This is a genomic window from Aquidulcibacter sp. (assembly GCF_049239865.1).
In the GTDB taxonomy this organism is placed as follows: Bacteria; Pseudomonadota; Alphaproteobacteria; order Caulobacterales; family Aquidulcibacteraceae; genus Aquidulcibacter.
On the sequence record NZ_JBMLTR010000181.1, the window covers coordinates 5,955 to 56,856 of the forward strand.

A 50,902-nucleotide genomic window follows, 5' to 3' on the forward strand; every position below is an offset into this window, starting at 1 on the left:
AACTGCGTAGGAATTGGTCCATATCACCAGCCGCAGACTCCGCAGCCAGAGCGCGTGCGGCTTCCACCGCATAAAGTGCGCGGCGGCCCTTGCTTTCGGGCGTCACGGGCACGTCAAATTGCGGACGATCCAAGAGGGTGAGCGCTTCGGTATCGGCCAGCACAGTTACCGCCTTGTGGGCTTCGCCCACTTCGCCGCGCTCAAACGGCTGATCATCGATGAAAACAAAGGAATCGAGGCCCAGATTGAGGGTTTCGGCTATCCGGGCCAAGGCCGCGCTTTTGGGGCCCCAACTGATCTGTGGGGCGAGCATGTAGTCGAGAAGGCCATGATGGGCGAGGGCGGCCACCGCCTCATCATGGTTATTCTTGCTGGCAACCGATTGGAGGATCCCGCGCGCATCGAGGGCTTCGATCATCTCGCGAATGCCCGGCTTCACCACCACGCCCTCTGGCCCATCTTCGACCAGAATGCCGTCCCAGATCGTATGGTCGAGGTCCCAGATCACGACTTTGGCTTTGGCAGCGGGCGTGCTGGGGGCAGAGGGAGGTGCGATTGATTGGGCCGCCTTGGCCCAAGTCACAAAATCACACAGGCCGAACAGCACTTCCAGACCTTCGGCTTCGCCGACAGGCTCGATCTGAACGAGACAATCTTGGGCGAGGTCGATGGTGCGCGCAATATCTGCGACCGGGATCGAGACGCGAGTCCAGTCTGCGTTCAACGAAAACTGGCTCTGAAACAAAGCGGGGCTAGCCTTGTCGACCGGGACAAAGGTCAAGGTGAAAGAGATCGTCTCGGCAGAAAGGGCGGCACCCTCGATCATAAACGCGTCGAATTCGCCGGGCGCTTTTTGTCCTAACGCCTGATGCTTGGCGGTGCGTGCGCGGGCTTCGCGCCGGGCCAAGAAAGCCAAGCCAAGGCCGAGAGCCGGTTGCAGCGCTTGTTCTAGGTTTGCCGCGTCTGCTTTTTCGAGCGCGCCAACCGGCCCGCGTCCTTCCAGCTTGCCCCAGCGGCGGAAAGCGATCCGGGTTAAGGGGGTTTTGTTGGCTGACCCGGTATCGATGGTTTCCATGCCATGGGCAAAACGGCGGCAATGGCCATCTGGGCGTGGGGTATAGAAGCTGCAGGCGGTATAGCAGGTGGGCGCGGCACATTCAGAGCAATGTTCGCCCCACACGATCATGCTGCGGTCTTGGATCAGATCGAAGGTGGTCGCGCGGGCGTCGGCCATAGCTTCAGGCAGCCGCATTCGGGCCTGAGCACTATCCAACGCCACCGTCTCTTTCATCACCAAACCCCTTTGTAAGTCGTCTATCAGCTTGGCCTTAAAAAACCATTTTCCGCTCCAGTTCCGCACTGCCTGCAACAGGGCATGCATTTTGACTTCATATGTGCTAGGGAAGGCTTCAAGTTTCTGAAAGGCCAAGACCCTGTCGTCCGAACTAAGTGATACTCAAAATCCTGATCTGAAAGACATCATCCTCGCATCTTTGGATGACGACCAAGCAGAAGATGTGCTGTGCATTGATTTAACAGGCAAAAGCTCCATCGCAGACGCGATTATCGTCGCCTCTGGCCGCTCGCAGCGCCATGTCGCCGCGATCGCAGACCATATTGTGCGCAAGCTGAAAGATGCGGGCGTTGGCAAGGCGCGCGTTGAAGGTCTGCCCAATGCTGATTGGGTGTTGATTGATGCTGGCGATATCGTCGCCCACATCTTCCGGCCCGAAGTGCGCGCCTTTTATGCGATTGAGCGTATTTGGACCGGGGAAACCCGCCACGCGGCAGGTGCTGCTTGAATGTGACTTTGGCTGCCATTGGGCGGCTTAAGGCACAAGAACCCGAACAAGCGATGACGTTGGACTGGCTCGGCCGTGCCGATGCCATGGGTAAGCCGTTGGGCATCAAATCCGTTCGCTTGGCTGAGGTCGACCCGCGTCTGCGCGAGCCTGACCGTGACAAAGAGGCTGCGGCCTTGTTGGCGGCGATTGAGACAGGCAGTTTCATCATCGCGCTGGATGAACGCGGCGAAGCGCCGGGCTCCGTCGGCTTTGCCAATCGCTTGGCCAGCCTGCGCGATCAAGGCCAACGCCACATTGTGTTGGCCATTGGTGGACCTGATGGACACGGCAAAGCCCTGACCGAAGCTGCCTCGATGAAGCTGGCCTTTGGCTCTTGGACTTGGCCACACAAGCTCGTACGGGCCATGGCGGCAGAGCAGATTTATCGCGCTGTCTCTATCCTTGCAGGGACGCCGTATCACCGCGTCTAGAGCCCAAAGCGGCCCTGTAACACTGAGGTGACCGCCGCCCCAAATCTGGCTATCTCTGCAGGCATGCGCAGACTTCGAACGATCCTGCTGTTGTGTGTGACGCTGGGCGCAGCCATGCCGGTCTACGGCCAAAGCTCCGCCGAGCAGGAGTTGAAGCGCTTGGAAGCCGAACGTCAACGGCGGGAAGAGCGGGTCGGTACCCTTGTCGATGATGCCAATCGCGTCGCAGGCGATGCAGAAGCTTTGCGGAAAAAACTCGTCGCGGCTGCGGAAGACCGCGACCGTCTCGAACGCGAAGTGGAGCGTTCCGAAGTGCGCCTGATCCAGATGCGCGCGCAGGAAAAGCAATTAAATACAAAACTCGCCAGCAATCGCGATGCTTTAGAAGATGTCGTGATTGCCTTGATCGCGATGGAGCGCGACCGCCCACCGGCCCTAGCTGTGCGGCCCAAAAATGCCGCCGAAGCTGCCCGTGTCGCCATTTTGATGGGCGAAATTGCCCCAATGCTAGATGATCGCGCCAAGCAAGCTGCGGCCGATATTGCCAAGCTGCAGGGTCTTCGCGAGTCGATCCTGATGCAAAATACCAGCTACCGTGACAGCAACACCCGTTTGATGATCGCGCGTCAGACGATCGGTTCCTTGATCCAAGAACGACGCATGGTGCAGGCCCGTATCATGCGCGATGCCGACACAGAGCGGGCGCGGATTTCTGAGATTGTGCGGCGCGCCAATGATTTGCGTGACTTGGTGATCCGGCTCGGCGGCTCGGTCCCGGGACTTGACCCCCAGCAACAACAGGACGGCTCCGACTTCGCGCGCGGTTTTGACCGTGCGATGGGCACAGTGTCCTATCCGGCTAATGGCCAAGTTGTCACAGGGTTTGGGGCTGCATTGGAAAGTGGCGGGCGGTCCGAAGGCATCACCATCCGAACCCGTCGTTCGGCGCAAGTCGTGTCCCCCTATGATGGCGAAGTAGAGTTTGCGGGCCCCTTCCGTTCGTATGGACGGGTGATGATTTTGAATGTTGGAAACGGCTATCACATTGTTTTAGCTGGCATGGCGACGATTTATGCCGAGGCTGGCCAAGAAGTTTTAGCAGGCGAACCGATTGGTGAAATGGCGACGGATAGTCGCATTGTGCCCGATCTTTATATGGAAGTGCGCAAGCAAAGCACACCGCAAAACCCCAATCTGTGGCTTAAGAGGCCAAACGGCACGTAAGTGCGCCTGTTTACGGTGGTCCGACTGTAGATTAAATCACCGCAATCAACTGTGGTAGGTGGTGCTTAACCACTTTGCTTGAACTATATAGACGATACAAGTTTGTTGAAGATCTCATGGCCTTAGCCACTCGGAGTAGCCGCTTATGACAGATTCCCAAAAGACACAGCGCTGGTGGATTGCGCCAGTCTTGGCCGGGACATTGGGACTGGGTGCCGCTTTGGGCGCTACGGCGGTTGCGTGGTCGGCTGGTGGGCGCCCGGACAATGCGGCACCTGCGGCAAAGGGTGAGGACACGCTGCGTCAGTTAGAGATTTTCGCCGATGTGATGGCGCGCGTGCGCACCGATTATGTTGTGCCGACTAAGGACGATAAATTGGTGGCTGCCGCCATTGATGGCATGCTGCAATCCCTCGACCCGCATTCGAGCTTTCTTGACGCTGAAGCCTTCAATAATATGCAGGTCTCCACCAAGGGTGAATATGGCGGTATCGGCATTGAAGTGACCAGCGAAGACGGCGCGGTGAAAGTGATCTCGCCGATGGATGATAGCCCGGCTGTCCGCGCAGGCATCAAGGCTGGCGATAAGCTGATAGCGGTGGATGGCGCGTCAATCCTTGGCTTGCCACTCGATGAAGCTGTAAAGAAAATGCGCGGCCCCGTTGGAACCTCGATTGACGTCACGGTTGCGCGCGAGGGCCAAGAGCCGTTCGTTGCCAAAGTGATGCGCGAGACCATCGTGCTGAAGCCTGTGACCAGCAAGATTCAAGGCGATTACGGCTATATCCGTATCTCCACCTTTGTGAATGAGCGCACGTCGGAAGGGCTCAACAAAGCAATTGACGACATCCAGCGCCAATTGGGTGGCCGCCTAAAGGGTATTGTGCTCGACATGCGCAATAATGGCGGTGGTCTTTTGGATCAAGCGATTGAAGTGACGGATGTCTTTATGGATCGCGGCGAAGTCGTCTCCACCCGTGGTCGCCGCGCTGACGATATCCAGCGCTATTATGGCACGCCAGGTGAGCGTTTGGCCGGTGTGCCGATGGTGGTCTTGATCAATGAAGGCACGGCTTCTGCATCTGAAATTGTTGCCGGTGCGTTGCAGGATCGCGGTCGTGCGACGATTGTTGGGACCGCGTCCTTCGGCAAGGGCTCTGTCCAGACGGTCATTCCCTTGCGCAATGGTCGGGATGGTGCGTTGCGTCTGACGACGTCCAAATATTACACCCCAGCGGGTCGCTCGATCCAAGGTGCGGGCATTGAACCCGATATTGAGATCAGCGCCGTACGCATCACCGAAGAGCAATTGAAAGAGCGTAAGGCGCTGTTCCAAGGTGAGGAAGATCTTCCCCATGCGCTCGACAATGAAAGTGGCGTCAAGCGCAAGCCCCCGCACATGCCTGCGGAAATGCCACCTGTCGGCTGGAAGGAAACCGAGGATTATCAGTTGAAGCGCGCCTATGAATTGCTGACCGCTGGCCTGCCAAAGCGCACCCCTGCAATCACGACGCGCCGCGCGGAAAACAAGCCCGCTGACGGTTCGCGTTCGCCCGTGTCCGGGGCTCCTGTCACGCCAAACTAAGGGCGGCAGAGGCATGGTGGCAAAGCTAGCCCAATTAAGCCTGCCATCTGGGCGCAGTGTTGAAGCCTGCTTTACCGGCCGTCGTGGTGCCAAGCGCTTGACGATGCGCGTCGACCCAATCAAGCGGCGCTTGGTGGTGAGTGGCCCGTTGCGCGTCTCCCAAAAGCAGGCCTTAGGCTTTGTGCAAGAGAATGCTGCTTGGATCGAGGCGCGCTTGGATGCGCTGCCCGCACCAGCGCCCTTTGTTGAAGGGGGTGAGATTCTGTTTCGCGGTCGTCCCACCCAATTGGTGCGCGTGGCCGGACGTGGGGCACCGGTTTTTCAAGATGGGGTTGAACCGCGTTTGGTGATTGCCGCCACACCCGCCCGTTTTAGTGCGCGGGTCGCCGTGGCCCTCAAAGCTTTTGCGCAATCGGATGCCGTGAATTATGCGGACGTTTTTGCCCCACGCCTTGGCAAGGAAGCGACCTCCATTGCGCTGCGCGACACGCGGTCCCGCTGGGGGTCGTGTACCTCGCGCGGCGATATCATGCTGTCATGGCGTTTGATTGGTGCCCCGCCAAAAGTGTTCGAATATGTCGTCGCCCATGAGATGGCGCATTTGCTGGAACTCAATCACTCGCCCGCCTTCTGGGCCCATGTGACGCGCCTCATGCCCGACTGGAAGCCAGCCCGTGCTTGGCTCAAAAGCCAAGGCGGCCAGCTTCAAGCGCTCGGCGCCTAATTGAAACTTTGCGCACCTAGCCGAATTCGGCTGCTGCCGAGAGCACTCGGTAGGGCGGACGGCCAAGGGCGGCAAAGCCAATCGCCACGCCAGCCAGCGCGAAGACCGTAACCGCGCCGCCGACAATGGAACCAACCAAGCCTAGATTCAGTAACCAGTCGGCCTCCAACACCTGGATGACGATTACATAGGCGGCACCTAGGCCAAGGCCTGCACCAATCAGCGCCGCAATCAAGCCCGCACAGGCCTGTTCAATCGCCATCGCGCCGACAATGCGAGCCCGACTGGCCCCAAGGCTTTTCAGGATCGCCGCTTCATAGAGCCGCCTGCGACTGCCCGCCGCCAAGGCCCCGGCGACAGCAGCGCCACCTGCGGCCAGAGCGACAGCGGCAATCGCCTGAATGGCGATGGCGAGGCTTTCAAACAAATCGCCCGCCGCGGCCAAAGCATCGCGCACGCGCACAATGCCGACGGCGGGAAAATCCTTGGCCATCGCCTTGGTCATTTGCGCCTCTTCGTCTCGTGAAAGACGCGCTATGGCGAAGTGGCGGAATTGTGCGCCTTCAAAGGCACCGGGGGCGAAGACGACAGCGAAGTTCGCGCCAAAGCCACCCCAATCGACTTCGCGCAGGTTTTCAACTTTGGCCTCAATCTCGCGTCCCGAGACCAAGATGCCAATCGTATCACCAACTTTGGCCCCAATGCCTTCGGCGGCTTCGGACTCAAGGCTGACTTTGGCCTCAAACGGATCATTATAGTCCACAGGCCACCACGTACCTGCCGTCAACTTCGCACCTTCCGGCTGCTTGGCCTGCCAGGTGGAGCCGATTTCTTGTTCAACAAACCAGCGCTCGGACGGCTTGACCTTCTCGACATCGATCTCTTGACCATTGAGCGAGATCACCCGGATCGTCATGACGGGCGTGCGCGCGTAATCCTCTGGTTTCAGACGGGGAACGGTCGCTTTGACCAAGGCGTCGAACTCAAGCGCCTTCAGATCGGGGATCTCGGTATAAGCCACGCTGGGGGCCTTAGCGGGGGCGGTATCGCGCACTTGCGCGACCAAATTGGACTGGATTTGCCCGAGCGCTACCAGCAGGGCGAGGCCTAGACCCAAAGCAGGTGCCGCAGCGGGGGCAAGCGAACCAGGACCGCCGAGAGCTGCAAGCCCCAATCCCCAAGCCCCACCAGGTCGAGGGGCGCGATGGGCGATAACTTGTGCAGCTTTTCCTAAGCCATAGAAAGCCAGCCAGCCAAGACCTGCGCCAATCGCCAATAAGATTGCCATCACGGGATCGGGGCTCGTCAGCGCGAACAGGCTTGCGAGCGCCACAAGGCCAATCATGGCCGCGATACGCTCCACGATGGGCGTCGGGCTATCGCCAACGCCACCGCGCAGCAAATGGGAAGGCGGTGTCGCGCGTGCGGCACCCAAGGGGGGCGCGGCAAAGGCAAAAGCACACAACAGGCCAATCCCAGCGGCAGAGGCCAAAGGCTTTGGAAACAAGGTCAGCTCAATCGGGATGGGCAGGGCACTACCATAAGCCCAAGACGTCAAGAAGGGCGCGGCCCCGCCGATCACGACACCCAAGAGGGCACCCAAAAGTGCCAAGCACAAAATCTGTAGGCCATAGGCCAGACGTACATCCCCGCCTGATGCACCCATGGCTTTAAGAATGGCGATCGAGCCGCGCCGGGTTTGTAAATGCCCGCGTACGGCACCAGCTACGCCTAAGCCCCCGGCCAAAAGGGCGGCAAAGCCAACGCACGACAGAAAGAGTTCAACCCGGTCGAGTGCGCGATCAAACCCTTCCGCCGAGCGAGACTTATCCCGCAAGGAAGCTTTATCAGCCGGAAAAGCCTTGTCGAAGGCGGCCTTGGTGGCGGGCGCCGCAACTGCATCTTTCAGCTTCACCCGAAGTGCCGAGGAAAAAAGGGCGCCGGGTTGGGCGAGATTGAGGGGCTTAAGCGCCGCCGTGGACACCATCAGTCGCGGCGAAAAGGCGAAGCCGCGACCGAGCGCATCTGGTTCTTTCAACAAGACCGCGCGGATTTGTACCTTGCCATAAGGAAGCGCGATCTCATCGCCCACTTTCAGCTTGAACGCATCCAGCAAGGCCTGTTCGGCGACGGCACCCCAGACACCATTTTTTTCAGCCAACAGGCCCTGCAAAGGCTGTTGTGGGGCTAGGGTGACACTGCCCTCAAGCGGGTGGACTTGATCGACCGCGCGTAATTGGATCAGTCGCCTAACCTCACCGGACGTCCCCATCGTATTGCTATCAATAGCCAATGATGTGGTGCCGCGCGCATTGAAGAAGGTGAGTTGTTCTGGGCTTGGCGTGCGCTGCCGCAAGTTTAGGACAAAGTCGCCACCTAAAATGCGCCGTTGCTCAGCATCCAAGCCGGATCGAAAGGCTTGGGCCATACTGCCCGCTGCGGCAATCGCGGCGACGCCAATGGCCAGACAGACGAGAAACAGGCGGAACCCTTTAATGCCGCTGCGCAGCTCTGCCACCGCAATGTTGAACGCATAGGACCAGCGCGTCACGAAGCGACCTTCCCATCTTCAAGGCGCACAATCCGGTCGCAAGCGGCAGCGAGGCTGGCTTCATGGGTGACCAGTACCAAAGCCGCGCCTTGGCTGCGCGCGGCATCAAATAACAGGTCACGAACCGATTGGCCGGCGGCTTGGTCCAGATTGCCGGTCGGCTCATCTGCAAAGATCAATTTGGGTTGGATCACGGTGGCACGCGCCACGGCGACGCGCTGTTGTTCGCCACCCGACAACTGGCTTGGATAATGTTTGAGCCGATGGCTGAGGCCCACTTTCTCCAGCGCGGCAGCGGCCGCGTCGCGCGCCGTCTTGCCGGTTGAAATGTCGGCGGTCTCCAGCGCGGTCGCGACATTCTCCAGCGCCGTCATATTGGGCAGGAGGTGGAAGGCTTGAAACACAATGCCAATGCGTCCGCGCCGCACGGCGGCCAATTGGTCTTCATTCAGACCAACAAGCTCAGTGCCCAACAGCTTGACCGAGCCACCACTGGCAGGCTCCAACCCGGTTGAGACCGCCAACAGGCTGGACTTGCCAGAGCCTGATCGGCCAGTGATCGCCACAATCTCGCCAGCCCTTATCTCGCCATCGATCCCTTTGAGGATATGGACGGGGCCGTCCGCGCCGGGCAGCGACAGGGTTACGTTGTGAAGCGAGAGGACAATATCATTTTGGGTCATAGACTGCACATAATCTAGAAAGGGGCTGTCGCAATGGGTGCGAAGGCTTAAATAAGCGTCATGTTGCACTTGCCACCGTTTTTCACCACCCGTCGAGCTTTTGTGACCCTCAGCGCTGCAATGGTGCTGACGGGCAAGGAGGCTGCCGCTCAAGCCGGCAAAGCGGCGCGACCCAAGCCCTTTACCATTGTCGCTTTTGGCGATTCCTTGACGGCAGGGCTGGGCGTGAAGCGCAGCGAAGCCTTTCCGGCCCGTCTTGAGGCGCGTTTAAAGACCGCGGGCTATGAATTGCGTATCGCCAATGCCGGCCTGTCCGGCGACACGACGGCAGGGGCTCTCGCGCGGTTTGATTTCGCCGTGCCGCGCGGGACGGACGCCGTGCTCTTGGCGATTGGGGCCAATGACATGCTGCAAGGGCGCAGCCCGGAAGACGCCAAGAAGAATATTGATGCAATGATCGCGCGGGCAAAGGCACGCGGCTTGAAAGTCGCACTGCTCGGCATGCGGGCACCCAGCAATTGGGGGGCGGATTATCGGGCGCGGTTTGACGCCATTTACCCAAGTCTTGCCCGCAAACATAACATCCCGCTCGACCCCTTTGTGTTGGAAGGCGTGGCCCTTAACCCGACGCTCAACCAAGCCGATGGCATCCATCCAAACCCTGTGGGGGCCGACCGGATTGCTGCCCGCCTTGTGCCCTTTGTGGCAAAATCATTTGGTCTAAAGCCCAAGCGCCCCTAAACCCTGCTCGCCGCTACAAGGAACTCACGCCATGATCATGAAACCTCTCGGCCGCACTGGCCAGTCCGTCCCGCTGATTTGCCTCGGCACCATGACCTATGGCGAGCAAAATACCGAAGCCGAAGGCCATGCCCAAATGGACTATGCTTTTGAGCGCGGTATCAATTTCTTTGACACGGCAGAGCTTTACGCCATTCCTCCGCGCCCAGAAACCAGCGGCGCGACTGAGCGGATCATTGGTACCTGGATGAAGGCACGCGGCACCCGCGATAAGATTTTCTTGGCTTCGAAAGTGGCTGGCCGCTCGCCGATGAATTGGTTCCGCGACTCGGGCGAAGGCTCCCGCGTCAATAAGGCCAACATCGATGAAGCGATTGAGAAGAGCCTGAAGCGCCTGCAGACCGACTATCTCGACCTCTATCAGATCCATTGGCCCGACCGCCGCGTGAACATGTTCGGCGGCTGGAGCTATCGCGATTACAAGGATGACTATACCGCCTTTGAAGAGGTGTTGGCCGCTCTAGACCCTTGGGTCCAGAAGGGTGCGATCCGCCATATTGGCGTGTCGAACGAGACCGCTTGGGGCGTGATGCGCTTTGTCGAAGAGGCCGAGTGCAATGGTCTCCCGCGCATCGCAACCATCCAGAACGCCTATAATCTCGTCAATCGCACGTTTGAAACCGGCCTTGCCGAAGTTTCCATGCGCGAAAATGTTGGCCTACTGGCCTATTCGCCTTTGGCGCAGGGCTATTTGACTGGCAAATATCTGGGCGGCGCGCGTCCGCCCGGTGCCCGCACGACCTTGTTTGAGCGCGGTCAGCGTTATCAGGGGCCGGGGGCAGAGCCTGCGATCAAGTCCTATATGGAATTGGCTGCCGCCCATGACATGACACCGGTGCAATTGGCGCTGAAGTTCTGCGCCACGCGGGAATTCATGACGTCGGTCATTATCGGGGCGACGACGATGGACCAATTGAGCCATGCGATTGATGCGTTCGACAAGCCTTGGACGCCAGAGCTTGAGGCCGCTGTCGAGACCCTGCACTCGACCATCCCCAATCCCTGCCCCTAAGATCAGCTAATTCCATGCTGCGCCTCTTTGTTGCCTTGCCCTTGCCCGACGCGATTGCTGACGCCGTGCAGAAAACCCAAAGCGGGCTGGAGCGGGCCTCATGGAGCAAGCGGGATAATTTGCATATCACCTTGCGCTTTGTTGGCGAGGTAGATGAAGCCCAAGCCACCGACTTAGATTTGGCTTTGGCCGATATCCGCGTCGCACCCTTTGAATTGGCACTGCAGGGCTCTGGCTTCTTCGGCAATTCAAAGCCCCATGCGGCTTGGATGGGCGTCGGCCCAAATGAGGCGTTGAACCACTTGCAACGGGCGTGTGAACGGGCTTGTCGACAAGTGGGTCTAGACCCCGATACCCGCGCTTACACCCCCCATGTCACCACGTGCTATCTGCAAGATGGCCATAGTTTGGAGGCGGTCGTTGCCTATCAAGCCCGCCATAATTTGTTCAAAGCAGGGCCATGGACGGCTGACCGCTTTTACTTGTACGCCAGCCACATCACGAAAAAGGGCTCAAACCTTTATGGGGTTGAGGCGGAATATCCGTTGATTGGCTAGAGCAGGATTCGTTTCGACAGAAACGATGGAGCCTGCGACCTCTAAAAACGAGAGCAGGATTCGTTTCGACAGAAACGATGGAGCCTGCGACCTCTAAAAACGAGAGCAGGATTCGTTTCGACAGAAACGATGGAGCCTGCGGCCTTTAAAAACTAGAGCAGGATTCGTTTCGATAGAAACGATGGAGCCTGCGACCTCTAAAGAAACGCCCCAATTTGCCACGGCACGAATTCTTCGTCACCAAGGCCCAAGGCTTCTGACTGGGTAAGCTTGCCAGAGGCGGTTTCGATCAACGCTTCAAAAATGCGTGCGCCTGCAGCCTCAATGCTTTCGCCCGATAGGATGGGCGAGCAATCAATATCCATATCCTCATCCATATGGCGGGCGAGGGCTTGGTTGGAGGCCAGTTTCAAGCATGGGCTGGGTTTAGAGCCAAACACGCTGCCGCGCCCGGTGGTAAAGGCGATCAGGTTTGCGCCAGAAGCAATCTGGCCTGTTGCACTGCAGGGGTCATAGCCGGGGCTATCCATGAAGACAAAGCCCTTTTCGGTGATGGCTTGCCCATAGCGATAAACGGCATTGAGCGGCGTGGAACCACTTTTGGCTACCGCGCCCAAAGACTTTTCCAATATGGTGGTGAGGCCGCCTGCCTTATTGCCGGGTGAGGGGTTGTTATCGAGGCTGGCCCCATGCTTGCCGACATAATCTTCCCACCAAGCCAATCGGTCCTTCAGGGCTTGCGCGACTTCGGCATTCTTCGCACGTTGGAGCAGAAGATATTCCGCACCATAGATTTCTGGCGTTTCAGACAGGATGGCGGTGCCGCCATGGGCCACCAACAGGTCGCTGGCAGCGCCTAAGGCCGGGTTTGCCGTCACGCCAGACCAACCGTCTGACCCGCCGCATTGTAGGCCAAGGGTCAAGGCGCTGACAGGGGCGGTCGTGCGGCGGGCGTGATTGGCTTCTTGCACCAGCTCTTGCACCAGTCCGCGCCCATGCTCGATGGCTCTGGCGGTGCCGCCGACGTCTTGAATGGTGAAGGTTTGCAGGCGGTCTGAGCGGGTCAGGCCCATGTCTTGGACCAGTCTGACTAACTGATTGACCTCGCACCCCAGCCCGATGATGACGACGGAATGGAAATTGGCATGGCGGGCATAGCCGGCCAAGGTGCGCTGAAGATTTTCAACCCCGTCCCCCGTGCTGGCGGTGCCGCAGCCAGTTGTGTGGGTGAAGGCCGCGACGCCATCGACATGGACGAACTCTGCCATGCGGTCTTCATGGAAAAACGCGGCAATGCGTTTGGCTACCGTCGCTGAGCAATTCACCGAAGTCAGAACCCCGATATAATTGCGCGTGCCGACTTGGCCATCAGGACGATGATAGCCCTCAAAGCTGCGCGGGGTCACGACGGGCGGGCCGGCCTTTAAGTCACTCCCGATTATCGCTTCTTGGCTGCTCGCGACAAAGCCCAGATTGTGGCTGTGGACATGGGCACCGGCCTCCATGTTTTGCAAGGCTTGGCCGATGATGGCCCCATATTTAACGATGGCCTTACCTGCCTCAATCCGGCGCAACGCGACTTTGTGGCCAGCGGCAATGGGTTCAAGCGCGCAGATATCGCCAAGGCCCAGTGCGTCACCTGCCGCCAAGGGCGCTAAGGCAATGCCGACATCATCGGCATCCGTCAGGCGTAAGACTTTCATCGCGCAGCTTCTTTCTGGACAAGGGCTTCAACAGTTGCGCATGCGCCATGTTTTAGGAGTGCGTCTAGCGCTGCGCCGACCGCGTCTACAAAACGGGGATCACTAGGCAGTTTTGGGCCAAAGACGGCCTCAAGGGAGCATAGGCTTGCAGCCTTTTCAAACCCGGTTTGGCCCTTGTGATAAAGCGCCCTTGTTTTGGCCGCCAAGGGGTCTTGCACCTCAAAGGGCTGGTCCTGTTCGTCGACGCCCGCTTGCCAGCGCATCCAGCCTGCCACGCCGAGCGCGAGGCAGGCAAAGTCTTGCCCGCGCGATATTCTCGCTTCAATCGTTGCCAACAAGCGTTGCGGCAATTTTTGCGAGCCATCCATGGCGATCTGATAGGTCTTATGCATCAAAGCGGCATTCTTAAACCGCTGCTTTAGGTCGCTGCGATAGGCCGCCAACTTAAGGCCAGGTGGCGGGGTCAGTGTGCTTTGTGCTTCATCTTGGAGACGGTCAACAAAACGCTCAAAGGCGGGATTGGCCATGGTTTGATCGACGGTTTGGTAGCCCGCCAAATTGCCGAGATAGGCAAGGGCAGAGTGTGCGCCATTTAACAGGCGCAGCTTGGCCATTTCCCAAGGTGCGACGTCATCTGTGAATTGCGCACCGGCCAATTCCCACTGCGGTCGTTCTCCCGCAAACTGATCCTCAATCACCCATTGCGAGAAGGGTTCTGTTTTGACCAAGCCCAAATCTTGGACGCCAAAGCGCGCTTCAAACTGGGCAAGATCGTCAGACGTGGTGGCCGGAACGATGCGGTCAACCATGCTGGCGGGGAACGCGCCGTAGCGCTCGATCCAATCGGCGAGGGCGGGGTCTTGCGCGCGGGCAAAGTCCAGCACCGCTTGTTTCAGTCTGCCGCCATTGTCAGGCAGATTATCGCAGGACAGAGCGGTGAAGGGGCTCATACCACGCACCTTGCGGGCTGCTAAGGCTGCGACCAACAGACCGGGGGCCGTGGCGGGCGCATCTGGTCGCGCGAAATCGGCGGCAATGGCCTTGTCCTGCATCTGAAGCGCCCCAGTGGCCGGATCAAGGTGATAGCCTTTTTCGGTAATTGTCAGCGTCACGATATGGACGTCCGGTGCGGCCATGGCCTCGACCAAGGCAGTGGGATTCTGTGGTGCGACAAGGATTTTTTGGATCGCGCCGATGATGCTTGCCCGGCTTTCGGCACCTTCGCGGACGAGGCAGGTAAAAAGCCCATCTTGCGGATTAAGCTGTTCAGCCACTTGTGGGCTGCGCAAGCTCGCGCCCACAATCCCCCAACGCAGGTCGCCCGCTGTCAGGCAAGCTTCGGTATAGACTGCTTGATGCGCACGGTGGAATGCGCCGACACCCAGATGCACTTGGCCCACGCGCACCGCCCGTCGATCATAGGCAGGCCCTTCTAGGCCCTGTGGGAGATGGGTGTCTGAAAGCCGCGTCATCTCACAACCGATAGGCTTCTTTGGCGAGCCGATAGGCGAGGTCATAGGCAATTTCAGCCGCCTCATCGGCCTCTAGACGATGGTCAGACACCAATTGCGCCAGCCACGCACAATCCATGCGGCGAGCAACATCGTGGCGCGCGGGAATGGACAGGAAGGCCCGCGTATCGTCGTTAAAGCCGACGGTGTTGTAAAAGCCTGCGGTCTCGGTCGTCATCTCTCGGAAGCGCCGCATGCCTTCGGGGCTATCATGAAACCACCAAGCAGGCCCAAGTTTCAAGGCAGGGTAATGCCCTGCCAGTGGGGCCAGTTCGCGGGCATAAGTGCTTTCGTCCAAGGTAAAGACAATGACCGATAGGCGCGGATCATTCCCATAGCGATCCAGCAAGGGCTTTAAGTCGCGGACATAATCGGTGCGGGTTGGAATATCGCTGCCCTTATCGCGACCAAAGCGGGTAAAGACGCCCGCATTATGGTTGCGATAGCTGCCCGGATGGATTTGCATGACGAGACCGTCTTCAAGGCTCATGCCCGCCATTTCGACCAACATATGGGCGCGGAAGGTTTCAGCGTAGTCTGCGGACACGACCCCCTGGGTCACTCGCGCGAACAGGGTGGTCGCCTCCTCCTCACTCAGGCACGCGGTCTTTGCTGTCGGATGGCCATGATCGGTAGAGGTCGCGCCATGGGCTCTGAAATAGGCGCGGCGGTCGCGAAGGGCTGCGAGATAACCCGCATAAGTCAACGCGTCTTGGCCTGTGATCTCTGACAAGGTGCGCAGATTATCGACAAAGCCCTCATAGTCCGGGTCGAGCACAGGGTCGGGGCGGAAGGCCGTGATGACGCGGCCTTTCCAGCCAGAGCTGCCGATCGCTTGGTGATGCTCCAACAGGTCGAGCGGGCTTTCGGTTGTGGCGATGACTTCGATGTTGAAGCGCTCAAACAAAGCGCGCGGCAGGAAGTCGTCTTGGGCAAGCTTCTCAGCCATCACATCGTAATAGTGGTCGGCTGTATCTGGGCCTAGGCGGACTGTTAGGCCAAAGACGTGTGAATAGACCCAGTCATGCCAGAGGCGCGATGGGGTGCCGCGGAAGCGCCAATAGTTTTCAGCAAATAGACGCCAAATCTTGCGCGGGTCTGTCTCGGTCCAGCCACCATCGGCCCGCGGCACGCCTAAGCGCTCCATCGGCATGCCTTGGCTGTAGAGCATGCGAAACACATAATGGTCGGGCGTAATCAGAAGCTCTGCTGGATTGGTAAAGGGCGCATTGGTCGCAAACCAAGAGGGATCGGTATGGCCGTGCGGGCTGATGATCGGCAGGTCTTTGACAGTCTCATACAGCTTACGCGCCATCTGGCGTTGGGTGGCGTCCGAGGAAAAGAGGCGGTCGGGATGCAGGCTTAAAGCAGAGGCAGAAGGGCGGGGCATAAAGGTCATGATCAGGTTGGCAGTCCGCGATAGGTGAAATGATGGAAATTGGCGGCACCCGTGCCGCTGACGTAAAGGGCAGGCTTCAAGCTTAAAAAGTCGCCATCGGTATTGTGATGATAGCCAGAGACTTCCATCTGGACTTGGAATTTCGTCCAAGCCTTGCCGTCGAGACTATGGTGGATGGTCACAATATGGCGGTCATTGCGGAGACGCAGGAAGAGCGTTTGGGCAAGGCCAACTGGCGCGCGGGACCGGCGTTGGCGGCCATAGCGGTGCATGATCAGGCCGTTGCCGTCAAAGCCAAGGCCCGCATAAAGCCGCTTGGAGTAAAACAGGAGGAGGCCAGCTTCCGCCCCCGGTTCCAAGGTAATCTTCGTCTCCACCTCATAGGCCAAATCACCCGCGATCACGCTTAAGGGCGAGGAATTGGATGGACTGGTGCCTTTTGCCGTTAGTCGCAGACCTTGCGGGCCGATTTGAAAGCGGCGGGCTTCGTCTCGGGCTGGCTCATAGAAAGACCAGCGCGTGCCCAAATGATTGCCCGAAAAGTCATCCGAGAGCGACTTGCCATGCGGGCTTATGGGGCGCTTGACGGGCTTTGGCAGAGGTTGCGACAGGTCCCCGCCAGCAGCCAATGGCCAACCATCCTTGGTCCAGCGGACGGGGTCGAGCAGCATTTGCCGACCCAACGTCCAAAACCCATTCTCATAACCATGATAGGCCATCCACCACGACCCATCTGGCACCTGGATCAAGGTCGCATGGCCGCGCGACCACCATTTTTCTTCCGCAGACCAAGTCCGCACGATTGGATTATGCGGGCAATCCTCCCAAGGGCCGCCCAAGTCCTTCGCCCGTGCAACGATTACCATATGGCCGGTGGGTGGGCCAGCCGTGCCACCGACTGCGGTAATCATATACCAATAAGCGCCGCGCTTAGTGATTTTTGGCCCCTCGGGGGAGAAGCTCTCAACCGTCCAGTCGTCAGGATAGCGCCAAGGGTCATAGACATGTTCAACAGGGCCGGCGGTTGAAAGGCCATCGGCTGACAGTGCGACACGGTCGCCACCGCTCAAGAACAGCCAGCGCTTCCCAGCCTCATCTGCCACATGGTCGGGATCAATATGGGCAGGGAGTTTCAGATCAATCGGCTCGCTCCATGGCCCCTCGATGCGGTCGGCATGGATGACAAAGATGGAGCGATAATCTGACGTACGGGCCGGAATATAGAGATAGAAGCGGCCATCATGCTGGGCCAGTGCGGGTGCCCAGACTGAACCAATATAGGTCTTAAGGGCTGCGGTGACAGGGGCCCAATTTACCAAGTCTTTCGACTGCCAGATGACAAGTCCTGGATAGGCCTCAAAACTTGAGAAAGTGAGATAGAAGGTGTCACCGACCCGGATCAGAGCGGGGTCTGGATGGTCGCCGGGGAAGACGGGGTTTAGAAAGCGGCCATTGCCAAGATCGGCACGCCTTTGGCCATCAAAGCCTGTCGCCCATTTCTGCTTGCGCCACGCGGCACCATGGGGCGAGAGGAGGCCTTCCTTTTGAGGGGCGGCCAAAAGACCTGACGGGGACACGGCTGAACTGGCAATCAGCCCAAACGTGCCCCCGATCAGGTCCCTGCGGTCCACTGGATTAGAACTTCATCCGTGCGCCAAAGTAGAATTGGCGGCCCGAATTGGAGACGTCGAACAACAGATCGTTGGCAACATTGCCTTGTGCCGTGTTGTAAGTGATGCGGCTGTCTTGGGCCTCATCGGTCAAATTGGTGCCTTCCAGCACGAAGGTGATCTTGTCGTTGAGCTTGTAGGAGATTTGCATATCCAACGAGCTCACACCCTCTTTGCCCCAGAGATCAGCTGACGATCCAGGCAAGAGCACCGAAATATAGCCGTCACGATAGGAGTAGGACACCCGACCCGACAATTGCTTGCCTTCATAATAAAGGGTGGCGTTGTAGGAATTGGGCGACATGCCAATCAGATTGTAAGCGGCATAAGTGGTGGTGGTCGCAGTCGAGGAGATCACATAATTGATCGTCGATTCCACCTGCGTGTAGTTCAAGATCATGCCAGTGTTCGACAAGAAGCTTGGCAAGAAGTTGAACGGCTGATTGACCGAGACTTCAAAGCCTTGCAGCTCGCCGCCTTGCGTATTGATCGGCTGAGTCACCGTGTAGGCGGTGGCTGCGCTTTGGCCCGTGCCATCGAGCAGCGAGACATCATAGCCAGTTTCGCCGAACGGAACGGTGCGCACCAAGGATTGGATCCAAGATTGCAGGTCTTTCTTGAACAGGCTGACCGTGAACAAGGTGTCCTTGCTGGGATACCATTCAATGCTCATGTCATAGGTGTTGGCGCGGATCGGGTCGAGGTACGGGTTGCCGATCGACAGCGTGTTGCTGGTGGTGTTGATCGAACCGGCAGGTGAGAGGCTGGCCAAGGTTGGCCGCGACATGGCTTTGGCGGCCGCAAAGCGTACCAAGACATTTTCCATCGGCTCAATCGTCAAGTTGAACGCAGGCAAATAGTCTTCATAAGAACGCTTCAGCGTGATTTTTTCCAAGACTGCGCCGCGTGAGAAGAAGCCGTCCACCGTTTGCGAGGTGCCGACATAGCGCACGCCGATATTGCCGCGAACAGGCATGGAGGCCAGCTCGGTCTGGAAGTCAGACTGCAGATAAAGGGCGGTATCTTCTTCTTGAGCCGAGCGGTTGTTCGCCCGCGCATTGCTGTTGATCTTATTGACCGTGAACTGGCCCCATTGATTGGTGCAGTTACAATTATAGTTAAACTTAGCGCGGATCTTATCCAGATCGGGGACCAAATAGGTCAAGCCGGCGACCGTGACGGCACGGGAATAATTGGCCAGATTGCCGTTCAACTCGGTGACGATGCCAGAGCCTGGAGCGGCAGCTTCGTTTGAGGTTTGGTCAGAGGTCGTGTAGCGGCGCCATTCTTGGGTCTCAAACGAGAAGACCTTGAACGAACCACCAAACTTGAAACGCACATTGTCCTTCCACTCATATTTGAAGTCCATCGCGCCGGTATTGTAGGTGTTTTCCACCGTTTGTGGGCGCAGGCGGATCAAGGACGCATCGCCATTGGCATTGGTCGAAGCGGTGGTGGACGAGGCTGCTGCATATTGCCAATAGCAGGCCTGGGCGATGTTACAGCCAGTCGCGCTCTTACCAAAGTCGATGATCGGCTTGGTCATGTCCGTCAGGTCATATTTATAGCCTTGGACATTGTAGGATTCGAACGTGAAGGTGGTTTGCTCTGGATTGTCGAGATAGGAGCGCGAGCTGCCGATCAAGAGTTTGCCAGAGAATTTGTCATTGAACTGCTGGTCAATGGTGAAATTGACTTGATTGAAGGTGGTCTTCAACTCGTCAAAGCGCATTTCGGTGCGGATATCCACGTCATTAAAGGCCGCCTTGGTGATCACTTTGCGGCTGTCGATCGTGTAGTCATAGATATCGGTCTGCGGCACACCGGCGGTGTTGCGCGAGAATGAGATTGGCTCGAGATTATATTCGATCCGGTCTGCGCTAAATTCTGAATGCAAGATATCCAAGCTGAAGGTGGTATTCTCCGTTGGGCGATATTGCAGCGAACCCGTGACCCCCAAACGCTCGGCATCGGTGACGAATTGGGAGGTGCGTAGGAAGCGCGGGTAGATGGCTTGCGTCACTGCCAAGGCTTCACCCGTCAAAGTCGGGTTGGTGGCGTTGATTTCGGTGGTGTTGCAAACGCGGGTGGTTGCCGTGGTGCAAGGCGTGATTGGCAGGAAAGTCCGGCCGCCATCGGTTGAATAGGATTGCAGACGGCCAGCGTTGGCTGCGGAATACGCATTCTGCCAACGACCCGAGTTCGGACCTTCTTCGAAGTTCTGCTTGGTCGAATAAGCGACCGAGAACAAAGCGCCCAATTTGCCATCGGCCCAGCGGTTCGACACCATGAACGTGCCGCGCTTGCCGACGTCTTCGGACAGATCATTGTAGCCCGCTTGTACCGAGCCAGCCATGGTGAAGCCCTTGTAGTCAAACGGGCGTGCGGTGCGCAGATCGACGGTTGCCCCCAGCGAACCTTCTTCAATTTCTGCGGAAGTCGACTTGCGGACGGTCAAGGAGTTGAACAATTCCGATGCAAAGACGTTGAAGTCAAAGCCGCGACCGCGGTTTGCGCCGCCGTCCTTGTCTTTGCCGCCGGTGGTCGAGATGGCTTCAAGGCCGTTCAAGCGCACACGGGTAAAATCAGGCCCCAAGCCCCGCACGGTGATGGTCTTGCCTTCGCCGCCTTCGCGGTCGATGGCGACCCCTGGAATGCGCTGCAGGGATTCAGCCAAGTTATTGTCAGGGAATTTGCCGATGTCTTCCGCTTTGATTGAGTCGACAATGTCGATCTCAGCGCGTTTGGTTGCAATCGCCGAGCGCAACGATTCGCGGAAAGAGCCGCGCACGATGATAACTTCAGCTTGCTTCTCAGTTTCGCCTGCACTGGTCGTTGCGGTTTGCGCGTGGACGAGACCTGCTTGGAGGCTTGCCGCGGCAACACCCATCATCAGAACGGCGGTAAGACGTATCTTCCGTGACATTGTTAACTCCCCTCGAGGCGTTGCCCCTATTTCGTCTTTTCGGGTTTCCTGCAACAGCGCGCAGTGACCCGTCAGACAGTCTTTTGCTACCGGTAGCATTTTCGAAAATGTCACCGGTGTCAATCCTAATTTGACCACAGGATGAAACTTGATTGCAGTGCTGGGGGCGGCTCAATGCAGATGGGCCTTGCTTGCGGCGCGGTGAGAGGCAAGGCTAAAAGGAAAAGACGCATGCAGAGGTTCTTGTGAAACACGAAGCTGACCCTGAAGACGCAGAGCCATCGTCCAGCACGCAAGTTGCTGGCGGAGAGGCCATTTTGCGCGGGAAGGCGACGATCAATGATGTGGCGCGCTTGGCCAAGGTTTCAAAAAAGACCGTCTCTCGCGTCATTAATGAATCACCCTTTGTGAAACAGAAGACCCGCGACGCCATTAAGGCGGTCATTGCCGAGCTGGGTTTCACGCCAGACCCACAAGCCCGCGCCCTAGCCCGCCGCAAGAGCTTTTTGGTTGGCTTGGTCTATGACAATCCGAGCCCGCAATATGTCGTGAACATTCAGCGCGGCATTTTGGATGCGCTGGAAGGCACCGACTTCCAATTGGTCTTGCATCCCTGTGACCGGTCGAAGCCCGATCATGTCGCTCGCATCCAATCCTTCATTCAACAGCACAAGCCCTTTGGCCTGATCCTGCCGCCCTCAGTGTCGGAGGATGAACCTTTGGCGCTGGCCCTAAATGAGGCTGATGTCGATTATGTGCGCATCGCGTCGGTAGAACTGGATACACCGTCGCGCATGATCCGCACTTTGGACGGCGATGGTGGGGCGGCTGCAGGGCGGCACTTAGCCGATCTTGGTCATCGCAACATCGCCCATATTCACGGTCCCTTGAGCTTCCGTTCTACCCATGAACGCCGGGCTGGTTTTGAGCGCGCGCTGGCGGAAACGGGCCTCGTGCTGCGTCCAGAGATGGCGGTAGAAGGTGGCTATACGTTTGAAGGCGGGGTTGTTGCGGCAGAGCACTTATTGGCCCAACCAAATCCGCCCCAAGCCATTTTTGCGGGTAATGATGAAATGGCGACGGGGGCCTATGTGGCCGTGCGCCGGGCAGGGTTTCGCATTCCTGAAGATATTTCCATTGTCGGCTTTGACGATACCCCGATTGCCGGCAGGCTCTGGCCTGCTTTGACCACGGTTCGGTTGCCAATCCGTGAGATGGGGTCAGCGGCTGCGACTTTGCTGCTCCAGACCGCCGATGGCATGACCGCGAAGAAGCTGATTACCTTCTCGCCTGAGATCATTGTGCGGGGATCAACGGCGGCACCTGAAGCGCCTTAAGCGCCGCAATCGCACTTGCCCGCTCACAGCCCCACTTGTCAGATGAAATCTTCCCGTATAAGACTTTGTCTCATATGACACCGGTTACCATAATGGTGACGGCGCTGGCTTGGGAGGGCCAAAAAGATGTTCGACAAGGTTTATCACGCCACCCATCCAGACATGATGGCCGGGGCCGATAATGACGCGCTGCGCGCCCGCTATGTGGTTACGGGCTTGTTCCAAGCCGATGAAATTCATCTGAATTATTCGCATAATGAGCGGATGGTTGTTGGTGGCGCGATGCCCGTCCATTCCCAAGTTGTGCTGCCACATCAGACCGAGCCTGCCTCTGCCGCTGGTCATCCTTTCTTGGAACGCCGCGAACTAGGCCTGATCAATGTCGGCGCGGGCGTCGGGATCGTCCATGTCGACGGCGTGGCGCATGAGATTAAGCCGCGCGACGGCCTCTATGTGCCGATGGGCTCAAAAGATGTGATCTTCGCGTCGCAATCGGCTGATGCACCTGCCAAATATTATCTGGTCTCAACCCCAGCCCATGCCCGCTTTGAAGTCGCTAAAATCTCGATCGAGACGGCTGTACCGCTCGAGCGTGGATCGCTGGCCGAATCCAATGAGCGCGTGATCTACCAATATATCGTGCCCGCGACGGTGAAGTCCTGTCAGCTATTGTTAGGTCTGACCCAGCTCAACACCGGCAGCGTCTGGAACACCATGCCGCCGCACCTGCATGACCGCCGTTCAGAAGTCTATTTCTACTTCGGCTTGGGCGAGAAGGATCGGGTTTTCCACTTCATGGGGGAAGAGGATAAGATCCGCCATATCGTCATGGAAAATGATGAGGCCGTGATCTCGCCGCCTTGGTCGATCCATATGGGTTCGGGTACCCGCAATTATTCCTTCATCTGGGCAATGGGCGGGGAAAACCTCGACTATACAGACCTCGCGGTCTGCGACATCTGCCAGTTGAAATAGGCCGGGGGAGAAGATCATGAGCCTTTCTTTTTTCAACCTGTCCGGCAAAGTCGCGCTCGTCACGGGTGCTAACACAGGTCTCGGCCAGGGTATCGCTTTGGCCTTGGCTGAAGCGGGGGCTGATATTGCCGCCGCTGGCATCGTTCCTGCGGACGAGACGGGTGCCAAGATAACGGCGCTGGGTCGTCGTTTCATCAATATTGACGCCAATCTGATGAGCATTGAGCCTGTGGACCGCATTGTGGCAGAGACGCTGTCGGGTCTCGGCGGTCTCGACATTCTGGTCAATAATGCAGGCCTCATTCGCCGTCAGGATGCAGTCGATTTCTCCGAGAAGGACTGGGATGATGTGATGAATGTCAACATCAAGTCCGCCTTCTTCATGAGCCAAGCCGCCGGTAAAGTGATGATTGGCCAAGGCAGCGGCAAGATCATCAACATCGCCTCAATGTTGTCCTTTCAAGGCGGCATTCGCGTGCCGTCTTATACGGCATCCAAGAGCGGCATCGCTGGCATCACCAAGCTGTTGGCGTGTGAGTGGGCGGCTAAAGGCCTCAACATCAATGCCATCGCGCCCGGCTATATGGCGACGGACAATACCGCCCAATTGCGGGCAGACGAAGAACGCTCCAGCGACATTTTAAAGCGCATCCCCGCTGGTCGTTGGGGGGAGCCTTCTGATCTGGGCGGCACGGCTGTCTTTTTGGCGTCAAAAGCGTCAGACTACCTCAATGGAGCTGTCATCCCCGTCGATGGCGGGTGGCTAGCAAGGTAGAAGTCGATGGCAGGATCAGTCGTTTGTTTCGGGGAATTGCTGATCCGACTCAGTGGGCCGGGCCATGAGCGCCTGTTGCAAACCCCAAGCTTAGACGTGGCGATTGGCGGGGCAGAAGCCAATGTCGCGGTCTGCCTCGCCCGCCTCGGCAATCAGGCTCGTATGGCGAGTGTGGTGGCCGACAATGAGTTGGGCCAAGCCGCCATTGCCGAAATCCGAAAGCATGGTGTCGACACAAGTCTGGTTCGTCAGACCAAAGGCCGCATGGGACTTTATTTCCTGTCACATGGCGCGGTTAGCCGCCCGTCTGCGGTGCTGTATGACCGCGCTGACAGTGCCTTTGCAAAATCGGCTGCCGATCTCACCAACCCCGCCGACGTCCTAGCCGGGGCTGAATGGCTGCATGTTTCTGGCGTAACCCCTGCCGTAGGGCCACAGGCCTCCAAGGCGGCTTTGGCCCTTGTTGAAGCTGCGACGCAAGTCGGGGTCAAAGTCTCGTTTGATGGCAATTATCGCGCCCAGCTTTGGGCCGCTTGGGCAGGCGATGGGCCTGCCATCCTGAAACAAATCCTCTCGCATGCGACCTTGGCTTTCATCAATGAGCGCGATGTCGAACTCATTTTGGGTGAGCGCTTTGAAAACCGGGAAGCCGCCTTGCAACGCGCCTTTGAGGTGTTCCCACGGCTGCACTGGATCGCAGCCACAACGCGCACTTTGGCCTCGGTCACCCACCAAGGCTTGCAAGGCGAATTGGTCAGCCGAACCGAGCGTTTTGTCTCGAAAGAACATGAGCTCGCAGGCGTTGTGGATCGCATCGGCGCGGGTGATGCCTTTGCTGCCGGCCTGCTGCATGGCCTTTTGGCGCAGCATGGGCCTCAAGCCTGTTTGGAATTTGCCGTGGCCTCCGCAGTGATCAAACACTCCATCCCCGGCGACTTTAACTTGACCAATCTTCAGGAAGTCACTGAAGGCATGGCTGGTGGCGGGCTCGATGTCCGCCGTTGAAGTTGGCGCGCTTGGTGGTGCCACGTCGCGCCGCATGATCTTGGCCGGTGGCTTGCTCACAGGCCTGCTTCCTCAAACCCTGTGGGCGGATGAAGCGCAAAGTCTGGTCCAAACGACCTTTGGCCCCGTGCGGGGGCGCAAGCAGGCAGGACTGCATGTGTTCAAGGGTGTCCGCTATGGTGCTGATACCGCGACCACGCGCTTTGCAGCCCCTAAGCCACCCACGCCGTGGCAAGAGCCTGTGGAGGCCATCGATTATGGTCCTGCCAGTCCGCAGGCAGGCAGCGAACCTAACCAATCTGAAGATTGCTTGTTCCTCAATGTCTGGACCGCCAGCCTTGATCCGCGCGCGAAGAAGCCAGTCATGGTCTATATCCATGGCGGGGCTTACAATACCGGTTCTGGCTCCTCGCCTTTGACCGATGGCAGTGGTTTGGCGGCAGAAGAAGATGTGGTGGTCGTCACCCTCAACCACCGCCTCAATGCCTTTGGCTATCTCTATCTGGGCCAGCTTCTTCCAGACCTTGCGCCAGATAGCGGCAATGCAGGGCAGTGGGACTTGGTGCTGGCGCTCACTTGGGTGAAAGCCAATATTGCCCGCTTTGGCGGCGATCCATCCCGCGTCATGCTGTTTGGGCAATCGGGCGGTGGGGCCAAGATTGCATCATTGATGGCCGCCCCTGTGGCTTCTGGTCTATTTCATGCGGTCGCGACCATGAGTGGTCAACAGGTGACGGCCTCTGGCCCCCTTAACGCTACTGCACGAGCAAAGGCGTTTTTGGACGCCTTGAAAGTTTCCTCGCACGAAGTGTTCACTATACCCACGGCGCGCCTGATCGAGGCTTTAAACACAGCAGATCCTATCAATTCCACCCAAAAGCTTTATTTTGGGCCGGTGTTGGATCAACGCCATCTGCCACGCCATCCATTCTGGCCAGACGCGCCATCTCTGTCGGCGCATATTCCAATGATCCTAGGCAATATGGCCAATGAGACCCGCACTCTGATTGGCCGATCAAATCCTGCCGCCTTTAGCCTGAGCTTTGACGCGCTACCGAGCTGGCTTGCCACCCACATGCGGACCGATATTTCGCCAGCCCATGTGATTGCGACCTATCAGGCCGCCTATCCCGGCATCTCTGCCTCAGACTTATTCTTCGCCGCAACGACGGCGGGACGGTCCTGGCGCGGGCAAGTGGAAGAGGCTGATGCACGCGCCCGCCAAGGCGCGCCGACTTGGGTGTACCGCTTTGATCTGAAAAGCCCGGAAGATGACGGTAAATGGGGGGCCTATCATACACTCGATATCCCTCATGCCTTCCGCACCTTAGCCGCCTCTGGCCCCATGACGGGCACAGGCCCTGAGGCGCGTAAGGTGAGTAGGGAGCTTTCCTCCGCCCTTGTCAGTCTGGCCCGTACGGGATCGCCTCAGACCAAGGGCCTGCCATCTTGGCCGCTTCACAGTTTGAAGCGGCGGGAGACGATGATCTTTGACACCACGACACGTGTGGAATTTGATCCGCGCGGGGTGGAGCGCGCTTTGTTTCAGACCGTGCCTTTCATCCAATGGGGTAGCTGATGGGCCGGACGCTTTCGTCGCTGGGTTTGGCCAGCCTACTTCTGGCTGCCAGCGCCAGCGCGCAAACCCCTACCCAAGCTCTGCGCGCTTTTCCCGGTGCCGAAGGGTTTGGCGCGTTCACCCAAGGCGGGCGCGGCGGGCGCGTCATCAAGGTGACCAATCTGGCAGATGCAGGACCGGGCAGTCTGCGCGCCGCAATAGAAGCCAAAGGCCCGCGCATCATCCTGTTTGAAACGGGTGGCACGATTGAGCTTCAGTCGCCTTTGGTGATCCGCAATCCGTTTGTGACCGTCGCTGGCCAAACGGCCCCGGGAGACGGGATTACGCTCAAAGGCCACGCCCTTTTGGTCTCTGCCAGTGAAGTCATCGTGCGCTTCATCCGGGTGCGGCCGGGCGACATCTCTAAGACTGAGACCGATTCCATCTCGCTGACCGCTGGCCGCAACATCATCATCGATCATTGCTCGGCCTCTTGGTCGACGGATGAGACTTTGTCGGTCTCGCAGCAAATGACCCAAGGCGAACGGCAATTGGACCTTGTGACGGTGCAATGGTCCATCGTCTCAGAATCCTTAGACCAATCGGTCCATTCTAAGGGCGCGCATGGCTATGGGTCACTCGTGCGCGGGTCGGCCGGGTCTCGCTATAGCTTTCACCATAATCTCTGGGCGCATCATCGCGCGCGCTTACCACGGCCTGGCAATTTCGCCGACGCCAAGCTCGACCCCAAAGGCCCGATCTTCGACTTCACGAACAACGTCTTTTACAATTGGGGCAGCGACGGCTCCGGCTATAATGTCGATGACACGGCCATCAGCCGCTATAGCTTCCGCGCCAATTCTTACCGTCAAGGCTCGAACTCAAAATCCGCTTTGGCATTCGTCGAGTCAGCCCCCGGCGCGCAAGCACATTTCTCGGGCAATTTCATGAATGGGGTGGGCGCAGATACCGCCGCCATTGTCCGTCTGAAGCGGCCGCTTGAGGGCTATTTCTCCGCCACACCGTTTGAAAATGGCGGGTTGGTTGCAGAGCCTGCCTTGCAGGCGGAAGAAAAAGTCTTGGCCAAGGCTGGGGCTTCGCTGGTGCGCGACACCGTCGATGCGCGCGCGGTACAAGATGTGCGCGCCCGGACCGGGCAGATCATCAATTCCCAAGCCGATGTGGGCGGCTGGCCCGCGCTTGCGACGGGCAACCCGCGCCCAGACAGGGACGGGGATGGCTTACCAGATGCGTGGGAAATCCAGTACAAGCTCAACCCAGATGATGCGCGCGATGCCGCACTCGACCCCGATCAAGATGGCATCAGCCACCTAGAAGTCTGGCTGAACGCGCTGGTTCGCGGATTAGGCCACTAAGCCTGGCAGCCACAGCGACAGCTGCGGGAAGATCATCACCAGAGCCAGAACAAAGAGTGCCGCCAGATAGAAGGGCCACATGCCGCGTACGGCTTCCATCACGCTGATCTTGCCAATCGACGCGCCTAAGAACAGCACCGAGCCAACAGGTGGCGTCACCAGACCAATGCCCGCGGACAGGATCAGCACGACGCCAAAATGCACCGGGTCAATATGATAGGCCTTGGCCACGGGCAGGAAGATGGGCGTGGAAATGATGATTAGCGGCGCCAAATCCATGAAGGTGCCCAAGACCAAAAGGCACAGCACCATCAAGGCGAGGACCGTCAGCTTGTCATGGGCAATCGCTTTCATGGCGTCCACCGCGTGGCTGGGCACTTGCAAATAGGCCATCATCCAGCCAAAGGCACCGGCTGCACCAATAACAAAGAGGACAGAGCCGGTGGTTTTGGCTGCCCCCTTGGCGGCATCGACGAAGGCGTTCCAGCTGAGGCTGCGATAGACGATCAACGTCACCAAGACTGCATAGACCACGGCCACTGAAGCGCTCTCAATTGCCGTAAAAATCCCGGCCTTGATGCCCACAAAGATAATCAACACCAGAACCAAAGCTGGCAAGGCCGTGACGAAGGTCGTCAAAAGTGCGCGCGCACCCACCTTGCCTTCGGCTTGATAGCCGCGCTTTACCGCCAGAATATAGGCCGTCGCCATGACGGCGAGCGCCAGCATTAAGGCTGGAATAATCCCTGCTGAGAAGAGGGCCGTGATCGAAATGCCACCACCAGCCGCAGCCGAAAACAGGATCATATTGTGCGAGGGCGGCACCAAAAGCGCGACGAGAGCCGCTGAAATCGTCACATTGACCGCATAATCCTTGTCATAGCCGCGTTGGGCCATTTGTGGGATCATGGTGCCACCAACGGCTGAGATATCAGCAATGGCAGAGCCTGACACGCCGCCAAACAAGGTCGAGGCGACAACACTGACTTGGGCGAGGCCACCCCGGAAACGGCCAACCAGGGCGCTGGCGAGCGCAATAATCCGCTCAGAAATGCCGCCCTTCAGCATCAACTCACCGGCGAATACAAACAGCGGGATGGCTAGAAGGCCGACCGACGAGATATCCGCTGCTGCTTGTTGGCCAACCACGATCGGCGGGATGCCCGCCACGAGAGCGGCACTAATGGTGGAAATGATCAAGGCAATCGCTACGGGCGCGCCGAGAACCAGAAGAAGGGCGAAGACTAGGAAAAGTGCCGCAAGAGCCATCAGTTTCGTCCTTAGTTTTTCTGGCGCGCGACGAGGCGCTCAGCCGCAAACAGCGCCATGATGCTGGCACCAATGGCAAAGGGCACATAGCGAATGCCTGCTGGGATGGGTGCACCTGCCATGCTGACATCCCAATTATCTAAAGCGAGAGTCATGCCCCAATAGGCCAACAAAAGCGCGACGCCTAAGGTGAGGGCGAGAAGCAATCTGCGAACAAGGGCTTGGATGCCTGCAGGCATGGCGTCGAGGATGTTGGAGAAGGAAAAGTGCGTGCCTTCCCGGACCCCAACCGCGGCGGCCATCATCACGGTCATGCCCATGAAGAAGACCGAAACGGGCTCGGTCCACCCCGGCGAATTATTCAAAATATAGCGGGCAAAGACCTGCCAAGCCTGCACCAAGGTGATGATGACAAGGCCCGTTAGGGCGACAATTTTACAGGCATTGGCCAGACGGTCTAACAAGCTGACAGGGCCAAGCGGAGCTGAATTTTGTTCGTTTTCCATGTCAAACCATCGCTCTGACAGCCGCAAAAAGGCGCGCGACATCGGGGTTGCTAAGGCGTTTGGCGTTGATGGGGTCGCAGACGGCTTTGAAGGCTGCCTTATTGACCTCCACCATTTTGGTCCCGGCTGCGAGGGCTTTGGTGCGCGACTCGGCTTCGGTTTTCACCCAAGCTTCCCGCATCACGGCCACAGAAGCCTTGGCAAGGTCGCGAACCAAGGCTTGGTCCTTTTGGCTCAACTGGCCAAAGCTTTTGGCGGACATCATCAGGAATTCTGGCGAATAGGAATGTTGGGTTTGCGACCAATAATGGGCTACTTCGAGGTGACGCGCGGTCTCAAAGGTTGGCCAATTATTCTCCGCCCCATCGATCAAGCGGCTCTGTAGCGAGGAATAAACTGCACTGAAGCTTAAAGGCGTCGGGTTGGCCCCCATCGCGCCGACGGCATCGATAAAGACATCCGATTGCGGCACGCGAATTTTGAGGCCATGCAGATCCTTCGGCGTCTCAATCGGCCGATGCGTATTGTAGAAACAGCGACCACCAGCGTCATAAGAGGCCAGGCCGATCAGATCGCGCGCTTGAAAGCCGTCGAGGATTTCTTGACCCACTGCCCCATCGAGGACGCGGTGCAGATGGTCATCATTCTCAATCACAAACGGCATGGAGACCACTTGGGTCAGTGGAAAGGCATTGTTGAGGGCTGCCGCATTGGCGCGACAAATGTCGATCACACCTGATTGCGCCAAAGAAATCGTATCATCCTCGGCACCTAATTGGCCGGAAGGATAGCTGCGAATGGACAACCGACCACCGGTTTCTTTCGCTAAATTTTCCCCCAACCACTTCACGGCCGTAACAGTTGGATAGCCGTCGCGGTGCACGTCACAAGCGGTCAAAACGCCACCTGCGCTGTGGGGTTGGCAGGCAGAAACCAGTGGCAAAGCAAGGCCTGCTGTGGCCAAAAGATTGCGCCGAGTAAACATCATTTTTGTCCTGAAGTTTGGGCTGCGGCCAATCTGTGGCAGGCAATTTTTCCATCCTGACCAAAGTCTGCAATCGCATGATCGCCGGGCTTGGCATCATGCACGCCGGAGACAGCACCCGTTGAGATCAACATCCCACGCTTTAAGGGCAGGCCACGACTTGCCGCACAATTCAGCGCAAAGACCAAAGACTGGGTAATGCCGCCTGGAAATGCCGTCACAATCCCCGTGCCTACCACATCGCCATTGATCGTGACGGCACATGTCAGCTCTTCCAGCCGTGCCCGCCAGTTCTGAACCGGCTTGCCAAGGATCAGGCCCCAATTATTGCCGAAATCGGAGACCACCACGGTAGGGCCAAGGTCGTTAATCGTGGCAAGCGGGCTGCCGGCGACTTCAATGCCGGTCCAAAGTTCGCCGACCAGAGCCAGCGCCGAACTTGCATCATAATTGGTCTTGCCGGGTTCTGCGTCGAAGGCCAATTCAAACACATATTCGCCTTCAACTGCACAAAAGCCACCAGAAATGGCCGCGAAATCTTGCTCGGCTTCACCATCTGCTCGTTGGAGCGATCCGGCAAAGATCGGCCCGATCAAACGGTCGGTGCCATGCACATCGACCAGATCGCCCAAGATGCGCCCGACCTTCCAGCCCACCAATGTGTCTGGCCAATCGGCGATCGCGGCATCCTGAATTGAGTAAGATTCATCCAGCGCGCGAGGCAAAGGTCCCGGGAATTCTGACAAGGCAGCTTGGCTCAAGCGCGCAGCCCGAAATTGGCCAGCTATCGTGCTGGCTTGCGTGGCGCTGTAAGGCTCTTTCACGGAGTCGCGGGTCTGAAACATGTGCGCTTTCGTCCTTTGATTTTCATGATTGCGCATTTTGGAAACCGGTGTCAATATGCATGAACAACACAAAATCGACGGTCCATCTTCTGTTTGGATCGTGAAGCAGGGGAGAAGCGGCATGAACCGCAGACAGCTATTGGGTGCGACTTCAGCGGCAGTTGTGGGTTTGATTGCCAGCCCCAGCATGGCGCAGACCATTGCCAGCGCGGCTGCTGCTAAGGCATTCCCCGGTGCTGTGGGTTGGGCTGCGAACACCGTCGGCGGACGGGGTGGACAGATCCTGCGCGTCACGACTTTGGCCAAGGACGGCCCTGGTTCCTTCAAGCAAGCGATTGAGACCAAGGGCCCTCGAATCATCGTGTTTGAAGTGGGTGGCGTGATTGATCTGGAAGCCACCACCTTGAAGATTACGGAGTCGTTTTTGACCATTGCAGGCCAAACGGCACCCTCGCCCGGAATCACCTTGATCCGTGGCGGCTTGGACGTGGCGGCCTCTGACGTCATCATGCGCCACATTCGCGTGCGGGCCGGTGAGGCTGGTAAGCCGAAGATGAGCGGGAATGATTTTGATTCTTTCTCCACCATTGGTGCGCGCAACGTGATCGTTGATCACTGCAGCCTGACCTGGGGTACGGACGAAAATCTGTCAGCCTCTGGCCCGCGCTTTACTGGCAAAACCCCGGCCGAATGGCGGGCAGGCACCTCGCGCCAGATCACCTATTCCAACAATTTGATTGCCGAAAGCTTGGCTAATGCGACCCATGCGAAGGGGGAGCATTCGAAAGGCTCACTCATCCACGACAATGCCAATGACGTGCTGATTTATCGCAACGTCTATGCCCATAATGTCGAACGCAACCCCTTGTTCAAAGGCGGTGTGCATGGTGCGATTATCAATAATCTCATTTATAATCCGGGCTACCGCGCCATTCATTACAATCTGATGGCCAATGAATGGGGCGCTCAGCCGTTCCAGAATGGCCGGATGACCGTGATCGGCAATGCCATGCGCGGTGGGCACAATACAACACCGGGCCTACCGCTTGTGATGCTGGGGGGCCACGGCGACCTCGACCTCTTCATGCGGGATAATATTGCCCAAGACATGAATGGCAAAACCCTGCCACAGATGGGCCGCTACACATCTGGTGCTGCGAAAATCAATCTGGCCACCCAGCCGCTCGACCTGCCGGCTGGCTTGAAAATTAGCCCTGCTGCTGGCCTAGAGGCAGACCTATTGACCAAAGTTGGTGCGCGTCCTTGGGACCGTGACGCCCACGATGTGCGGATCTTGGCGGATATCGCCGAAGGGCGTGGCAAGATCATTGATAGCGAAAGCGAAGTCGGCGGCTATCCGGTGCAAAAGCCAACCTATCGTGCCTTCGTGCCCGACGATTGGGACTTGGCAACCATGGAGCCGCGCCGACCAGATGTGCTGGATGCTGGGGCTAAATCGCGCGGGACCTAGGGTTTAAGGTTTCGGGAAGCCGTGATCTTGCGCCCAAGCCAGCACCAAGTCTGGCCATAGGGCCAGCGGCGTGCCCGCGATTCCACGTAGGCCAAAGCCGTGCCCGCCTTTTTCAAACAGGTGCAGGGTGACCGAAACTTTGCTGCGCCGTGCCGCCTCATGCAGCAGCAGCGCGTTTTCAACGGGCACGGCTGGATCGTCTTCGGCGTGCAGGATGAATAGGGGCGGCGCGTCTGCCCGCATGTTCGTCTCGAGTGAATAAGCCGCTATGGCGGCAGGGCTGGGCGTTAGCCCAATCATATTCTCGCGTGATTTGAGGTGACGGAACGGCTCTGTCATGGTCACGACCGGATACATGAGGACCGCCAGATCAGGCTTGGCCGAAAGTGCATCGACCCCATCTCGCGACGGGGTGATGACTTGATCGAATTTGAGGGCGAGGGAGCCTGCGACATGGCCGCCAGCGGAAAAGCCCATCACCATGACTTTGTTGGCTTGGATGCCGTCTTGGCCCGCCCGCGAACGGATCAGACGCATGGCACGTTGGGCGTCTTGCAAGGGCGTGTCTGGCCCTGCCACCCAGCCTTGATGGGGTAAGCGATGGCGCAAGACATAAACGGTGTAGCCAACAGCCGCGAAGCGCTTGGCCCCCTCATAGCCTTCCTTGTCGATCACCACCCAGGAATAGCCGCCGCCTGGAATAATCAAAATGGCGGCCCCATTGGGCTTGTTGGGTCGAAATAGACTGAGATTTGGTGTCGCCACATTGTGGGCTGCGCGGTCGACCAAGTTGAAGGGATTGTTCCGAAAGACAATTTCTTCTTTGGGAAGTGGATTTGGTGCACCCGGTGCAGGGCCCGGCCAAAGATTGATGATCTCGTCAGGCTCAATCTGAACCGCGCCTGTCTGCGCATTCAATGTGGCGGGGGAGCCAAGCAGATAGACGAGCCCGCAGAGCCATAAGGAGACCCGTCTCGCGAGGCCCTTGGGGCGCTTCAAATCATCCATCGCACATTCCATTCCTCGATCTTGAGCTGGCTTATCCACTAGGTGGAGGAGGCTGCATTCTGTGCACGTCGGTTCACGGGTACCTTAAGTTGATCACCTTGCACCTTTGCCCGCGTCCTTTTAAGCGATTGCATCGCTTTTCTCACACTTTTGTGGGCGAAGCACCCCAAAAAACGTCCCGAGTACAGACTGTTGCCTTTGCCTTACTTTGTCATGCCCTGCGTGGTAAGGGTTGTAGGCGCGTCGTGGTTTCCTTGATAGACAGAGCGCCGTAGAAAGTAGCTTCCAAACCCCATGTCTTCTTCGGACAATTCTTCACGCAAGCCCCAAGCGAGCCCGATGGGGTCTGCCGCTGGCAAAGCCTCTGCGACGTCGGGGACCTTGAGTGAAGGGGAACGAGATCGCTTTGCCGATCTGATGGAAGCGGTCGCGATTCACAAAGATAAAGCGGCTTATGGGGAGTTGTTCGCCTATTATGGCCCTCGGGTGAAGGCCTATCTGATGCGTCTGGGTGCTGACAATGCGCTCGCCGAAGAACTGGCCCAAGATGTGATGGTCACGGTTTGGCGCAAGGCAGATCTGTTCGACCGCACGCAAGCTTCGGTCTCCACCTGGTTGTTCCGGGTGGCGCGCAATAAGCGCATTGATGCCATTCGCCGGACGACCAAGCCTGAGCTCGACCCCAATGACCCGCTTCTCTTGCCATCTGCACCACCCGCTGCGGATTCGCTGATAACAGGGGCTGAGCGCGACCAATTGGTGCGCGCCGCGATTGTCGATCTGCCCGAAGAACAGCGTCAACTCTTGCATCAAGCCTTTTACGACGGCCTGTCGCACCGCGAGATTGCTGAGCAGACCGGCACGCCTTTGGGCACGGTTAAGTCCCGCCTGAGACTGGCTTTTTTAAAGCTCAGGTCGAAACTAGATAGCCCTGACTGACCTATTGCGGCCAATTCGCCTTGACGTTAGGAAATGGCAACCAATATCGCTTAACTTGGAAACGCGAATGAGCCCTCGCTCTGCCGCGCCGAGACTTTGAATGGACCTTTCGGGGTTGGGATTAGGGAAGAAAATGATCAGCGCCTATCCTGATGACTTCCTGACAGCAGACCCGTCTCTGCGCCTGCTGGTTGAAACCCAAGCGGCCCTCAAAGGCATTTCCCCGATCCCATTCGATTTTGGCGATCTCATTGGCGGCGACGCGTTGGAAGCCCAAGCCCCGGCCCCGGTTTCAGATAACTTTCTTGCAGGCGTTTTGGCACAAATTGATGCGCTGGAAGACAGCCAAGCCCAAGCCCGTGAGGCTGTTCATGCGGCTGGTCGTGCAATCGACGAACTCTTAAGCCTGCCCCAACCCTTGCGCGACATCAGCCTTGAGTCTGCGGCCCACGAAGGCTGGACCTTTGCAGGGCCGGGCGTCAAATCCATGCCGCTGGAAACGGGCGGGGCCTTGCGCGCTAAGCTGTTGCGGATTGAGCCCGGCCATGGTGCCCCCCATCATGACCACACCGGCACCGAATATACATTGGTGGTCGCAGGGGCTTTTGAAGATGGCACCGGCATGTTTGGCCCCGGCGATTTATCGATCAAGCGGCCCGGCCAAATGCACCATCCCGTCGCTTTACCCGGTGGGGTTTGTTTAGCTTTGACGGTGGAAGAAGGCGACATCGCTTTGACCGGTGCGCTCGGCATGTTGCAGCGCCTGTTCACCCGCCACTAGGCCGACCCTAGCCTTCTCGCCGCACCTGCCTCTTGACCCTCGGCTCGGACAGGGCAATGAAGCCCCAATCATCATGTGACGTCCACATGATTGGAAGCATTCTCAGCGGCAGGAGCTCTCATGAGCAGCGAAACGAAAGAAACTGGCTATCCAACCGGAACCCTGATGAAGGGCAAGCGCGGCCTGATTATGGGCGTGGCCAATGACAAGTCGATCGCATGGGGCATTGCCAGCCAATTGGCCGCCCAGGGCGCAGAACTGGCTTTTACCTATCAAGGCGAAGCGCTGGAAAAGCGCATGCGGCCTTTGGCGGAAAGCGTCGGCTCTGACCTGATCCTGCCCTGCGATGTCACCGATGATGCCGCCTTGGACACCGTCTTTGCAGCCATCCAGGAAAAATGGGGCGGGCTAGACTTTTTGGTCCACGCGATCGCCTTTTCCGATAAGAATGAGCTGAAGGGTTCGTTTGTGGAAAATACAACGCGCGAAAACTTCCTCCGCACCATGGATATTTCGGCCTTCTCATGGGTGGCTTGTGCGAAGCGCGCCGCCCCCTTGATGTCGCCCGGCGGCTCGATGATCACTTTGTCCTATTTGGGGGCAGAGCGCGTCTTGCCATCTTATAATGTGATGGGCGTCGCCAAGGCAGCGCTGGAAGCCGCCACCCGCTATATCGCGCGCGACTTGGGCCCCAGCGGCATCCGCGTGAACGCCATCAGTGCAGGGCCGATGCGCACCTTGGCCTTGGCCGGCATTCAAGGCGGCCGTGGCCTCGTCAATACGGGCCGCGAGTGGTCCTTGATGAAGGAAGACACGACGATGGAAGGCATTGCAGGCTGTGCGCTGTGGCTCTTGTCCGATATCGGCCGCTCCACCACCGCCGAAGTCATCCATGTCGACGCAGGCTTCCACGTCGTCGGCGTGCCGGATGGTTTGAACGAGGGCTGAGCTATCGGGAGTGACCCATGATTACCCACAGCGACGATTATTTCATCAAGGGATGTGGTCGTTGTGGGCGATTTGAGACGCCAGACTGTTCGGTCCATTTGTGGAGCCAAGGGCTCACCGCGCTTCGTCAGCTGTGTTTAGAGGCGGGTCTGACTGAAACGGTGAAATGGGGCCATCCCTGCTATCAGGAGGGGGATCGCAATATCGCTCTCTTGGGCGCGCATCGCGATAGCTTTATTCTGACCTTCTCCAATGCCGCGCTGTTAAAGGACCCAGAGCAAATCCTGGAGCGCGCTGGCCCCAACACCCAGACGGCCGACCTTGTGCGGTTTAAAGATGTGGCAGAAGTGCAGGCCTTGGCCCCCACGCTTAAAGTCTATTTGGCTGAGGCGATTGGCTATGCCCGGGCAGGCCTTAAGCCCGTCAAAACCCAAGCAGAATTCGACTTACCCGATGAGCTGATTGAGGCCCTCGATGCCGATCCAGAGCTGGCACAAGCCTTCCTCGATCTGACCCCTGGCCGACAGCGCAGCTATGTCATCGCCCTTAATTCCACCCAAAACCCGGCCACGCGCCGGGCGCGGATTGATAAGTTTCGTCCTAGGATCTTGCGCGGGAAGGGGGCGTTGGAGCGGGAGTAGGGGTGTGTTTGGCGCGATGCCGCAATATAATGGGAATTGTTCTTGAGAACTTGATATGGGCAGCATTGTCGGAATGAATGGTCAGACAAGTTTACTCCCGGTCATTGTGGCGTCCTTGAGGTAGAGCATATGAAGATCTGTCCCTATTGTGATCAAGATGCAGTCTGGCAGGTAGGATTGAACGCCTCTCCCGAATGCACCTTTTCGATGTGTTTTGAATGCGACTCGGTTTGGGCGCAAGGCGAAGCAGTTTCGGATGAGACTGGAACAAACTTTGAAGACTTCATGTCTTCAATGGGTCGGGTTGCTGATTGGAGCATAGTAGAAAAGATTACTATGGTTGAATAGCAACGCGCTCCGCACGTCGGCTGCATTCCCTTCGACACAGACCAGCGCCATCGCAATTACCCAAAGACATTCTACTTCGGAAGGCCTTTGCCGCAGGCTCTGCCTAGGCAAAGGCCGTGTTCGAGTTTGGGCGCGCAAGATGGGGCGTCAAGGGGTTCATCGACTTCGTCGACGCGCGAAGCGCGCCCCTTGACCCCCCAGCTTGCACAATAAGAATTGTCGGGCGGCTCTGGTGCGAGCGAAGCGAGGCTTAGAGCCGTTCTAAGTTTTCGGAACGCTCCTTTGTCACCCGCCTCAAAACGCCTTCGTCAGCCCAAACTGAACCTGCCGTGGTGCGCCCGGCAAAATGCCGCGAGAGCGGTCGACGATGGTGCGGGCGTCACCGGCATTTTTGACGGCGATATAGGCACCCAGTGGCCAGCTTTCGGGGTGGATGTTCAGCGTTAGGTTCCAGATGTCGGCAGCCTTGATCAAGCCGCGTTGCCCGTCCGCCGTTGGGGCGACCGTATTGAGGTCGTCGGTGAACATGTCGTCGGTGCGGACATATTCAACTTGAAACTCACCCATCGTGCCAAGCTGATAGCCGATAGCGGCATTGATCAGCCATTCGGGCGCATAGGGTAGGCGGTTGCCGGTCACCGACCGCGTTGTGTTGCCCGAGACACCGGAGAAGCGCGTGCCGACATAGCTGGCGTCGGCCACATGGGTCAGGGCGGCGCGGAAGAACAGGTCATTGCCGCTCGTCATCAAGCCCATATCGGCGAGAGAGCCACGCAGCGAGGCCTCAAAGCCTTGGTGCAGGGTTTCGCCAGCGCTCGTCAGCGTGGCACCAGCCCCGCCAGCGACAGAGCTCGGCACGATCTGATTGTCAAAGTCCATGCGGAACCAGGTGAGATCAACGGCCACACCTTTGGTGAGGTCGCCACGCAAGCCCGCTTCCCAATTGGTGCTGGTCTCAGGGCCGAGATTGACCGAAGACCCCGTCGTATTGTTGATCGCATCTTCCACGCGCGGCGGCGAAAAGCCCTTATGCACGCCAATATAGGCGGCAAATCTGGGGTTAATCTTGTAGGAGACGCCAAGACCTGGAATCCATTCCTGCAATTGATCTTCGCCACGCACAGGGCTGGCTGGGTTCAGGCGGTTCACGCGCTGAAAATCAATATGCTCATAGCGCACGCCCGGGGAAATCGTCCAAGCCCCGATACTGGCCTTGGTGGTGGCAAAACCCGACCAAGCCTGCAGATAGCGCAAATTGTTTTCGCGCACGCCTGCATTCACGCTGATACCCGGCGTGCGGCCCGTTGGAGTGTCGGAGTTGATTTGCAAACGGTTTTGCCGCTCATCACTATAGCGGACGCCATATTCGCTCTCAAACCGCACGCTGCCGATCTCGCCGCTATGGCTCAAGCGGCTTTCAAGGCCATAGGTATGATATTCGCGCAGGCGGCCTTCATTGCCACAGGTGGTCAAAAGGTTGGCCATGCTGGCGCAAGCGGGGTCGGAGGAATCATTGGGGCGCTGGGCAGAGTTGGAGGATTGCCGCCACCAGTCGCGATTAAACCACGAATAAGAGGCCGAAGTCTTCAAAGTGGTCGTATCATTGATCTCCCATGCCCACAGCATAGAAGCCCCCACGCGGACGGCTTTGAACCCGTCATTCACAAAGGGGTTTTGACGGCGATTGGCCAGATATTCGGCCTGGGTCAAGCCTGAATAGGTGACTTGGCTATCTTCGCCATAGCGACTGACGCGCAAGGTCAGATCATGGTGCTCGCCCAAGCTTTTTTCCAGTTTGAGATAGAGGTCATTGATTTTAAGCGATTGATTGTCGCGCACACCATCAGATTGGGTCGCGTTCGCATGGACAAGCGCGCGCATGCCCGCGATGGGGCCACCCAGATTAAGGTCTGCTTCCAAATAGCCGTCTGAGCCCGCAGCCCACGTCGCTTGGCCTTCAAAGGCTTCTGGCGCTGGTGGGGTCACATAATTGATGACGCCGCCGACCGTGTTGGGCCCAAACCGGATTTGGCTGGCCCCTTTGAGGATTTCAATCCGGCTATAGCGGCGGATCGGCGGGTGATAATAGGTGGCATTGTCGCCATAGGGCGCAAAGCTCAAGGGCAAGCCGTCTTCCAAGAGGAGGACTTTGCTGGAGCGTGTGGGCGACAGGCCGCGAATACCAATATTGGGGCGCAGGCCCATGCCTTCTTCATCGCGCGCAAAAACGCCCGGCACTTGGCGTAGCGCTTCATTGACGGACAAGACGCGTGCGCGCACCAGATCGGCCTGCTCAATCGTGGCACCAGAGCCTGGAATGGTCCGCAAACCATCTTTTTGCCCAATGACGATAATGGTCTCGACGGGGGCTGCCGCTTCGGCGGCGGCCAAGCTTGGGGCCAAAAGGGCAAGGCCCCCAGCACACAGAGCGCTCGTGAGTGAGGGGAGGGGACGGTTCGGCTTGTTTATAGTGATACTCATTCTTAGTTTCATATTGCGAATGATTTGCAAAAACAACTAGGCCAAATCGTAAATTACAGTCATCGCTGGCTTTTTCAGGGTTTCCTCTCTATGAACAGAGGCAGATTAGGGGGGTGACAAGTGCCCATTGATCCCACATTTAAAGGTGATCGGGCCGCGTTTGGCCCTTTGCCGCATTGGTCACAGGAAGCTTTTTTGAAAATGAGCGTGCGACACAAGTGACCCTAAACGTGCCATCCGAAGGCCTTGAGGCGACCAATACGGCAGCGGCGGCTGAGTTTAAGCCCAATGATGGCTTAACCGCGCGCCTGTTGACGATTGGCGCGGGCTTTATTCTGTTGACTGAATCCTTGTTTTTCCTGCCGACAATGGCCAGCCTGCGCGACGAATGGATCATCAATCGTTTGAACACAGCCGAGATTGTCGCTTTGGCCGTCACCGCGCCGGACTCCTATGGCTTGATGGGGGGACGCACGTCTGAATTGGTGCGCGCGGCAGAGATCCAGTCGGTGACTATTCTACAAAATGATGCACGTTTGGATGTGCTGGGCGGGACGCCAAAGGGCACGATCATCGACATTAATCCTGAAGCCCAGACCATTGGTCGCTCGCTGTCTGGGGTGTTGGAGGCCTATGCCGCGCCTAAGGGCCGCTATCTCCGCATTGTTGGTCGACCTCAGACCAATGCCGCGATCAAGCTTGAAGTGATCGTGGCAGAAGCGCCGTTGAAAGACTCGCTGATGCGGTCGACTTGGCAGGTTTTGCTCTCGTCCTTGGCTTTGTCTTTGACCATTGGGGCGTTGATTTATGCGGCATTGGCTGATGGCTTCGTGCGGCCGATGCGGCGCCTAACCCGAGCGATTACCCGCTTCAGCACCGCACCAACCGACGCCAGCAGGGCGCTCGTGCCTTCCGGCCGGGCCGATGAGATTGGCCAAGCGGAGGTCGCCTTTTCCGCCATGCAGGACACGGTGCGACAGGCCTTCATTCAGAAGGATCGCTTGGCGCAATTGGGCCTTGCGGTCTCAAAAATTTCCCACGATCTGCGCCATTCACTGGGTGCTGCCCAATTAGTGAGTGAGCGGTTGGCGTCGGTGGATGATCCGGTGGTGCGGGCAACCGCCCCACGACTTGAGCGCGCGCTTCAGCGGGCGGTGAATTTGGCGCAGTCCACTTTGGCCTTTGGCAAAGCCCAAGAGCGCCCGCCGGAGCGGGAGCTCCTCTATCTGTCCGATGCATTGGATGACGCGGCCGAGGAAGCCTTGGCAGGCCTGACCGTGCCTTGGCAGCATGAGGTTCCAAACGACCTTGAAATCGAGATGGATGGCGAGCATTTGCACCGCATCCTGACCAATCTGATCCGCAATGCCGCCCAAGCCATCGCCCAATCGGGTAAGCCCGGCACGATCCGCGCTTATGCAGCGGCGGAAGGTGAGCGCATTGACCTGCATGTGGTCGATACGGGGCCTGGCCTTCCCAAGCGCGTGCAGGACAATTTGTTTATGCCATTTGCCGGCAGCGGCCTGACAGGTGGTACAGGCCTTGGCCTCGCCATCGCGCGCGAACTCGCCCGCTTGAACGGCGGGGACATCGTCTTGGTCTCAACCTGCCAATCAGGTACGGACTTTGTCGTGCATCTATTGGCCCAAAAGGACGATGCAGCCGATGGTGACGTTTAGGCGTTAGCGGCTTCGGCTTCTTCCCGCTTTTCACGTTCCAGAATTTCGCGAGCCGGGCCGCGCGAAATGGCGAGAGCCATGATGATGCCAAAAATCCCGATCAAGGACGTGTAGAAGAAGAAAGCGGTGTAGCCAGCGGCCAAGGCTTGACCCGATACGCCCAACTTTGCGCCGCCTGCTGCAAAGGCTTCGGGCGGCAAGTGGTTGAACCACGGCTTCATGGCGGCCAGCCAACCCGTCTCAGACGCCTTGGCAGCGCCTTCCACGACGCGCCCTGACAGGGCGGTGATGATCTTGCCGGGGAGAGCATAGAGCGACGAAAACACCGCATATTGGGTGGCGGTAAAGCCCTCTTTCGTCAGCATGGACATATACATGATCAGGCACGTCCCCGCGAACATGCCCGACAAATTGTCGATGCCAATCGCGACATAAAGCGCTGGCACATTGGGGCCCGTCAGCGTGATGGCTATAAATGCCAAGTTTGAAAGTGGTTGCAAGAAGGCCCCAATCACGAGGCAGCGGAACAGGCCAAACTTAAGGACCAACCAACCACTTAACCCCGCCCCAATCGCACTCATGGCTGCGCCAAAGAATTTCTGGGCGTAAGCGATGGAGTCTTTTGAAAAGCCTGCGTCCAGATACATGGTCGACGTCAGATTGAGCACAAAGTCGGCCATCCGATAGACGCAGATGAACACCAAAATGAGGCTGGCCAAATCCTTATAGCGGCTGAAGAAGTCGGCCAGCGGGTCCGCCAAGGCGGCTTTGAAATAGGCACCCGGGCGGGTTTTCAGGCGGGGGATTTGTAAGCAGGCGACCACAACCAGACTGAGACCAATCAGGGCATAACCTACTTGTTGCCAGACACCCCACGGCTTGGCAGCCAAAGCGGCGCTCATCTCCTTTGTGCCGCCGTAAAGCCTACCAACCAACCAAGCCAAAGGCTCTGCTTTGCCGGCTAGGCCCACGGCCAGAACACAGGCTGCCAGCAGCATCAAAGCGATCCGCCCAACCCATTCCAAGCTGTCGACAATGCCTCGGTCGGGCACATCGGCAGGGGCAACCCATCGGGGTGCAGGCGCAGTCGTTTCGCGCGGGGCCAACAGGGTGGAGATAATGGCGAGACCCATAAAGCCTGCCATCGCAACATAGGCGACAGCCCAGCCCAGCCAGCCATATTGGTCGCCATTCAGCGCCTGAGCGACGAAGAGCGGCAGCGCGCCTGCCAAAAGGATCGCAACCCGGTAGCCCCACTGATAGGTAGCCGTCAAAACGCCCAAGCGATTGGCATCGCGGGCCACTTCGATCCGCCACGCATCAATCGCAATGTCTTGGGTGGCCCCTGCCAAGGCAATCAGCACGGCAAAACCCGCAAAGGGAATGAAAGCAGCGGTCGCATCGCCTTCTTTGGTGAAGGCCAGAGCTGGATCGCTGGTCGCCATCAATAAGAGGCCGACAATGACAATGGCTTGGGTCAGGAACATCCACGCGCGGCGGCGGCCCAACGCCTTATCCAGCACGGGAATGGCAACCCGGTCTACCAAGGGTGCCCAGAGGAATTTTAGCGCATAGGTGAGGGTGGCAAGCCCCATCAAGCCGATCAAAGCCAGCGAAGCCCCAGCTTCACGTAGCCAGATGGCTAAGGCCAAGCCAGCCAATTGATTGGGCATGCCGGCTGCAAAGCCCAGACCGAACATGACCAGCGAAGGCCGTTCGAAAAAGGCACCAACGCCGACTTTGTCATCTGCGCCAAGTTCTAATTCAGGTTCTTCCGCTTTTTTGCCAGCCATGGAGGTCCTCACAAGGATCAAGACCTCAAAAAGGCGTCCTGATTCAGGCGGCGAAAGTGGCCTGTCTGGACGCATTCGTCCAGCGCTCTAATACAGACGACAACATGGCCGGGTCGAGCGGCTTGGTAATGAAGTCATTCATGCCCGCATTCTTACAGGCACGACGGTCTTCTTCCATCGCGGCTGCCGTCAAGGCGATGATGGGTGCCTCAAGGAAGCGACCACCCAAGGCGCGGATGGCGCGGGTGGCTTCAAACCCGTCCATCACTGGCATATGCACATCCATCAGCACCAGATCATAGGGCGCGTCTTGTATGGCGCGCAGCGCCTCTGCCCCATTGCCAACCGCCACAACGTGACAGCCATTGCGCACCAAAAGCGACTTGGCCAAGAGCGCATTGATCGGATTGTCCTCGGCCAACAGGACCCGCAAGCCGATTGCAATCGGGGTCGTATCGGCGCGTTCGTCATTGGCGACCACAGGACGTGTATCGACGCCTTCGCCTGCCGCCAGTGCTACACGCTCAATCAGGGACGCGATGCGAAGGGGCTTAATCAGATAGCCGATCGCACCCTTGGCGCGATAATCATCGATCAGATCGCGGCGCTCTTGCGGGATGAGGGCGACCACGGGGCTGGCGCATTTCAGCCAAGGCGCAGCTTGTACGGTATCGGTATGGTGATCGAGCAGGATGACGCTTGCCTCTTTGGCTTGGCGCGGCGTTTCAACTTCTTCGACCACAGCACCTTCATCTTCAAGGGCTAGCTTGAGCGCCTCAACCAGAAGCACGGACTGGCTTTGAATGGCGATAGTTTTGCCCGTCAGGCGCTGGCTGCGGGCTGGGGCCGGGGTGACGGTCTCGAACGGAATATCGATCCAGAACACACTGCCACCACCCTCACGATTCTTGAGGCCAACTGTCCCGCCCAAGGCTGTGGTCAGCTTCTTCACGATGGCAAGGCCAAGGCCTGTGCCGCCAAAGCGACGCGAGTGCGAGGAATCGGCTTGCTGGAATTCCTCAAAGACGCGCTCCATCTTGTCGTCTGGAATGCCAATGCCGGTATCTTCCACGCAAAAGCGCAGGCGATTGACGCCCGTGGCTTCCAAGCGCAACAAGACGCCACCGTCCTCGGTGAATTTCACGGCGTTTGAGGCCAAGTTCAAAATGATCTGGCGCAAGCGGCCGTCATCGCCGGCGACTTCAACCGGTACATTGGGGTCAACTACGAGGACGATCTCCAGCGCTTTTTCATGCGCCCGGGGCGAGCAGAGTTCGGCGACCGATTGTAGTGTTTTGGCTGGATTAAAGACCATGGTCTCCAGCTCAATCTTGCCGCTCTCCAGCTTGGCGTAATCGAGGATATCGTTGAGCAGCGCCAACAAATGCTGACCGGAATCGGTGACCGCACCCAACCAGGAACGCTGTGCGCTGGTCAGCTCACTCATGGCCAACAGGCCTGCCATACCCAAAATCCCGTTCAGAGGGGTACGGATTTCATGGCTGAGGGTCGCAAACAACATGGTCTTCCCACGGGCCGTCTCGTCGGCATCGGGGCGGAACACACCCAATTGACTGCCGTCCTCGCGCTCTTGAATGGTCCAGCCAAAGCGGGCTTCATACCAAGGGGCAAAGGCACCCAAGGCCACTTGGTCGCCAAATCGCGTTATGGCCAGTTCGTTGGCTTCTAAAACACGGCCATTTTTGCTGGCGAGAATGGCGCAATCGGGCAAGTCGCTCAGAGCGAAAGTCAGGTTTGTCATGCCCGCACCCTAGCAGCGATGGGTTAAGGAATGGCTGCCCGGAGCTTCAGTCTTTTATTTTGGCCAGACATAGGGGTGGCGGACATAGCCAAAGGCGGGCAGGGCCTCATTGCCGCGCTTGAAGTCAAAGAAGGTCGCATTTTCCCAATGCGAACCTGTGCCCCAGCGCGTTTTGCAGGAGGTAGAGACCCAAGCCGGTTCCCAATAGACGACGCCAGCCCCGCCATGGCTGATCACGCCCTGGGTCAGGTCGACCAGATAGCGCAATTGGCCGTCCGGCGTGGCAGGATATTCCTTGATCAACGTATCTGGCCCCAATAGATTAGCGGCTTCATCGGCCCCGTCATTGGTCCAAGGGTAAGAGGTTTCAACCACAATCACCTTGGCCTTATAAGTGGCGCTGAGGCGCGTGATCGCAGCATTTAGGCCATCTAGGCCCTGGGTCGACCATTTCCGATAATAGGACAGGCCGATATAATCAAAGTCGGTCAAGCCTGCCTCAGCGGCCTTGGCAAACCAAGGCTCAGCATTTTCGGGTTGGGCGATATGGAGCATGATTTTAGGCCCGGTGCCTGTGGCCTTGCCAGCATCGCGCACGGCTTTGATTCCGGCTTTGAAAAGGGCCGCATTGCGGACCCAATCGGTGGACCGGGTTTCCCACTTCCAATCCTTCCGCCCCATCATTTCCTTATTGGTCTCATTGCCAACTTGGACCATGTGCGGCATCAGGCCTTCGCCCGCGAGCTTGATCAGTGTCTCAAAGGTGAATTGATAGACGGCGACGGCGAGGCCCTCCGTCGTCGGGATATTTTCCCACGCTTTGGGAATCCATTGCTTGTCGCCATCGGCCCAATCATCGGAATAATGGAAGTCCAACAGGACCGCTTGCCCACTCGCCTTGGCCCGACGCATGGAGCGGCGCACATCGTCAAAATTGCTGTAGTTTGTCCAGTCGGGATTATTCCACAAGCGCAGACGCACCAGATTGTGGCCGGTATCGGCAAATAGCTGATAGGGGTCGACGCGCTTGCCGCCTTGGCGATAGATCGCGCCGCAATCCTCCATCTCATTCACATAAGAGAGGTCTGCACCGAAATAAAAATCGGGATGGCTGGCCTGTTGAGCCGGTGCTGCAAGCCCTGACCGGACAAGCCCGCTGGCGGTTAAAAGTCCAAGCCCTGCGGCTAGTGCCTGTCGCCTAGAAAAAGTCATGCACCCACTCCTTGAAGCGGCTACATGACCATTCATATTGGCAGTGCGCAACACAATTAGGCGGCGATTAAGCCACTCTCAAGTGCTGCCTTTTTGATCGCAGCTTGCATTTTTTCAAATGCGCGCACTTCGATCTGACGGATGCGCTCGCGGCTGACCCCATATTGATCGGCGAGGTCTTCCAAGGTCACCGGATCATCGCGCAGGCGACGCTCGCGGATGATGTGCTGTTCGCGCTCATTCAAGGTCGACAAGGCCTGGTTCAGCAAGATCATGCGCTCGTCATGCTCTTCGCGCTCAGCATATTCGGTCTCGGCGCTCTCATCATCGGAAGCCAGCCAATCCTGCCATTCGCCGCCACCATCTTCACCAACGCGGACGTTGAGCGAAGCGTCGGGGCCCGACAAGCGACGGTTCATCGAAATGACTTCGTCATTCGTCACCGCCAATTGGGTCGCGATATAATTGACGTCTTCAGGCTTTAGATCGCCTTCTTCAATCGCCTGCATTTTGGATTTCATGCGGCGGAGGTTGAAGAACAGCTTCTTCTGCGCGGCGGTGGTGCCCATTTTGACCAAGGACCATGAGCGCAGCACATATTCTTGGATCGAAGCGCGGATCCACCACATGGCATAAGTCGCCAAGCGGAAGCCCTTTTCAGGGTCAAACTTTTTAACCGCCTGCATCAGGCCGATATTGCCTTCCGAAATCACTTCCGCCACAGGCAGGCCATAGCCGCGATAGCCCATCGCCATCTTCGCCACGAGGCGCAAATGGCTGGTCACCAGCTTTTCAGCTGCACCGGTATCTTCATGCTCACGCCAGCGCTTGGCGAGCATATATTCCTCGTCCTTGTGCAGCATCGGAAATTTACGGATCTCAGTGAGATACCGCTGAAGGCCCAGTTCTGGCCCTACATTAAGCGCGAGTGCGCGAGTCATATGTCCACTCCCCAAAAGAATTACCCTTGTAAGGCGGGTAATAGTAGGAGCGTCGGGGCAGGGATTTGGTTCCCGTTCCGGCGTTCGAGACTCCACTTAGGAGTGGGGTTGGGCAAAATAAAGGCCTGACCTGATGAATGATTGGTAAGGTTTCGTCATGGCTTGGATTAGAAGTCCTGATCCCACAAGAAAAGGGCCCTCTGACGACGTCAGAAGGCCCCATTCTGTATTGGATCGGTGGCTTAAGCCGCGCGGGCCAATTGGCGCAGCACGAACTGCATAATGCCGCCCGAGAAATAGTAATCGAGCTCGTTGGCGGTATCGATCCGGCTGATGACCGGGGCGATCACCACCGTGCCGTCGGCGCGGCGGATTTCGACTTCCATCTCTTTGCGTGGCGCGATGTCATTAATGCCATAAATGGACACCATTTCGTCGCCGACCAGATTGAGGCTGGCCCAAGTCACACCATCGCGGAACTGGAAGGGCAAGACGCCCATGCCGATCAGGTTCGAGCGGTGAATACGTTCAAAGCTCTCGGTGACGACAGCCCGGACGCCCAAAAGATTGGTGCCTTTCGCTGCCCAGTCGCGGGAAGAGCCCGTGCCATATTCCTTGCCTGCAAAGATCACCAGCGGCGTGCCAGCATCCTTGTAAAGCATGGCGGCATCATAGATCGGCATGACTTCGCCATCTGGCCAATGCTTGGTGACGCCACCTTCAACACCAGGAACCATTTGGTTCTTGATCCGGATATTGGCGAAGGTACCGCGCATCATCACTTCATGGTGGCCACGGCGGGCACCATAAGAGTTGAAGTCGATGGCCGAAACGCCATTTTCGGTCAGGAACTTGCCTGCGGGGCTCGATGCTTTGATCGAGCCTGCGGGCGAGATGTGGTCGGTGGTGATGCTGTCGCCAAACAGCCCCAGGACACGCGCGTGCAGAATGTCTTCCACACCCTTTGGCGTCATGGTCATGCCTTCAAAGTAAGGCGGGTTGGCAACATAGGTCGATTTGGCTGGCCAATTATAAGTTTGACCGCCAGAGACTTGGATGGCTTGCCAATTCACATCGCCTTTGAACACGTCGGCATAGCGACGGGCAAACATTTCTGCCGTCACATATTCGCGCATGATGGCAGAAACTTCGGCGGACGTGGGCCAAACGTCTTTCAGATAGACGGGCTGGCCATCAGAGCCTGTACCCAATGGCTCTTTATTGAGGTCCACTTGCATAGAGCCTGCCAGAGCATAGGCGACAACCAGTGGCGGCGAAGCCAGATAATTGGCGCGCGTATCTGGATTGACGCGGCCTTCAAAGTTGCGATTGCCCGACAACACAGAGGCTGCCACCAAATCACCAGCCACAATGGCTTTGGTGATTTCTTCAGGCAGCGGGCCGGAGTTGCCGATACAGGTGGTGCAGCCGTAACCCACCAGATTGAAGCCCATGGCATCCAAGTCAGACTGAAGGCCAGACTGGGTCAAATAATCCGTGACGACTTGCGAACCCGGTGCGAGTGAGGTTTTCACCCAAGGCTTTACGGTCAAGCCCTTGGCACGGGCCTTGCGGGCCACAAGGCCAGCGGCGATCAGCACCGAAGGGTTAGAGGTATTGGTGCAAGAGGTAATAGCCGCAATGACCACATCGCCATGGCCGAGGTCATGGTTGTGACCTTCCACGCCAACGCGCTTGGCCACTTCGCCAGCCTTGCCAAATTCGCCTTCGAGTGCGGTTTTAAACGCGGTCGCGGCATCGGCCACCAAGACGCGGTCTTGTGGGCGCTTGGGTCCGGCAAGGGAAGGTTGGACGCTGCCCAAATCGAGGGCCAATTCGTCGGTGAAGACGGGCTGACCCGCATCATGCTTCCACATCATATTGGCTTTGGCATAGGCCTCTACCAAGGCGACCCGGCCCGCATCGCGGCCGGTGGAGCGCAGGAAGTTGATGGTGTCTTCCGCCACGGGGAAGAAGCCGCAGGTCGCACCATATTCGGGGGCCATATTGGCGATGGTGGCGCGGTCTTCCAAGGTCATGGAATCAAGGCCGGGGCCAAAGAATTCCACAAACTTGCCAACTACGCCCTTTTTGCGCAGCATTTGGGTGACGGTCAGCACGAGGTCGGTCGCCGTTGCCCCTTCGGGCAATTTGCCGTCGAGCTTAAAGCCAACCACTTCGGGGATCAGCATGGAGATGGGCTGGCCCAGCATAGCAGCTTCGGCTTCAATCCCGCCGACGCCCCAGCCCAAAACGGCCAAGCCATTGATCATGGTGGTGTGGCTGTCGGTGCCGACAACGCTATCTGGATAGGCGACTTCGTCGCTGCCATCTTCGGCGGTCCAAACGGTTTGGGCCAGATATTCGAGGTTCACTTGGTGGCAGATGCCGGTGCCAGGAGGCACTACACGGAAGTTCTTAAATGCGCTTTGGCCCCAACGCAGGAATTCATAGCGCTCACCATTGCGATCATATTCAAGGTCAACGTTCTTGGCGAAGCTGTCGCCCTTACCGGCATAATCCACCATGACGGAGTGGTCGATCACCAGATCAACAGGGATCAGCGGATTGACCTTCTCCGGGTTGGAACCCAGCGCTGCTGCGGCATCGCGCATGGCGGCCAGATCGACCACGGCAGGCACGCCGGTGAAGTCTTGCATCAGCACGCGGGCAGGACGGAAGGCGATTTCGTGTTCGATCTTGCCTTTGTTCTCCACCCATTTGGCGACCGCTTCGATATCGGCCTTGGTCACCGTGACGCCATCTTCGGCGCGCAACAGGTTTTCCAACAGGATTTTCAAAGTCACGGGCAGTTTAGAAACATCGCCAAGACCATTTTTCGAGGCAGCTTCTAAAGAATAATAGACATAGGTCTTGTCGCCGACAGTCAGAGTCTGGCGAGATTTAAAACTATTGAGTGAGGGCATGATAAGCCGTCCTTTGTTCGAGCGAGTTAATCATCACTGGATTGCCCTTAACCAGAGGCTAACAAGCAATCCACGCTTCGCCCGCAAGGGTCGCGCGCTTGTGAGCGGCGTATCGACCGGCGGATTGCCACCGTGTCCGGCAGCGCCGCTGCTTTAGCGCGGAAATGGTTAAAGGTCTATGGTGGGTTTCATCGCGGTCGCTGCGGTCCTCACGGACAATTTCAGCCAATGGGGAATGCCCCGTCTCCGGCTTCCCCGGCACCGACGCACGCGCCGATGTCCGCCGAAGGCGGTGAATGGGAACGCGCGGCAAGAGCTGCGCATCTATACGCGCGGACAAGCGCAACTGTTGTTGCGCGATCCATTTGTTGGGCTTTCTATCTAGAAGCGTTTTGGTGATCCTTCCGGCCCACCAAACCGCTGTCTCAATTGTTCTTGGGACCTCTGGGTAGTCAAGTGTCCGTTTTCTTTGAAAACGGATCGCTTAGCGACGCAGCAAAGCTGCGCACTTGACGACCCAGATGTCGCGGGCAAGCTCGATGATCTATTTTGGTGAAACCTAGGTTGCACCAAAATAGATCCAGATCGGCAGCACAAATTCGCCCAGCAACACCCTAAGGCTAAGGCGCGCTCCCCTCTCCACTTGGGAGAGGGGACGGGGGTGAGGGCTGACGCGCGCAATAATTGAGGGCTGAGGTCTAATCTAAATCCCTAAATAC

Annotated in this window: 39 protein-coding genes; 20 read left to right on the forward strand and 19 right to left on the reverse strand. The window is 57.9% G+C overall.

Annotation, left to right across the window (positions count from 1 at the left end):
• On the reverse strand, positions 1 to 1,291 hold a 1,291-nt coding region (locus tag ACOVRA_RS12880), incomplete at its 3' end, for an HAD-IIIC family phosphatase (RefSeq protein ID WP_421720648.1).
• A gap of 190 nt (positions 1,292 to 1,481) precedes the next feature.
• Here ACOVRA_RS12880 and rsfS point away from each other — a divergent pair.
• From rsfS to ACOVRA_RS12905, 5 genes are all read left to right on the forward strand, one after another.
• Positions 1,482 to 1,802 carry a ribosome silencing factor gene (rsfS, locus tag ACOVRA_RS12885; RefSeq protein ID WP_367117183.1) on the forward strand — a complete coding sequence of 107 codons (321 nt, stop codon included), beginning with the start codon at positions 1,482 to 1,484 and terminating at the stop codon, positions 1,800 to 1,802.
• Positions 1,803 to 1,804: 2 nt separating this feature from the next.
• Positions 1,805 to 2,275 (forward strand): 23S rRNA (pseudouridine(1915)-N(3))-methyltransferase RlmH, encoded by a 471-nt coding sequence (locus ACOVRA_RS12890; RefSeq protein WP_421720684.1) that lies wholly within the window; start codon positions 1,805 to 1,807, stop codon positions 2,273 to 2,275.
• Positions 2,276 to 2,338: 63 nt separating this feature from the next.
• Positions 2,339 to 3,499 carry a murein hydrolase activator EnvC family protein gene (locus tag ACOVRA_RS12895; RefSeq protein WP_421720650.1) on the forward strand — a complete coding sequence of 387 codons (1,161 nt, stop codon included), beginning with the start codon at positions 2,339 to 2,341 and terminating at the stop codon, positions 3,497 to 3,499.
• A 145-nt stretch (positions 3,500 to 3,644) separates the two neighbouring features.
• The gene (locus tag ACOVRA_RS12900; RefSeq protein WP_421720651.1) at positions 3,645 to 5,084 is read left to right on the forward strand and encodes a S41 family peptidase; all 1,440 of its coding nucleotides are present in this window, start codon (positions 3,645 to 3,647) and stop codon (positions 5,082 to 5,084) included.
• 13 nt (positions 5,085 to 5,097) lie between these two features.
• A complete protein-coding gene (locus ACOVRA_RS12905; RefSeq protein ID WP_421720652.1) occupies positions 5,098 to 5,808 on the forward strand; it encodes a M48 family metallopeptidase in 711 nt (236 codons plus the stop codon).
• 16 nt (positions 5,809 to 5,824) lie between these two features.
• Here ACOVRA_RS12905 and ACOVRA_RS12910 read toward each other — a convergent pair whose 3' ends face one another.
• Positions 5,825 to 8,359: an ABC transporter permease gene (locus ACOVRA_RS12910; RefSeq protein ID WP_421720654.1), complete on the reverse strand. Its 2,535-nt coding sequence runs from the start codon at positions 8,357 to 8,359 to the stop codon at positions 5,825 to 5,827.
• Complete coding sequence (locus tag ACOVRA_RS12915; RefSeq protein ID WP_290805028.1) at positions 8,356 to 9,042, reverse strand: ABC transporter ATP-binding protein; 687 nt, start codon at positions 9,040 to 9,042, stop codon at positions 8,356 to 8,358. Before ACOVRA_RS12915 ends, ACOVRA_RS12910 begins: the two co-directional genes overlap by 4 nt.
• A gap of 60 nt (positions 9,043 to 9,102) precedes the next feature.
• Between ACOVRA_RS12915 and ACOVRA_RS12920 the strand changes: the two genes are divergently transcribed.
• From ACOVRA_RS12920 to thpR, 3 genes are read left to right on the forward strand one after another with little or no spacing between them, the layout of a single operon-like run.
• Complete coding sequence (locus ACOVRA_RS12920; RefSeq protein ID WP_421720655.1) at positions 9,103 to 9,783, forward strand: arylesterase; 681 nt, start codon at positions 9,103 to 9,105, stop codon at positions 9,781 to 9,783.
• A 31-nt stretch (positions 9,784 to 9,814) separates the two neighbouring features.
• Positions 9,815 to 10,855 carry an aldo/keto reductase gene (locus ACOVRA_RS12925; protein WP_421720656.1) on the forward strand — a complete coding sequence of 347 codons (1,041 nt, stop codon included), beginning with the start codon at positions 9,815 to 9,817 and terminating at the stop codon, positions 10,853 to 10,855.
• Between the two features lie 14 nt (positions 10,856 to 10,869).
• Positions 10,870 to 11,412, forward strand: a complete 543-nt coding sequence (thpR, locus tag ACOVRA_RS12930; RefSeq protein WP_421720657.1) for an RNA 2',3'-cyclic phosphodiesterase — start codon at positions 10,870 to 10,872, stop codon at positions 11,410 to 11,412.
• Positions 11,413 to 11,609: 197 nt separating this feature from the next.
• Here the strand turns inward: thpR and ACOVRA_RS12935 are convergent, their stop codons facing one another.
• From ACOVRA_RS12935 to ACOVRA_RS12955, 5 genes are read right to left on the reverse strand one after another with little or no spacing between them, the layout of a single operon-like run.
• Entirely contained in the window at positions 11,610 to 13,115 is a 1,506-nt protein-coding gene (locus tag ACOVRA_RS12935) for a UxaA family hydrolase (RefSeq protein ID WP_421720658.1), read from the reverse strand.
• Entirely contained in the window at positions 13,112 to 14,632 is a 1,521-nt protein-coding gene (locus ACOVRA_RS12940; RefSeq protein WP_421720659.1) for a mannitol dehydrogenase family protein, read from the reverse strand. Before ACOVRA_RS12940 ends, ACOVRA_RS12935 begins: the two co-directional genes overlap by 4 nt.
• Positions 14,589 to 16,016, reverse strand: coding sequence for a glucuronate isomerase (gene uxaC / locus ACOVRA_RS12945; RefSeq protein WP_421720685.1), 1,428 nt, complete (start codon positions 16,014 to 16,016; stop codon positions 14,589 to 14,591). The genes ACOVRA_RS12940 and uxaC overlap by 44 nt, the downstream gene beginning before the upstream one ends.
• An 11-nt stretch (positions 16,017 to 16,027) precedes the next feature.
• Positions 16,028 to 17,656 carry a family 43 glycosylhydrolase gene (locus ACOVRA_RS12950; protein WP_421720661.1) on the reverse strand — a complete coding sequence of 543 codons (1,629 nt, stop codon included), beginning with the start codon at positions 17,654 to 17,656 and terminating at the stop codon, positions 16,028 to 16,030.
• 4 nt (positions 17,657 to 17,660) lie between these two features.
• Positions 17,661 to 20,621 (reverse strand): TonB-dependent receptor, encoded by a 2,961-nt coding sequence (locus tag ACOVRA_RS12955; protein ID WP_421720662.1) that lies wholly within the window; start codon positions 20,619 to 20,621, stop codon positions 17,661 to 17,663.
• A gap of 245 nt (positions 20,622 to 20,866) precedes the next feature.
• Between ACOVRA_RS12955 and ACOVRA_RS12960 the strand changes: the two genes are divergently transcribed.
• The 6 genes from ACOVRA_RS12960 (at position 20,867) to ACOVRA_RS12985 (ending at position 27,647) form a co-directional block, all read left to right on the forward strand.
• The gene (locus ACOVRA_RS12960) at positions 20,867 to 21,958 is read left to right on the forward strand and encodes a LacI family DNA-binding transcriptional regulator (RefSeq protein WP_421720663.1); all 1,092 of its coding nucleotides are present in this window, start codon (positions 20,867 to 20,869) and stop codon (positions 21,956 to 21,958) included.
• A gap of 126 nt (positions 21,959 to 22,084) precedes the next feature.
• A complete protein-coding gene (gene kduI / locus ACOVRA_RS12965) occupies positions 22,085 to 22,933 on the forward strand; it encodes a 5-dehydro-4-deoxy-D-glucuronate isomerase (RefSeq protein WP_085341092.1) in 849 nt (282 codons plus the stop codon).
• 16 nt (positions 22,934 to 22,949) lie between these two features.
• Positions 22,950 to 23,708 (forward strand): 2-dehydro-3-deoxy-D-gluconate 5-dehydrogenase KduD, encoded by a 759-nt coding sequence (gene kduD / locus ACOVRA_RS12970; RefSeq protein ID WP_421720664.1) that lies wholly within the window; start codon positions 22,950 to 22,952, stop codon positions 23,706 to 23,708.
• Positions 23,709 to 23,714: 6 nt separating this feature from the next.
• Complete coding sequence (locus ACOVRA_RS12975) at positions 23,715 to 24,713, forward strand: sugar kinase (protein WP_421720665.1); 999 nt, start codon at positions 23,715 to 23,717, stop codon at positions 24,711 to 24,713.
• Positions 24,700 to 26,292, forward strand: coding sequence for a carboxylesterase/lipase family protein (locus ACOVRA_RS12980; protein WP_421720666.1), 1,593 nt, complete (start codon positions 24,700 to 24,702; stop codon positions 26,290 to 26,292). The genes ACOVRA_RS12975 and ACOVRA_RS12980 overlap by 14 nt, the downstream gene beginning before the upstream one ends.
• Entirely contained in the window at positions 26,292 to 27,647 is a 1,356-nt protein-coding gene (locus ACOVRA_RS12985) for a pectate lyase family protein (RefSeq protein WP_421720667.1), read from the forward strand. Before ACOVRA_RS12980 ends, ACOVRA_RS12985 begins: the two co-directional genes overlap by 1 nt.
• Here ACOVRA_RS12985 and ACOVRA_RS12990 read toward each other — a convergent pair.
• Genes ACOVRA_RS12990 through ACOVRA_RS13005 form a run of 4 tightly spaced genes read right to left on the reverse strand, consistent with a single transcriptional unit; the run spans position 27,636 to position 31,252 of the window.
• A complete protein-coding gene (locus tag ACOVRA_RS12990) occupies positions 27,636 to 28,916 on the reverse strand; it encodes a TRAP transporter large permease (RefSeq protein ID WP_421720668.1) in 1,281 nt (426 codons plus the stop codon). The genes ACOVRA_RS12985 and ACOVRA_RS12990 overlap by 12 nt on opposite strands.
• A gap of 11 nt (positions 28,917 to 28,927) precedes the next feature.
• Positions 28,928 to 29,422: a TRAP transporter small permease gene (locus tag ACOVRA_RS12995; RefSeq protein ID WP_421720669.1), complete on the reverse strand. Its 495-nt coding sequence runs from the start codon at positions 29,420 to 29,422 to the stop codon at positions 28,928 to 28,930.
• Position 29,423: 1 nt separating this feature from the next.
• Positions 29,424 to 30,410 (reverse strand): TRAP transporter substrate-binding protein, encoded by a 987-nt coding sequence (locus ACOVRA_RS13000; RefSeq protein ID WP_421720670.1) that lies wholly within the window; start codon positions 30,408 to 30,410, stop codon positions 29,424 to 29,426.
• The gene (locus ACOVRA_RS13005; protein ID WP_421720671.1) at positions 30,407 to 31,252 is read right to left on the reverse strand and encodes a 2-keto-4-pentenoate hydratase; all 846 of its coding nucleotides are present in this window, start codon (positions 31,250 to 31,252) and stop codon (positions 30,407 to 30,409) included. Before ACOVRA_RS13005 ends, ACOVRA_RS13000 begins: the two co-directional genes overlap by 4 nt.
• A gap of 121 nt (positions 31,253 to 31,373) precedes the next feature.
• Between ACOVRA_RS13005 and ACOVRA_RS13010 the strand changes: the two genes are divergently transcribed.
• Positions 31,374 to 32,723, forward strand: a complete 1,350-nt coding sequence (locus tag ACOVRA_RS13010; protein ID WP_421720673.1) for a pectate lyase family protein — start codon at positions 31,374 to 31,376, stop codon at positions 32,721 to 32,723.
• A gap of 3 nt (positions 32,724 to 32,726) precedes the next feature.
• On the opposite strand, the gene ACOVRA_RS13015 is transcribed toward ACOVRA_RS13010, so the two are convergent.
• Positions 32,727 to 33,731: an alpha/beta hydrolase gene (locus ACOVRA_RS13015; RefSeq protein ID WP_421720674.1), complete on the reverse strand. Its 1,005-nt coding sequence runs from the start codon at positions 33,729 to 33,731 to the stop codon at positions 32,727 to 32,729.
• 294 nt (positions 33,732 to 34,025) lie between these two features.
• Here ACOVRA_RS13015 and ACOVRA_RS13020 point away from each other — a divergent pair, with 294 nt between their 5' ends.
• The 4 genes from ACOVRA_RS13020 (at position 34,026) to ACOVRA_RS13035 (ending at position 37,040) form a co-directional block, all read left to right on the forward strand.
• Positions 34,026 to 34,670: a sigma-70 family RNA polymerase sigma factor gene (locus tag ACOVRA_RS13020; RefSeq protein ID WP_290807100.1), complete on the forward strand. Its 645-nt coding sequence runs from the start codon at positions 34,026 to 34,028 to the stop codon at positions 34,668 to 34,670.
• 133 nt (positions 34,671 to 34,803) lie between these two features.
• Positions 34,804 to 35,451 (forward strand): cupin domain-containing protein, encoded by a 648-nt coding sequence (locus tag ACOVRA_RS13025; RefSeq protein WP_421720675.1) that lies wholly within the window; start codon positions 34,804 to 34,806, stop codon positions 35,449 to 35,451.
• A 120-nt stretch (positions 35,452 to 35,571) separates the two neighbouring features.
• A complete protein-coding gene (locus tag ACOVRA_RS13030) occupies positions 35,572 to 36,399 on the forward strand; it encodes an enoyl-ACP reductase FabI (protein WP_290807104.1) in 828 nt (275 codons plus the stop codon).
• Between the two features lie 17 nt (positions 36,400 to 36,416).
• The gene (locus ACOVRA_RS13035) at positions 36,417 to 37,040 is read left to right on the forward strand and encodes a YdeI/OmpD-associated family protein (RefSeq protein ID WP_421720677.1); all 624 of its coding nucleotides are present in this window, start codon (positions 36,417 to 36,419) and stop codon (positions 37,038 to 37,040) included.
• Between the two features lie 642 nt (positions 37,041 to 37,682).
• On the opposite strand, the gene ACOVRA_RS13040 is transcribed toward ACOVRA_RS13035, so the two are convergent.
• Entirely contained in the window at positions 37,683 to 39,869 is a 2,187-nt protein-coding gene (locus ACOVRA_RS13040) for a TonB-dependent receptor family protein (protein WP_421720678.1), read from the reverse strand.
• Positions 39,870 to 40,087: 218 nt separating this feature from the next.
• Here ACOVRA_RS13040 and ACOVRA_RS13045 point away from each other — a divergent pair, with 218 nt between their 5' ends.
• Positions 40,088 to 41,548: a sensor histidine kinase gene (locus ACOVRA_RS13045; protein WP_421720679.1), complete on the forward strand. Its 1,461-nt coding sequence runs from the start codon at positions 40,088 to 40,090 to the stop codon at positions 41,546 to 41,548.
• Here the strand turns inward: ACOVRA_RS13045 and ACOVRA_RS13050 are convergent.
• The 5 genes from ACOVRA_RS13050 to acnA all read right to left on the reverse strand — a co-directional run bounded on the left by ACOVRA_RS13050 (position 41,545) and on the right by acnA (position 50,183).
• Positions 41,545 to 43,341 (reverse strand): AmpG family muropeptide MFS transporter, encoded by a 1,797-nt coding sequence (locus ACOVRA_RS13050; protein WP_421720680.1) that lies wholly within the window; start codon positions 43,339 to 43,341, stop codon positions 41,545 to 41,547. The genes ACOVRA_RS13045 and ACOVRA_RS13050 overlap by 4 nt on opposite strands.
• Positions 43,342 to 43,384: 43 nt before the next feature.
• Positions 43,385 to 45,103: a response regulator gene (locus ACOVRA_RS13055; protein WP_421720681.1), complete on the reverse strand. Its 1,719-nt coding sequence runs from the start codon at positions 45,101 to 45,103 to the stop codon at positions 43,385 to 43,387.
• 54 nt (positions 45,104 to 45,157) lie between these two features.
• Positions 45,158 to 46,315 (reverse strand): glycoside hydrolase family 53 protein, encoded by a 1,158-nt coding sequence (locus ACOVRA_RS13060; protein ID WP_421720682.1) that lies wholly within the window; start codon positions 46,313 to 46,315, stop codon positions 45,158 to 45,160.
• A gap of 56 nt (positions 46,316 to 46,371) precedes the next feature.
• Entirely contained in the window at positions 46,372 to 47,256 is an 885-nt protein-coding gene (gene rpoH / locus ACOVRA_RS13065) for an RNA polymerase sigma factor RpoH (RefSeq protein ID WP_290808069.1), read from the reverse strand.
• A 242-nt stretch (positions 47,257 to 47,498) separates the two neighbouring features.
• A complete protein-coding gene (acnA, locus tag ACOVRA_RS13070) occupies positions 47,499 to 50,183 on the reverse strand; it encodes an aconitate hydratase AcnA (RefSeq protein WP_421720683.1) in 2,685 nt (894 codons plus the stop codon).
• Positions 50,184 to 50,902 lie beyond the last annotated feature (719 nt).

Coding starts and splice junctions, on each gene's coding strand:
- ACOVRA_RS13050 (WP_421720680.1), bottom strand. CDS start 43,341: ATGGCTGGCAAAAAAGCGGAAGAACCTGAATTAGAACTTGGCGCAGAT.
- ACOVRA_RS12985 (WP_421720667.1), top strand. CDS start 26,292: ATGGGCCGGACGCTTTCGTCGCTGGGTTTGGCCAGCCTACTTCTGGCT.
- uxaC (WP_421720685.1), bottom strand. CDS start 16,016: ATGCCCCGCCCTTCTGCCTCTGCTTTAAGCCTGCATCCCGACCGCCTC.
- thpR (WP_421720657.1), top strand. CDS start 10,870: ATGCTGCGCCTCTTTGTTGCCTTGCCCTTGCCCGACGCGATTGCTGAC.
- ACOVRA_RS12990 (WP_421720668.1), bottom strand. CDS start 28,916: ATGGCTCTTGCGGCACTTTTCCTAGTCTTCGCCCTTCTTCTGGTTCTC.
- ACOVRA_RS12900 (WP_421720651.1), top strand. CDS start 3,645: ATGACAGATTCCCAAAAGACACAGCGCTGGTGGATTGCGCCAGTCTTG.
- ACOVRA_RS12905 (WP_421720652.1), top strand. CDS start 5,098: ATGGTGGCAAAGCTAGCCCAATTAAGCCTGCCATCTGGGCGCAGTGTT.
- ACOVRA_RS13000 (WP_421720670.1), bottom strand. CDS start 30,410: ATGATGTTTACTCGGCGCAATCTTTTGGCCACAGCAGGCCTTGCTTTG.
- kduI (WP_085341092.1), top strand. CDS start 22,085: ATGTTCGACAAGGTTTATCACGCCACCCATCCAGACATGATGGCCGGG.
- ACOVRA_RS12915 (WP_290805028.1), bottom strand. CDS start 9,042: ATGACCCAAAATGATATTGTCCTCTCGCTTCACAACGTAACCCTGTCG.
- kduD (WP_421720664.1), top strand. CDS start 22,950: ATGAGCCTTTCTTTTTTCAACCTGTCCGGCAAAGTCGCGCTCGTCACG.
- ACOVRA_RS12920 (WP_421720655.1), top strand. CDS start 9,103: ATGTTGCACTTGCCACCGTTTTTCACCACCCGTCGAGCTTTTGTGACC.
- ACOVRA_RS12980 (WP_421720666.1), top strand. CDS start 24,700: ATGTCCGCCGTTGAAGTTGGCGCGCTTGGTGGTGCCACGTCGCGCCGC.
- ACOVRA_RS12935 (WP_421720658.1), bottom strand. CDS start 13,115: ATGAAAGTCTTACGCCTGACGGATGCCGATGATGTCGGCATTGCCTTA.
- ACOVRA_RS13055 (WP_421720681.1), bottom strand. CDS start 45,103: ATGACAAACCTGACTTTCGCTCTGAGCGACTTGCCCGATTGCGCCATT.
- ACOVRA_RS13020 (WP_290807100.1), top strand. CDS start 34,026: ATGTCTTCTTCGGACAATTCTTCACGCAAGCCCCAAGCGAGCCCGATG.
- ACOVRA_RS13010 (WP_421720673.1), top strand. CDS start 31,374: ATGAACCGCAGACAGCTATTGGGTGCGACTTCAGCGGCAGTTGTGGGT.
- ACOVRA_RS12995 (WP_421720669.1), bottom strand. CDS start 29,422: ATGGAAAACGAACAAAATTCAGCTCCGCTTGGCCCTGTCAGCTTGTTA.
- ACOVRA_RS13030 (WP_290807104.1), top strand. CDS start 35,572: ATGAGCAGCGAAACGAAAGAAACTGGCTATCCAACCGGAACCCTGATG.
- ACOVRA_RS12940 (WP_421720659.1), bottom strand. CDS start 14,632: ATGACCTCGCCTATCGGCTCGCCAAAGAAGCCTATCGGTTGTGAGATG.
- ACOVRA_RS12895 (WP_421720650.1), top strand. CDS start 2,339: ATGCGCAGACTTCGAACGATCCTGCTGTTGTGTGTGACGCTGGGCGCA.
- ACOVRA_RS13025 (WP_421720675.1), top strand. CDS start 34,804: ATGATCAGCGCCTATCCTGATGACTTCCTGACAGCAGACCCGTCTCTG.
- ACOVRA_RS13040 (WP_421720678.1), bottom strand. CDS start 39,869: ATGAGTATCACTATAAACAAGCCGAACCGTCCCCTCCCCTCACTCACG.
- acnA (WP_421720683.1), bottom strand. CDS start 50,183: ATGCCCTCACTCAATAGTTTTAAATCTCGCCAGACTCTGACTGTCGGC.
- ACOVRA_RS12925 (WP_421720656.1), top strand. CDS start 9,815: ATGATCATGAAACCTCTCGGCCGCACTGGCCAGTCCGTCCCGCTGATT.
- ACOVRA_RS13005 (WP_421720671.1), bottom strand. CDS start 31,252: ATGTTTCAGACCCGCGACTCCGTGAAAGAGCCTTACAGCGCCACGCAA.
- rpoH (WP_290808069.1), bottom strand. CDS start 47,256: ATGACTCGCGCACTCGCGCTTAATGTAGGGCCAGAACTGGGCCTTCAG.
- ACOVRA_RS12955 (WP_421720662.1), bottom strand. CDS start 20,621: ATGTCACGGAAGATACGTCTTACCGCCGTTCTGATGATGGGTGTTGCC.
- ACOVRA_RS13015 (WP_421720674.1), bottom strand. CDS start 33,731: ATGGATGATTTGAAGCGCCCCAAGGGCCTCGCGAGACGGGTCTCCTTA.
- ACOVRA_RS12975 (WP_421720665.1), top strand. CDS start 23,715: ATGGCAGGATCAGTCGTTTGTTTCGGGGAATTGCTGATCCGACTCAGT.
- ACOVRA_RS13035 (WP_421720677.1), top strand. CDS start 36,417: ATGATTACCCACAGCGACGATTATTTCATCAAGGGATGTGGTCGTTGT.
- ACOVRA_RS13060 (WP_421720682.1), bottom strand. CDS start 46,315: ATGACTTTTTCTAGGCGACAGGCACTAGCCGCAGGGCTTGGACTTTTA.